Origin of the sequence: Haloplanus sp. C73, from assembly GCF_051195115.1 — an archaeon.
Lineage (GTDB): Archaea > Halobacteriota > Halobacteria > Halobacteriales > Haloferacaceae > Haloplanus.
This window is the reverse complement of record NZ_JBNTJZ010000002.1, coordinates 162,412-215,212: the sequence shown is the minus strand read 5'-3', so window position 1 is coordinate 215,212 and position 52,801 is coordinate 162,412. Positions and strand designations below refer to the sequence as shown.

62 protein-coding genes, 1 tRNA gene and 1 CRISPR repeat array (2 of these 64 running past the window's edge) are annotated in these 52,801 nt (G+C 67.6%); of the genes, 24 read left to right on the top strand and 39 right to left on the bottom strand.

Going from position 1 to position 52,801, the window contains the following annotated elements:
* On the top strand, nucleotides 1-37 hold the 3' end of the coding sequence (gene pdxT / locus ACQUSQ_RS05485) for a pyridoxal 5'-phosphate synthase glutaminase subunit PdxT (protein WP_435067521.1). It extends 566 nt beyond the left edge of the window; the window shows 37 of its 603 coding nt (coding positions 567-603); the start codon falls outside the window, past its left edge; it ends in the stop codon at nucleotides 35-37.
* Nucleotides 38-74: 37 nt separating this feature from the next.
* Nucleotides 75-377 carry a phosphoribosyl-ATP diphosphatase gene (gene hisE / locus ACQUSQ_RS05480; protein WP_435067520.1) on the top strand — a complete coding sequence of 101 codons (303 nt, stop codon included), beginning with the start codon at nucleotides 75-77 and terminating at the stop codon, nucleotides 375-377.
* A gap of 3 nt (nucleotides 378-380) precedes the next feature.
* Here hisE and npdG read toward each other — a convergent pair whose 3' ends face one another.
* From npdG to ACQUSQ_RS05455, 5 genes are read right to left on the bottom strand one after another with little or no spacing between them, the layout of a single operon-like run.
* A complete protein-coding gene (gene npdG, locus ACQUSQ_RS05475) occupies nucleotides 381-1,049 on the bottom strand; it encodes an NADPH-dependent F420 reductase (RefSeq protein WP_435067519.1) in 669 nt (222 codons plus the stop codon).
* Nucleotides 1,050-1,094: 45 nt separating this feature from the next.
* Nucleotides 1,095-1,268, bottom strand: coding sequence for a hypothetical protein (locus ACQUSQ_RS05470; protein ID WP_435067518.1), 174 nt, complete (start codon nucleotides 1,266-1,268; stop codon nucleotides 1,095-1,097).
* A gap of 2 nt (nucleotides 1,269-1,270) precedes the next feature.
* Nucleotides 1,271-2,152, bottom strand: a complete 882-nt coding sequence (locus tag ACQUSQ_RS05465) for a TIGR01548 family HAD-type hydrolase (RefSeq protein ID WP_435067517.1) — start codon at nucleotides 2,150-2,152, stop codon at nucleotides 1,271-1,273.
* A gap of 2 nt (nucleotides 2,153-2,154) precedes the next feature.
* The gene (locus ACQUSQ_RS05460) at nucleotides 2,155-2,514 is read right to left on the bottom strand and encodes a VOC family protein (RefSeq protein ID WP_435067516.1); all 360 of its coding nucleotides are present in this window, start codon (nucleotides 2,512-2,514) and stop codon (nucleotides 2,155-2,157) included.
* A 47-nt stretch (nucleotides 2,515-2,561) separates the two neighbouring features.
* Nucleotides 2,562-2,990, bottom strand: a complete 429-nt coding sequence (locus tag ACQUSQ_RS05455) for a UPF0146 family protein (protein WP_435067515.1) — start codon at nucleotides 2,988-2,990, stop codon at nucleotides 2,562-2,564.
* Nucleotides 2,991-3,029: 39 nt separating this feature from the next.
* Between ACQUSQ_RS05455 and ACQUSQ_RS05450 the strand changes: the two genes are divergently transcribed.
* Nucleotides 3,030-3,551 (top strand): archaemetzincin family Zn-dependent metalloprotease, encoded by a 522-nt coding sequence (locus tag ACQUSQ_RS05450; RefSeq protein WP_435067514.1) that lies wholly within the window; start codon nucleotides 3,030-3,032, stop codon nucleotides 3,549-3,551.
* Here the strand turns inward: ACQUSQ_RS05450 and ACQUSQ_RS05445 are convergent.
* The gene (locus ACQUSQ_RS05445) at nucleotides 3,548-4,000 is read right to left on the bottom strand and encodes a YbhB/YbcL family Raf kinase inhibitor-like protein (RefSeq protein ID WP_435067513.1); all 453 of its coding nucleotides are present in this window, start codon (nucleotides 3,998-4,000) and stop codon (nucleotides 3,548-3,550) included. The two genes, ACQUSQ_RS05450 and ACQUSQ_RS05445, sit on opposite strands and share 4 nt — an antisense overlap.
* A 78-nt stretch (nucleotides 4,001-4,078) precedes the next feature.
* Here ACQUSQ_RS05445 and hmgA point away from each other — a divergent pair, with 78 nt between their 5' ends.
* Nucleotides 4,079-5,308, top strand: coding sequence for a hydroxymethylglutaryl-CoA reductase (NADPH) (hmgA, locus tag ACQUSQ_RS05440; RefSeq protein WP_435067512.1), 1,230 nt, complete (start codon nucleotides 4,079-4,081; stop codon nucleotides 5,306-5,308).
* Nucleotide 5,309: 1 nt separating this feature from the next.
* Here the strand turns inward: hmgA and ACQUSQ_RS05435 are convergent, their stop codons facing one another.
* Nucleotides 5,310-5,831, bottom strand: a complete 522-nt coding sequence (locus ACQUSQ_RS05435; RefSeq protein ID WP_435067511.1) for a DUF5817 domain-containing protein — start codon at nucleotides 5,829-5,831, stop codon at nucleotides 5,310-5,312.
* A gap of 40 nt (nucleotides 5,832-5,871) precedes the next feature.
* On the bottom strand, nucleotides 5,872-6,636 hold the full coding sequence (locus ACQUSQ_RS05430) for a helix-turn-helix transcriptional regulator (RefSeq protein ID WP_435067510.1): 765 nt from the start codon (nucleotides 6,634-6,636) through the stop codon (nucleotides 5,872-5,874).
* A gap of 95 nt (nucleotides 6,637-6,731) precedes the next feature.
* Between ACQUSQ_RS05430 and ACQUSQ_RS05425 the strand changes: the two genes are divergently transcribed.
* Entirely contained in the window at nucleotides 6,732-7,625 is an 894-nt protein-coding gene (locus tag ACQUSQ_RS05425) for a winged helix-turn-helix domain-containing protein (protein WP_435067509.1), read from the top strand.
* Here ACQUSQ_RS05425 and ACQUSQ_RS05420 read toward each other — a convergent pair.
* Genes ACQUSQ_RS05420 through nasA form a run of 3 tightly spaced genes read right to left on the bottom strand, consistent with a single transcriptional unit; the run spans nucleotide 7,622 to nucleotide 11,288 of the window.
* Nucleotides 7,622-7,780 carry a hypothetical protein gene (locus ACQUSQ_RS05420; RefSeq protein WP_435067508.1) on the bottom strand — a complete coding sequence of 53 codons (159 nt, stop codon included), beginning with the start codon at nucleotides 7,778-7,780 and terminating at the stop codon, nucleotides 7,622-7,624. The genes ACQUSQ_RS05425 and ACQUSQ_RS05420 overlap by 4 nt on opposite strands.
* The gene (locus ACQUSQ_RS05415) at nucleotides 7,780-9,129 is read right to left on the bottom strand and encodes an MFS transporter (RefSeq protein ID WP_435067507.1); all 1,350 of its coding nucleotides are present in this window, start codon (nucleotides 9,127-9,129) and stop codon (nucleotides 7,780-7,782) included. Before ACQUSQ_RS05415 ends, ACQUSQ_RS05420 begins: the two co-directional genes overlap by 1 nt.
* Nucleotides 9,126-11,288, bottom strand: a complete 2,163-nt coding sequence (gene nasA / locus ACQUSQ_RS05410; protein ID WP_435067506.1) for an assimilatory nitrate reductase NasA — start codon at nucleotides 11,286-11,288, stop codon at nucleotides 9,126-9,128. The genes ACQUSQ_RS05415 and nasA overlap by 4 nt, the downstream gene beginning before the upstream one ends.
* Before the next feature lie 327 nt (nucleotides 11,289-11,615).
* Between nasA and mch the strand changes: the two genes are divergently transcribed.
* The 6 genes from mch (at nucleotide 11,616) to ACQUSQ_RS05380 (ending at nucleotide 16,594) form a co-directional block, all read left to right on the top strand.
* The gene (gene mch, locus ACQUSQ_RS05405; protein WP_435067505.1) at nucleotides 11,616-12,548 is read left to right on the top strand and encodes a methenyltetrahydromethanopterin cyclohydrolase; all 933 of its coding nucleotides are present in this window, start codon (nucleotides 11,616-11,618) and stop codon (nucleotides 12,546-12,548) included.
* Complete coding sequence (locus ACQUSQ_RS05400; protein WP_435067504.1) at nucleotides 12,545-13,027, top strand: hypothetical protein; 483 nt, start codon at nucleotides 12,545-12,547, stop codon at nucleotides 13,025-13,027. The genes mch and ACQUSQ_RS05400 overlap by 4 nt, the downstream gene beginning before the upstream one ends.
* 25 nt (nucleotides 13,028-13,052) lie before the next feature.
* On the top strand, nucleotides 13,053-13,568 hold the full coding sequence (locus tag ACQUSQ_RS05395) for a hypothetical protein (RefSeq protein ID WP_435067503.1): 516 nt from the start codon (nucleotides 13,053-13,055) through the stop codon (nucleotides 13,566-13,568).
* A 53-nt stretch (nucleotides 13,569-13,621) separates the two neighbouring features.
* Nucleotides 13,622-14,089, top strand: a complete 468-nt coding sequence (locus ACQUSQ_RS05390) for a DUF5812 family protein (RefSeq protein ID WP_435067502.1) — start codon at nucleotides 13,622-13,624, stop codon at nucleotides 14,087-14,089.
* A 61-nt stretch (nucleotides 14,090-14,150) separates the two neighbouring features.
* On the top strand, nucleotides 14,151-15,038 hold the full coding sequence (gene secF / locus ACQUSQ_RS05385; protein ID WP_435067501.1) for a protein translocase subunit SecF: 888 nt from the start codon (nucleotides 14,151-14,153) through the stop codon (nucleotides 15,036-15,038).
* Entirely contained in the window at nucleotides 15,038-16,594 is a 1,557-nt protein-coding gene (locus ACQUSQ_RS05380; RefSeq protein WP_435067500.1) for a preprotein translocase subunit SecD, read from the top strand. Before secF ends, ACQUSQ_RS05380 begins: the two co-directional genes overlap by 1 nt.
* Nucleotides 16,595-16,608: 14 nt before the next feature.
* Here ACQUSQ_RS05380 and rnhB read toward each other — a convergent pair whose 3' ends face one another.
* The 5 genes from rnhB to ACQUSQ_RS05355 form a co-directional block, all read right to left on the bottom strand.
* Nucleotides 16,609-17,247, bottom strand: a complete 639-nt coding sequence (gene rnhB / locus ACQUSQ_RS05375; protein WP_435067499.1) for a ribonuclease HII — start codon at nucleotides 17,245-17,247, stop codon at nucleotides 16,609-16,611.
* Between the two features lie 332 nt (nucleotides 17,248-17,579).
* Nucleotides 17,580-17,780, bottom strand: coding sequence for a hypothetical protein (locus ACQUSQ_RS05370; RefSeq protein WP_435067498.1), 201 nt, complete (start codon nucleotides 17,778-17,780; stop codon nucleotides 17,580-17,582).
* Nucleotides 17,781-18,172: 392 nt separating this feature from the next.
* A CRISPR array of direct repeats spans nucleotides 18,173-19,587; the repeat unit is 30 nt; unit sequence GCTTCAATCCCACAAGGGTCCGTCTGAAAC.
* A 101-nt stretch (nucleotides 19,588-19,688) separates the two neighbouring features.
* Nucleotides 19,689-20,228, bottom strand: a complete 540-nt coding sequence (gene msrA, locus ACQUSQ_RS05365; protein ID WP_435067497.1) for a peptide-methionine (S)-S-oxide reductase MsrA — start codon at nucleotides 20,226-20,228, stop codon at nucleotides 19,689-19,691.
* A 37-nt stretch (nucleotides 20,229-20,265) separates the two neighbouring features.
* On the bottom strand, nucleotides 20,266-21,546 hold the full coding sequence (locus ACQUSQ_RS05360; protein ID WP_435067496.1) for a tRNA pseudouridine(54/55) synthase Pus10: 1,281 nt from the start codon (nucleotides 21,544-21,546) through the stop codon (nucleotides 20,266-20,268).
* Nucleotides 21,547-21,584: 38 nt separating this feature from the next.
* Complete coding sequence (locus tag ACQUSQ_RS05355) at nucleotides 21,585-22,088, bottom strand: DUF4112 domain-containing protein (protein ID WP_435067495.1); 504 nt, start codon at nucleotides 22,086-22,088, stop codon at nucleotides 21,585-21,587.
* Between the two features lie 87 nt (nucleotides 22,089-22,175).
* Between ACQUSQ_RS05355 and ACQUSQ_RS05350 the strand changes: the two genes are divergently transcribed.
* Genes ACQUSQ_RS05350 through purQ form a run of 3 tightly spaced genes read left to right on the top strand, consistent with a single transcriptional unit; the run spans nucleotide 22,176 to nucleotide 24,177 of the window.
* Nucleotides 22,176-23,189, top strand: a complete 1,014-nt coding sequence (locus ACQUSQ_RS05350) for a phosphoribosylaminoimidazolesuccinocarboxamide synthase (protein ID WP_435067494.1) — start codon at nucleotides 22,176-22,178, stop codon at nucleotides 23,187-23,189.
* A 47-nt stretch (nucleotides 23,190-23,236) separates the two neighbouring features.
* Nucleotides 23,237-23,488, top strand: coding sequence for a phosphoribosylformylglycinamidine synthase subunit PurS (purS, locus tag ACQUSQ_RS05345; RefSeq protein WP_435067493.1), 252 nt, complete (start codon nucleotides 23,237-23,239; stop codon nucleotides 23,486-23,488).
* Nucleotides 23,485-24,177: a phosphoribosylformylglycinamidine synthase I gene (gene purQ / locus ACQUSQ_RS05340; RefSeq protein ID WP_435067492.1), complete on the top strand. Its 693-nt coding sequence runs from the start codon at nucleotides 23,485-23,487 to the stop codon at nucleotides 24,175-24,177. Before purS ends, purQ begins: the two co-directional genes overlap by 4 nt.
* Nucleotide 24,178: 1 nt before the next feature.
* On the opposite strand, the gene ACQUSQ_RS05335 is transcribed toward purQ, so the two are convergent.
* A complete protein-coding gene (locus tag ACQUSQ_RS05335; RefSeq protein ID WP_435067491.1) occupies nucleotides 24,179-26,266 on the bottom strand; it encodes a hypothetical protein in 2,088 nt (695 codons plus the stop codon).
* Nucleotides 26,267-26,355: 89 nt separating this feature from the next.
* Entirely contained in the window at nucleotides 26,356-27,426 is a 1,071-nt protein-coding gene (locus ACQUSQ_RS05330) for an archaeosine biosynthesis radical SAM protein RaSEA (RefSeq protein WP_435067490.1), read from the bottom strand.
* A gap of 182 nt (nucleotides 27,427-27,608) precedes the next feature.
* On the opposite strand from ACQUSQ_RS05330, the gene ACQUSQ_RS05325 reads away from it, so the two are divergent.
* Nucleotides 27,609-29,534: an aldehyde ferredoxin oxidoreductase family protein gene (locus ACQUSQ_RS05325; RefSeq protein ID WP_435067489.1), complete on the top strand. Its 1,926-nt coding sequence runs from the start codon at nucleotides 27,609-27,611 to the stop codon at nucleotides 29,532-29,534.
* Nucleotides 29,535-29,550: 16 nt separating this feature from the next.
* Here ACQUSQ_RS05325 and ACQUSQ_RS05320 read toward each other — a convergent pair whose 3' ends face one another.
* Together ACQUSQ_RS05320 and ACQUSQ_RS05315 are read right to left on the bottom strand one after the other, a co-directional pair.
* On the bottom strand, nucleotides 29,551-30,135 hold the full coding sequence (locus ACQUSQ_RS05320; protein ID WP_435067488.1) for an NUDIX hydrolase: 585 nt from the start codon (nucleotides 30,133-30,135) through the stop codon (nucleotides 29,551-29,553).
* 33 nt (nucleotides 30,136-30,168) lie between these two features.
* Nucleotides 30,169-31,419 (bottom strand): hypothetical protein, encoded by a 1,251-nt coding sequence (locus ACQUSQ_RS05315; RefSeq protein WP_435067487.1) that lies wholly within the window; start codon nucleotides 31,417-31,419, stop codon nucleotides 30,169-30,171.
* 106 nt (nucleotides 31,420-31,525) lie between these two features.
* On the opposite strand from ACQUSQ_RS05315, the gene ACQUSQ_RS05310 reads away from it, so the two are divergent.
* On the top strand, nucleotides 31,526-32,437 hold the full coding sequence (locus tag ACQUSQ_RS05310) for a DUF7139 domain-containing protein (RefSeq protein WP_435067486.1): 912 nt from the start codon (nucleotides 31,526-31,528) through the stop codon (nucleotides 32,435-32,437).
* A 117-nt stretch (nucleotides 32,438-32,554) separates the two neighbouring features.
* The gene (locus ACQUSQ_RS05305; RefSeq protein WP_435067485.1) at nucleotides 32,555-33,589 is read left to right on the top strand and encodes a hypothetical protein; all 1,035 of its coding nucleotides are present in this window, start codon (nucleotides 32,555-32,557) and stop codon (nucleotides 33,587-33,589) included.
* Between the two features lie 5 nt (nucleotides 33,590-33,594).
* Here the strand turns inward: ACQUSQ_RS05305 and ACQUSQ_RS05300 are convergent, their stop codons facing one another.
* Nucleotides 33,595-34,023, bottom strand: a complete 429-nt coding sequence (locus ACQUSQ_RS05300; protein ID WP_435067484.1) for a hypothetical protein — start codon at nucleotides 34,021-34,023, stop codon at nucleotides 33,595-33,597.
* Nucleotides 34,024-34,159: 136 nt separating this feature from the next.
* On the opposite strand from ACQUSQ_RS05300, the gene ACQUSQ_RS05295 reads away from it, so the two are divergent.
* Entirely contained in the window at nucleotides 34,160-35,068 is a 909-nt protein-coding gene (locus ACQUSQ_RS05295; protein ID WP_435067483.1) for a hypothetical protein, read from the top strand.
* Here the strand turns inward: ACQUSQ_RS05295 and fer are convergent.
* Nucleotides 35,065-35,688: a ferredoxin Fer gene (fer, locus tag ACQUSQ_RS05290; protein WP_435067482.1), complete on the bottom strand. Its 624-nt coding sequence runs from the start codon at nucleotides 35,686-35,688 to the stop codon at nucleotides 35,065-35,067. The genes ACQUSQ_RS05295 and fer overlap by 4 nt on opposite strands.
* Nucleotides 35,689-35,787: 99 nt before the next feature.
* On the opposite strand from fer, the gene ACQUSQ_RS05285 reads away from it, so the two are divergent.
* Both ACQUSQ_RS05285 and ACQUSQ_RS05280 read left to right on the top strand, forming a co-directional pair.
* Complete coding sequence (locus ACQUSQ_RS05285) at nucleotides 35,788-36,669, top strand: GAF domain-containing protein (protein ID WP_435067481.1); 882 nt, start codon at nucleotides 35,788-35,790, stop codon at nucleotides 36,667-36,669.
* Entirely contained in the window at nucleotides 36,662-37,309 is a 648-nt protein-coding gene (locus tag ACQUSQ_RS05280) for a DUF7504 family protein (protein WP_435067480.1), read from the top strand. Before ACQUSQ_RS05285 ends, ACQUSQ_RS05280 begins: the two co-directional genes overlap by 8 nt.
* Before the next feature lie 323 nt (nucleotides 37,310-37,632).
* On the opposite strand, the gene ACQUSQ_RS05275 is transcribed toward ACQUSQ_RS05280, so the two are convergent.
* The 4 genes from ACQUSQ_RS05275 to ACQUSQ_RS05260 all read right to left on the bottom strand — a co-directional run bounded on the left by ACQUSQ_RS05275 (nucleotide 37,633) and on the right by ACQUSQ_RS05260 (nucleotide 40,091).
* Nucleotides 37,633-37,705, bottom strand: a tRNA-Pro gene (locus ACQUSQ_RS05275).
* Nucleotides 37,706-37,760: 55 nt separating this feature from the next.
* Nucleotides 37,761-38,351 (bottom strand): tRNA (pseudouridine(54)-N(1))-methyltransferase TrmY, encoded by a 591-nt coding sequence (gene trmY / locus ACQUSQ_RS05270; RefSeq protein WP_435067479.1) that lies wholly within the window; start codon nucleotides 38,349-38,351, stop codon nucleotides 37,761-37,763.
* A gap of 34 nt (nucleotides 38,352-38,385) precedes the next feature.
* Entirely contained in the window at nucleotides 38,386-39,147 is a 762-nt protein-coding gene (locus tag ACQUSQ_RS05265) for an ABC transporter permease (RefSeq protein WP_435067478.1), read from the bottom strand.
* Nucleotides 39,144-40,091, bottom strand: coding sequence for an ATP-binding cassette domain-containing protein (locus ACQUSQ_RS05260; protein WP_435067477.1), 948 nt, complete (start codon nucleotides 40,089-40,091; stop codon nucleotides 39,144-39,146). Before ACQUSQ_RS05260 ends, ACQUSQ_RS05265 begins: the two co-directional genes overlap by 4 nt.
* Nucleotides 40,092-40,313: 222 nt before the next feature.
* On the opposite strand from ACQUSQ_RS05260, the gene ACQUSQ_RS05255 reads away from it, so the two are divergent.
* Together ACQUSQ_RS05255 and aceA are read left to right on the top strand one after the other, a co-directional pair.
* The gene (locus tag ACQUSQ_RS05255) at nucleotides 40,314-40,535 is read left to right on the top strand and encodes a hypothetical protein (RefSeq protein WP_435067476.1); all 222 of its coding nucleotides are present in this window, start codon (nucleotides 40,314-40,316) and stop codon (nucleotides 40,533-40,535) included.
* Entirely contained in the window at nucleotides 40,532-41,584 is a 1,053-nt protein-coding gene (gene aceA / locus ACQUSQ_RS05250) for an isocitrate lyase (protein WP_435067475.1), read from the top strand. The genes ACQUSQ_RS05255 and aceA overlap by 4 nt, the downstream gene beginning before the upstream one ends.
* Before the next feature lie 3 nt (nucleotides 41,585-41,587).
* On the opposite strand, the gene ACQUSQ_RS05245 is transcribed toward aceA, so the two are convergent.
* The 9 genes from ACQUSQ_RS05245 to ACQUSQ_RS05205 all read right to left on the bottom strand — a co-directional run bounded on the left by ACQUSQ_RS05245 (nucleotide 41,588) and on the right by ACQUSQ_RS05205 (nucleotide 48,069).
* A complete protein-coding gene (locus ACQUSQ_RS05245) occupies nucleotides 41,588-42,190 on the bottom strand; it encodes an alpha/beta hydrolase (protein WP_435067724.1) in 603 nt (200 codons plus the stop codon).
* Nucleotides 42,191-42,613: 423 nt separating this feature from the next.
* Complete coding sequence (locus ACQUSQ_RS05240) at nucleotides 42,614-42,979, bottom strand: hypothetical protein (protein ID WP_435067474.1); 366 nt, start codon at nucleotides 42,977-42,979, stop codon at nucleotides 42,614-42,616.
* Nucleotides 42,980-42,981: 2 nt separating this feature from the next.
* Nucleotides 42,982-43,254: a hypothetical protein gene (locus tag ACQUSQ_RS05235; RefSeq protein WP_435067473.1), complete on the bottom strand. Its 273-nt coding sequence runs from the start codon at nucleotides 43,252-43,254 to the stop codon at nucleotides 42,982-42,984.
* Nucleotides 43,251-43,535: a ubiquitin-like small modifier protein 1 gene (locus ACQUSQ_RS05230; RefSeq protein WP_435067472.1), complete on the bottom strand. Its 285-nt coding sequence runs from the start codon at nucleotides 43,533-43,535 to the stop codon at nucleotides 43,251-43,253. Before ACQUSQ_RS05230 ends, ACQUSQ_RS05235 begins: the two co-directional genes overlap by 4 nt.
* Before the next feature lie 54 nt (nucleotides 43,536-43,589).
* Nucleotides 43,590-43,973, bottom strand: coding sequence for a hypothetical protein (locus tag ACQUSQ_RS05225; RefSeq protein ID WP_435067471.1), 384 nt, complete (start codon nucleotides 43,971-43,973; stop codon nucleotides 43,590-43,592).
* A 53-nt stretch (nucleotides 43,974-44,026) separates the two neighbouring features.
* Nucleotides 44,027-44,206, bottom strand: coding sequence for a hypothetical protein (locus tag ACQUSQ_RS05220; protein WP_435067470.1), 180 nt, complete (start codon nucleotides 44,204-44,206; stop codon nucleotides 44,027-44,029).
* Nucleotides 44,203-46,023, bottom strand: coding sequence for an aldehyde ferredoxin oxidoreductase family protein (locus tag ACQUSQ_RS05215; protein ID WP_435067469.1), 1,821 nt, complete (start codon nucleotides 46,021-46,023; stop codon nucleotides 44,203-44,205). Before ACQUSQ_RS05215 ends, ACQUSQ_RS05220 begins: the two co-directional genes overlap by 4 nt.
* 25 nt (nucleotides 46,024-46,048) lie before the next feature.
* A complete protein-coding gene (gene arcS / locus ACQUSQ_RS05210) occupies nucleotides 46,049-47,800 on the bottom strand; it encodes an archaeosine synthase subunit alpha (protein ID WP_435067468.1) in 1,752 nt (583 codons plus the stop codon).
* A gap of 44 nt (nucleotides 47,801-47,844) precedes the next feature.
* Nucleotides 47,845-48,069 carry a hypothetical protein gene (locus tag ACQUSQ_RS05205; RefSeq protein WP_435067467.1) on the bottom strand — a complete coding sequence of 75 codons (225 nt, stop codon included), beginning with the start codon at nucleotides 48,067-48,069 and terminating at the stop codon, nucleotides 47,845-47,847.
* Nucleotides 48,070-48,219: 150 nt separating this feature from the next.
* Here ACQUSQ_RS05205 and ACQUSQ_RS05200 point away from each other — a divergent pair, with 150 nt between their 5' ends.
* On the top strand, nucleotides 48,220-48,366 hold the full coding sequence (locus ACQUSQ_RS05200; RefSeq protein WP_435067466.1) for a hypothetical protein: 147 nt from the start codon (nucleotides 48,220-48,222) through the stop codon (nucleotides 48,364-48,366).
* 43 nt (nucleotides 48,367-48,409) lie between these two features.
* Nucleotides 48,410-48,874, top strand: a complete 465-nt coding sequence (locus ACQUSQ_RS05195; RefSeq protein ID WP_435067465.1) for a pyridoxamine 5'-phosphate oxidase family protein — start codon at nucleotides 48,410-48,412, stop codon at nucleotides 48,872-48,874.
* 60 nt (nucleotides 48,875-48,934) lie between these two features.
* Here the strand turns inward: ACQUSQ_RS05195 and ACQUSQ_RS05190 are convergent, their stop codons facing one another.
* The 4 genes from ACQUSQ_RS05190 to ACQUSQ_RS05175 all read right to left on the bottom strand — a co-directional run.
* Complete coding sequence (locus ACQUSQ_RS05190; RefSeq protein ID WP_435067464.1) at nucleotides 48,935-49,129, bottom strand: cold-shock protein; 195 nt, start codon at nucleotides 49,127-49,129, stop codon at nucleotides 48,935-48,937.
* Nucleotides 49,130-49,194: 65 nt separating this feature from the next.
* Entirely contained in the window at nucleotides 49,195-50,685 is a 1,491-nt protein-coding gene (gene tgtA / locus ACQUSQ_RS05185) for a tRNA guanosine(15) transglycosylase TgtA (RefSeq protein ID WP_435067463.1), read from the bottom strand.
* A 42-nt stretch (nucleotides 50,686-50,727) separates the two neighbouring features.
* The gene (locus ACQUSQ_RS05180) at nucleotides 50,728-51,531 is read right to left on the bottom strand and encodes a CPBP family intramembrane glutamic endopeptidase (RefSeq protein ID WP_435067462.1); all 804 of its coding nucleotides are present in this window, start codon (nucleotides 51,529-51,531) and stop codon (nucleotides 50,728-50,730) included.
* A gap of 52 nt (nucleotides 51,532-51,583) precedes the next feature.
* On the bottom strand, nucleotides 51,584-52,801 hold the 3' portion of the coding sequence (locus ACQUSQ_RS05175) for a formate/nitrite transporter family protein (RefSeq protein ID WP_435067461.1). The gene runs 633 nt beyond the window's last position; only the last 1,218 of its 1,851 coding nucleotides appear in the window; the start codon falls outside the window, past its right edge; its stop codon occupies nucleotides 51,584-51,586.

Sequence of the window (52,801 nt, the reverse complement as noted above, 5' to 3'; positions counted from 1 at the left end):
CCTCGCGCTCTTCGACCGCCTCGCCGCCGAGGCGTAACGACAGGCCCTTTGTCTCACCGGCCATCGGCCCGAGCATGACCGACGACCAGGCGTCAGACCCCGTTCTCGACGCGCTCTTCGCGACCATCGAAGACCGTCGGGACCGACTTCCCGAGGACTCGTACACGGCGTCGCTGTTCACCCACGAGAAAGGCGAGAACGCGGCGCTCGAAAAACTGGGCGAGGAGGCGACCGAAGTGATTCTCGCGGCGAAAGACGACGACTCGGCGGACCTCGTCGCGGAGTCGGCGGATTTGGTCTATCACCTACTCGTCGTCCTCGCGATGAACGGGGCGACGGTCGACGACCTACAGGCGGAACTCGAAGAGCGGTTTTAGTCCCTAATGGAACCGGATGCCGAGATTGTGGAGGTCGTCGTTGTGCATGGCGACGTTGATGAGAAGCGGCGTCACTGCCTCGATTTCGGGAGCGTTGGCGAGGCCGCCGGCGTCGAGCGGTCGAAGGCCGTCGATGCCGTCGGCGAGGAGCCGAACGATGTCCTTGGCGTCGTCGTCGTCGGCAACGAGCAAGGTGTCGATGCCGAGGTCGGCGTCGAGGTCGGCCAGTCGGCCGGCAGCGAGGTTGTGGAACGCGCCGACGACGGGGACGTCGTCCGGGGCAGCCTCGGCGACGAGTTGGGTCACGCTCCCGGCGCCGGGGCGGTGGTAGTGAAAGCCGTCGTCGTCGCGTTGCATCCCCGTCGCGGGCGTGACGAGGATATCCTCGTCATCGAGCGAGTCGGCGATGGACTCGACGGTGTCGCTCGCGTGATAGGCCGGGACGGCGAGGACGACAATCCGCGCGCGGTCGGCGGCCATCTCGTTCGCGAAGCCGTTGATTTTGCGGTCGACGCCGCGACTCGATAGCTCCGTCTCGTACTCCTCGGCTTTCGCGCGGGCCTTGTCGGGGTCGCGCGACCCGATTACGACTTCGTGGTCGGTGTGATACGCCCACCGGAGGGCGAGGCCTTCGCCGATATCGCCGGTTCCGCCGAGTAGCGCGATTCGCATGGTCGGACTGTGGCCCCACCGGAAGTAAGGGTGTCGGGAGTGGCCCTATTCTCCGCCGATGGCGACGAGATACGCGACGACGAGGGCGACGACGACGCCCGGAACCACGCCCCGGAGTTGGGTGTACGGGTCGGGCGGCGACGACACGGCGACGACGAGAAACACCACGACGACGAGGATGGCGGCGACGGCGCCGAACTGCGACCAGTCGACGGCCATGGTCAGGACAACAGCGCCGTGAGGTCATTTACCGTCTCGACGACGGCGGCGGCACCGGCGTCGGCAAATGCCTGCCGCCCCGATTCCCCGGTTAGCCCGCCGGTGAGGACGCCGATGCCGTGGAAGGTGCGGTCGTCCGCCTCGGCGGCGTTGACGGCGGTGCGCACGTCGTCAAGAGTGTCGCCCGCGAAGGCAACACGGTCGGCGTCGAGGCGGTCGGCCAGCGTCACGAGCGCCCGCGGATGGGGTTTGCCCTCGGCCCAGTCGTCCATCGTGAACCGATGGGCGTCGGGGACCGAGAGGTCGACCCGCGAGAGAGCGATGGTCGCCTCGGCGGCGGGCCGCCCAGTCAACACGCCGACGGCGAACCGGTCGGTCAGGTCGGTTATCGTCTCGCGGTCGGCGAGGACGGGTTCGTCGTGGATATAGCCCCGCGTCTCGAACGGCGGGTCGCCGCCTTCGAGGTCACGATAGAGGTCGGCCCCGAGATACAGCGCCTGAAACACGTCGCGGAGGCGGTCGGTATCCCAGCGGTCGAACACCGCGTCGTCGTCGACGCGGGCGTCGCGGACGACGGCCTCCGCGGCGTCGAGGCCACCGCCACGATTCGCGATGGCGTCGGTGAACGCGGTCACGTCGGCGTCGTAGCCCGCGTCGCGCGCGAGGACGAACAGCGCCGCCGCGTAGGTGAGTTCCCAGTCGTTGTTGAAGCCGCCGGCGTTTTTGAACTGCTGAATCGCCGCGTCGTCGACGGTCCGTCCGTACACCCGGTCGACGGACTCGACGATGGCGCGGCGGTAGGAGTCCGCCACGTCGACGAGTACCCCGTCGATGTCGAGGACGATGGCATCGACGTCGAGGGGCGGGGACCCGTATCCGGCCATCGCTACAGGTCCTCGATGAGGTGAACCGTGTAGCCGTCGGGGTCGGTGACGACGGCGAGGCGGCGGTTCACTCGCTCCAGCGTCCGTGGCTCCTGTTCGATGGTGACGCCGGCGTCGGCCACCTCCTCGACCGTCGCGTCGACGTCGTCCGAAGCGATGGCGAGGTGTTCGATGCCCGCGGGGTCGGGGGCGTCGCCGACGACGCGGAACTGGAGTTCGCCGGGGCCGGCGCCCGTGACGTAGTAGTTCGTCACGCCGTCTTTCTCGTACTGGCGCGAGCGTTCGAGGCCGAGGAGGTCCTCATAGAAGTGGCGGGTTGCGTCGAGGTCCGACACTTCGATGGCGGTGTGGAGCACGTCCATACGCCGCGATACGCGGGCAGGACAATAAACGTGGACAGTCGGCGGCGTCAGCGTCGGTCGCTCGGTCCCGTGGCAGCGACGTAGAGCGTCTCGCGGCCGACGGACTCGCGCTCGACCGGGAGGGTCGGCTCCTCGAACCCGAGAGTGGTGAACAGGAAGTCGGCGCCGACGGCCCGGGCCACATCGCGGGCGGGGCGCTGTAACTCGGCGGGCAGGTTCAGCCCGTAGATGGCGTCGACGCGGTAGTGAGCGGGCGGGTCCTCGCCCGCGTGGATGGCGTCGCGCCGCGCGACCACGTCGTCGCGGACGAACGCGACGCCGTCGGGAACGGTGGCGTCGACGACGTCGATGGCAGTCACGCTCGCCCCGGCGTCGACGAGAGCGGCGGCGACTTCGGGGCGGTGGCCCACGCCGACTTCGAGGAGGCGGTCGTAGGCGGCGAGGCGGGTGGCGAGTTCGGTTCGAGAGGCCGTCACGGCGGGATATTTATAGCGGGGCGCGGCTTAACTACTCGCATGCTCGTCGACATCGTGCCGATTGGGGAGGTCCCGGCACAGGTGAAACGCGAGGCGTCTGCCGGGTTGCGGTCGGTCTACGACTGCGACGTGACGGTGCAAGACGCTCAACCCATCCCCGACGGCGCGTTCGACCGGAATCGGAGCCAGTACCGAGCCGAGGAGTTCATCGAACTCACGAGCCGGGTCGGCTCCGGCGAGAAGAACATCGGCATCACCAGCGAGGACCTCTACTATCGGCGCCGGAACTACGTCTTCGGCCTCGCGTATCTCAACGGCAACGGCTCCGTCGTCTCCACGTATCGCCTGCAGACGTCCTCCGACGGCGGCATCTCCTCCAAGCCGCAGTCGGAGGTGTTTGCCGACCGGGTCCGCAAGGAAATCGTCCACGAAATCGGCCACACCGTCGGCCTCGAACACTGCGACAACGAGCGCTGTGTGATGAGTTTCTCCCCCACCGTGCGCGAAGTCGACAAGAAAGAGGAGACGCTCTGTGGCTCCTGTAACCGGACGCTATTCTAGGGCGCGTACGTTCCTTCGTACGTCGCCTCGGCGAGGACGTGGCTCTCCATCGCCCGCTCCAGTTGGTCGAGCGACGCCCCTTCGGGCACGTCGAGGGTGTCGTCGAGTGCGAACAGCCGGAAGCGGTAGGTGTGTTCGCGGTCCGGCGGCTTGGGCCCGCCGTAGCCCGTCTCGCCGAAGTCGTTTTCGCCCTCCGTCGCCGCGGCGGTGTCCGTCGACCAGTTCTCCGGGATGCGCTTGCGGGTCGGATTGACGTTCCACACCAGCCAGTGAAGCCATACCTTGCCCGCGGGTTCGACGGCGTCGGGGTCGTCGACGACGAGTGCGAGTGATTCGGCGTCGTCGGGCACGTCCGACAGTTCGAGCGGGGGGTTGACGTTGCGCTCGGTGTAGCCGTACTCGACGGGAATCGGGTCGCCGTCGCGAAACGCCGGACTCGAAAGTTCCATACCGAACGGTGGGCGGGCGAGGAGTTAGCTTTGGGGGCCAACATAACGCTTAGGCACCGTGGCCGCGACGGGTGGGGCATGACCGACGACTCGGACGTGACCGACGCGGACGACCTGATTCAGCGCGTCCGCGACGGCGACATCCGGTTTCACGAACTCGAAGCGCACGCCGACGCCGACACGGCGGCGACGGCCCGGCGACGACTCGTCGAGAGCGAGACGGGCGTCGCTCTCGATGCCATCTCGGAGTACGGCTTCCCGGCGGAGCGCGCCGACCCCAACATCGAGAACATGATTGGCGCGGCCCAGATTCCGCTCGGCGTCGCCGGCCCCGTGACCGTCCACGGCGGCGCCATCGACGGCGAGCGCTACCTCCCGATGGCGACGACGGAGGGCGCCCTCCTCGCCAGCGTCAATCGGGGCTGTTCGACCATCGACGCCGCGGGCGGCGCGACGGCACGCGTCACCAAGTCGGGGATGACACGCGCGCCCGCCTTCAGCGTCGCGGACGTGGCCGAGGCCGAGGCGCTGGTCGAGTGGGTGCGGGACAACGAGGCTCTCCTTCGCGAGGCGGCGGAGGAAACGACGAGCCACGGCGAACTGCTCGACGTGACGCCGTACGTCGTCGGCGACACCGTCTTCCTGCGCTTCCGCTACGACACCAAGGACGCGATGGGGATGAACATGGCCACCATCGCCACCCGCGCCGCCGCCGAGGTGATAGAGGAGTCGACGACAGCGTCGCTGGTCGCGCTCTCGGGCAACCTGTGTACGGACAAGAAACCCGCGGCCATCAACGCCGTCGAGGGACGGGGGCGAAGCGTCACCGCGGACGTAGTGATTCCCCGCGAGGTGGTCGAAGAGCGCCTGCACACGACGCCGGAAGCGGTGGCCGAACTCAACACGCGCAAGAACCTCGTCGGGAGCGCGAAAGCGGGGAGTCTCGGCTTCAACGCCCACGTCGCCAACGTCGTCGCCGCAATCTTCCTCGCGACTGGGCAAGACGCCGCACAGGTCGTCGAGGGGTCGAACGCCATCACGACGGCCGAGGCGCGAGACGAGGGCCTCTATCTCAGCGTCTCGCTCGCGAGTTTGGAGGTGGGGACCGTCGGCGGCGGGACGCGCCTTCCCACACAGCGCGAAGGGCTGGAACTGCTCGACGTGGCCGGGGGCGGCGACCCCGCGGGGGCGAACGCGGACGCCCTCGCGGAGTGCATCGCAGTCGGTGCGCTCGCCGGCGAACTCTCCCTGCTCGCGGCGCTCGGGTCGCGACATCTCTCCTCGGCCCACGAGTCGTTGGGGCGGTAGCCTACAACAGCCGGTAGGTCCCGTTAGTTTCCGTCGCCTCACCGCGTCGAACCAGCCGCGCCAGCAGGTCGCTCGCGGCGTCGGCGGGCACGCCGTGGTCGGTGGCGTAATCGACCACCGCCGACTCGTCGGGCGCGTCGAGTTCCCGGAGCGCGTCGCGGACGATTCGGGGACGGCTCCGGGACGACCCGGAGGACGTCTCGCCCGCGGCGGCGACGTCGTCGGGGTCGATGCCGGCGGCGTCGAGATACTCGTGGTCGTCGACCACCGCCTCGTCGGCGTCGGCGTCCATCTCGGCGACGGAGGGGGTGGACTCGAAGGCCTCGGTGGCGTCGGCGGCGTCGGCGAGCATCGCGGCCCGCGCCTCGCGAGCCGCGTCCCGATGCTCGGTCGTGACGAACCGCTTCAGCGCCGATATCTGGTGGCGACGCCCACAGCGGGGGCAGGTGGCCGTCTCGGCCGATTTAGGGTCCGAGAGCAGCCAAAGGGCGTGACAGTCCGTACAGCCGACGACCGCGTACATGGCCGCGGCTTCGTCGCGTCCGGTAATGAACGCCGTGGTCTCAGAGGGGGTCGGCGTGGCCGAGATAGCGGTCGAACTGCTGGTCGACCCACGCGACGAGCGGCGGGGCGTCGCCCTCCAACAGTGCCCGGGGCATCCCCTCCATGGTGGCGGCGCCGACGAAGGCGTGGCCGTCAGCGACGCCGAACGCGAAGGGCGGGCCGTCGGGGTAGATGTGGACGTCGACGGTCGGAGCCGCGGCGAGCGTCGCGAAGCGCTCGCGATACTCGTCGGAGACGCCGTCCGGCGTGGCCGTCCCGAGGATGAGCGTCACGTCGGGCGGCGCGTCGGCGTCGACACGGGCGGCGAGCTGGCGGACGGTATCGATGATGAGGAAGGGAGCGTACTCGCGGAGTTCGGTGGCCCCGGCGCGGATGTCGACGAGGCGGTCGACCGGCGCCGTCGGGTCGGCGTCGGTGCCGACGACGTTCGCGTCGGCCAGCGCGTCGAGACTGGCGTCGAACGCGTGGGCGGGCGTGTGTTCGAGGAAGGCCCGACAGCGGCGGGCGACGCGTTCTCGCTCGCGAAACCCCTCGTACGCCGTGAGGACGGCGTCCCCGAGCGCCGTGAACTCGTACGTGCCTCCCCGGCGTCGGACCCAGCCGCGCGACATCATCTCGGAGAGCGTCCGCTTCAGGGTCCGTCGGGATATGGACAGCCGCGCGTCTAGGTCGCGAAGCGAGAGCCGGCCGTGGTCCCGGAACGCGGTCAACATCTCGGGTCGGACCGCGGAACTAGCCAGGAACGCGAGCGCGTCCTCGCCCATACGTCGTACATCCTGAACGGACGCCGGGTTAAATCCCCGGCGTGGACCGCGGCACGGCGAAGGGTTATATACGTTGGAGACCGCCGTCCTGTACGGTGACTGACGAGACGGAAGGGCTCAGTCCGGACGACGCCTTCACGCTCTTGGCCAACCAGACGCGCATCAAGATTATCAGAGCGTTGGGCGAGGTGTCGACACCGGGCGCCCCCGAAGCGCTCGCCTTCTCGGAGCTACGGCGCCGGGCGGATATTTCGGGCAGCGGTCGGTTCAACTACCACCTCGGTAAACTGGTGGGGGAGTTCGTCGAGGAGACGGAGTCCGGCTACCGACTGAACTACGCCGGCATTCGGGTGTATCAGGCCATCAAGGCGGGAACCTTCACCGACCGGGTGCGTCGCGAGCCGTTCGAACTCGACGACGACTGCCACGTCTGTGGCGCGTCACAGGAGGCCGCCTATCTCGACGGCACGTTTCGCGTCCGGTGTGCGGACGACGACTGCGGGGCGACGTTCTACCGGTACTTCTGTCCGCCGAGTAGCCTGACCGACCGCGAGCGGGCGGGCGTGCTTCGCGCGGCCAACGAGCGCCTCCAGCGCGAAATCGCGTCGATGGCGAAAGGCGTCTGTCCGTGGTGTAGCGGGCGCATGACGTCTCGCGTCCTCCCGACGGACGCGGAGATGCCGCTCCGGGACAACCCCGCCATCGAGCACCGGGTGTTGCACGCCTGCGAGACGTGTGACGGGTCGGTGTACACCCGCCTCGGCGGCCTGTTGGTGACCCATCCCGCCGTCGTCGCCTTCTATCACGACCACGCTATCGACGTGACGCGCCGCCACATCTGGAGTCTTCCCTTCGCCGCCTCCGACGAGCGGACGACGGTCACGAGCGAGGACCCGTGGCGCGCGACGGTTCGCATCGACTGCGGCGACGACACGCTTCGAATCCGCCTCGACGACGACCCGTCGGTGGTCGAGACGGCCCGCGTCTAGTGGGCGAGAAAGCCCGCCTGTCCGTTGAAGGCTAGATACAGCGAGAACGCCGTCACGAGGATGGCGAGCATCATCTCCCCGTAGAGGATGGCCTTCCCCCACGCGTACCAGTCGCCGTACTCGGCGTCGTCGTCCGTCTCGGACGTGTGGCCCATCAGTCATCACCTCCCGTGGGCGCCCGCGCGTCGCCACCGAGCCAGCGCCGGGCCGACCCGAAGCCGTGTTCGCGGGGGTCTTCGTCGTAGCGCATCGCCCAGACGTACACGCCCATGATGGGGACGAACAGGAGGAGGGCGACGACGGCATAGCCCATGTGGATGTTGGGGACGTAGCCGTAGACCAGCGGGTAGACGATGCCGCCGCTGGTGGAGACGCCACCGATGAACCCCGAGGCGGTTCCGGGGCGGTCCTCGAACAGGACCGGAACGATGGCGAAGACGCCGCCGGTGCCGAAACTCACCGTGATGCCGAAGGCGGCGAGGACGACGACGGAGACGGGGAGCAAGCCGGCGAGGCCGGCGAGTGTCAGCCCTACCATCGAGAGCGTGATGAGGACGAGCGCCGTCATCAGCCAGTGGACTCGCGGCGAGTAGTCTTGCGTCGTCGAGAGAATCGGATACGGCGTCCACCCCTTGCGCTGCCAGAGGTCGGACATGTAGCCGGAGAAGGGGCGGAACAGCGAGGCGTTGAACGACTGGACGGCGGCGAAGGTCCCCGCGGCGGTCTGAATCGCGGCGGTGCCGGTGAAGCCGAGGTCGGCGATGGCGCCGTCGAAGCCCTGTGCGTAGTAACTCGGCAGCCACGAGTTCATCGCGATTTCGAGGCCGAACGACATCGCGTACGCGAGCATGAGCGCGATGGCGGCAAAGCGCGTCCAGACGAACAGCGTGTCGCCGAGCGACGTGTTCTCCCGCGCCGTCTCCGCAGTGGCGACGTCTTTCGCAGGCTGACCTCGCCACTTGTAGACGGCGGCGATGAGGAGTGCGACGATGCCGAGATGGAGGAAGGCGTCGGAGAAGTTGGTGCCGTAGATGCGCGGAAGGAGAAGGGCACCGACGCCAGCGCCGACGTTGCCGGTGCCGGCGTACAGCCCCTCGGCGGTCCCGATTTCGTGTTCGTCGAACCACTGGGCGACGTGCTGGATGCCGACGACGAAACTGATGCCCGCGCTCGCGACGACCAAGCGCTCGATGAACAGCACTTGGAAATCGGAGAGAAAGCCGATGCCGGAGGCATAGGCGGAGGCGATGCTGACGGCGCCGGAGTACGCGAGGATGACGGTGAAGACGTTGTGCGCGCCGATTCGGTCGGCGGCCCACCCGGCGAGGACGCGCCCGGGCGGCGCGAGCCAGATGGCCGAACTCGCGAGGAGGGCGAGTTGCCCCGTCGTGAGACCGTAGAACTCGCCAATACTCGGGCTAAAGGCCGCCGTCGAGAACCACATGAGAAACGCCCAGAAGAAGGCGACGGTGGCGAGAATCAGCTGCTCGATTTTGTTCGTCATGGGTGTTGCGGGGGCCGTTCACGCTCGAAGGCCGGCGTCCGGGAGTCGGACTCGGGGCGGGCGAGCCGAACCGCACACTGCTTGAAGTTCGGCTCGTCGGACCGCGGGTCCGTCGCGGGATGGGTGAGGTCGTTCGTCGCCGGATGGTGGATAGGGAGCCACACGACGCCCTCGGGAACGGCGTCATCCGGCGTGATGCGGGCGATGACGTCGCCGCGGCGGGAGGCGACGCGAGCGTGCAACTCGTCGGCCTCGTTCGGTTCGAGGGCGTCGCGATGGGTATCGAGCGTCTCGGGGTGGACGCGAGCGACGAGCGGTCCCGGGTCGTCGGGCGAATCGCGCGATCGGACGCCGGTGTTGTAGCCGTCGGCCTGTCGTGCCGTGGTGAGGAGGAGCGGGTACTCGTCGTCGGTGGCCTCGGGGAGCGGGCGCCCTTCGCCGTCGCTGAAGCGGGCGCGACCGGAGGGGGTCGGGAACGACCAGTCGTCAGATTCCGAGACGCATGGCGTCTCGCTGGATTCCGAGGAGCGTGGCTCCTCGCTCTCGTAGTAGCGATACCCGGCGCTCGTCTCGGCGTCGGGCGCGGGCCAGCGCACGGCGAGTTCCTCGTCGAGTCGCTCGTGGCTGATGCCCGAGCAGTCGGCGTCGGTGCCGGCGGTGAGCGCCGCGAACTCGTCGAAGACGCTCGCGGGGTCCGTCGGGCGGTCGAACAGGCCGTCGACGAGGACGTTCCCCAGCGTCGCGATGATGTTGAGGTCGGTGCGGACGCCGCGAGGCAGGTCGCTCGCCGGCCGAATCCGCGAGACGGTGCGCTCCATGTTGATGGCCGTGCCGTCCGACTCGCCCCACGTCGCCGCGGGGAAGACGACGTCTGCGTGTTCGACCGTCTCGGTGCGGAAGGCGTCCTGCACGACGAGGAAGGTGTCGTCGAGAGCGTCGGCTACGTTGGTGGCGTCGGGCATGCCAGCGACGGGGTTGGTGGCGACGGCGTACACCGACTCCACCGGGCCGTCGTCGATGGCGTCGACGATGCCGACCGGGCCGGGGCCGGGGTCGTCGGGCAGGCGGTCGACCGGCACGTCCCACGCGTCGGCGACGACGGCGCGTTCCTCGGGGTCGCCGAAGTCGCGGTGGCCGGGCCACGTCCCCTTCGAGGAGCAGACGCGCGTCCCCATCGAGTTGGCCTGCCCGGTGAGCGAGAAGGGGCCGGTGCCGGGACCGAGATTCCCCGTCGCGAGACAGAGGTCGATGAGCGCGCCCGCGGTGTCGGTCCCTTGGACGCTCTGGTTGACACCCATTCCCCAGTAGACGAGGGTGTCGCGGCCGAACGCGTCGGCGAGGCGGTCGACGACACCCATCGAGACGCCGGCGCGGTCCGCCGCGGCTTCGGGGTCGGGCAGCGACTCGCGGAGGGCGTCGAATCCAGTGGTTACCTCCGCCACGAACGCCTCGTCGACGCCGCCGGTCTCGACGATGCGAGCGAGGACCGCCCGCGCGAGGTCGAGGTCGCCGCCGGGGTCGACGGCGACGTGGTGGTCGGCGGCGTTCGCCGTCTTCGTCCGCACGGGGTCGACGACTATCAGGTCGCCGTCGTCCTCCGCGTTCTGCGTAATCCAGCGACACATGACCGGGTGAGCAACGGCGGGGTTGGCCCCCCAGACGACGTGTGTCTCGGCCTCGGAGATATCCTCGTAGGTCGGCGGCGGGGCGTCGCTGCCGAAGGCGTCGTAGTACGCCGTCACCGCACTCGCCATACACAGGGTCGTGTTGGCGTCGTAGTATCGCGTGCCGATGCCGCCGCGGGCGAGTTTGCCGAGGGCGTACGCCGCCTCGTTAGTCTGCTGGCCGCTCCCGAGGACGGCCACGGCGTCGGGTGACGCGTCCATCGCCTCGCCGAGGCCGCGCTGAGCCTCGAACAGCGCCGTGTCCCACGTCGTCTTCACCAGTTCGCCGTCGCGCCGGACCATCGGGCGCGTGAGCCACTCCCCGTCGGGGTCGGCCGTCTCGCTGATACCGCGCGAACACGCCATCCCGCGGTTGACGGGGTAGTTCGCGTTGCCACGGACGGTGTCGATGCCGTAGCCGATGTCGACGCCACGCTGGAGCAGTCCACACCCCACCGCACACCGCATACACGTCGTCGGAATCGGGTCGGTCATCGCCCGCCTCGCCGTGTCTGTTCCTGAGTGCCAGTTCGTCCACCACATCCACAGTATGTCATCAGTATGTTCAGAATCATCGGTGTTTGTGCCCTATCTGGAATCCACAGTCGAGAAGTACTGGACGCTAATTCACTAAAAAGATTGTGTGATTGTTCGTCCAGCGTATCGCCGTTTGGGTAGCTGATAGAACGCAGATATTGCGGTAAAGGAAGGCACCAACATCTGATATCGAGATTAGAGTGGACGAACGTCGTATTAATTTTCTAATCGAGTCGTCTGTCGGCACTGGCAACCCCTTTAACCGAAAGCGCCCAATCGGGCCGCATGGAGAGTCTCAATCGGATGGCCGTCGAACTCGTCGACGAGGCAATCGACTTCGCGGGCGAACTCAACGTCGACGTCCTCGAACTCGATTCGGGAGCGACGGTGCTCGATTTCGGCGTGACGGCGGCGGGTGGTCTCGAAGCGGGCCTGTTGCTCGCGGAGATTCAGACGGCGGGCTTGGCGACGATTCAGACCCGGATGGACGAGGTTGCGGGCACGCCCTTTCCCCACGTCGAACTCACGACGGACAAGCCGGCGCTCGCGCTGCTCTGCTCGCAGAAGGCGGGCTGGGAACTCGTCACCGAGAGCGTCGACGGCCTCGGCTCCGGGCCGGCGCGAGCGCTCGTCGGCGAGGAGACGGAGTTCGAAGTCGTGGGCTACTACGACGAGTTCGATCTGACGGTACTGACCATCGAGGGCGCGACGCTACCGGGCGACGACGCGGCCGAACAGGTGGCCGACCGCGCCGGCGTCTCGCCGAGCGGCGTGTTCCTTCCCACGTACCCGACGGGGTCGATGGCGGGCAGCGTCAGCGCCGCCGCCCGCGCGCCCGAACTCGCGCTCTTCCGGCTGTTCGAACTCGGCTACGACCCGACGGACGTGGTGTCGGCCGCCGGAAGCGCCCCCGTCGCGCCCGTGAGTCACGACGAGTCGGTCGCGATGGGCCGCACGAACGACGCGCTGGCGTACGGCGGGCAGGTGTATCTGCAGGTGCGCGAGGACTTCGACCGGTTCGACGAGGTGCCCTCCACCGCTGCCGACGAGTACGACACCCCCTTCGAGCAGGTGTTCGAGGACGCCGACTGGGACTTCTACGAGGTGCCCGAATCCGTGTTCGCACCCGCAGAAGTGACCGTCGACGTCATCAACGGCCCGACGTACGCGCTGGGCGAGACGAACCACGACCTGCTGGCCGAGTCGTTCGGGCTGTGAAGTTCAAGCCCGTCCCGCCCGCACCGGACGAATTCGAGTTCGTCGAGCGCGCCCAGCGGGCGGTGCCGCTCGTGCCCGACACCGAGGCCGACTGCTGTGCCCGGCTGGTCGGCCGACTCGACCTCTCGGCGCGCGACGACGCGCGGACGTGGCTCACCTTCCTCCGAGCGCTCGAACTCGTCACGGAAACGCCGTCGGGGTTTCGCCGAACCGAGACGACGCCGACGGTGCCGGACTGTCGCGCGGCGCTCCTCGGCCGCGTCGTCGCCGCCGAGGCGGTCCACGACACGCTCGGTTCGGAGCCGCTGACGGCCGACGAGGCGTTCGAGGCGGTTCGCGAACAGGTGCCGACGTGGGAGCGTCACAGCGACCCGTCGTGGGAGGCGGCGTGGCGCGAGCGCGTGGCGGCCCTGCTCGACTGGTTCGTCCTCCTCGACACCGCGGAGCGGGTCGGTGACGGCCGCTTCCGGTCCCGTTAACTCCCCCCACTGTGTAGCGCCGCCAATGGCGGACGACTACGGCGGCGTCCTCGGTGCCTTTCCCTACGCCTTCCGCGCGAGCGACTCGTGGCTCCTCCGGTCTTACGTCGTCCTCGGCGGCCTGCTGACCGTCGCGGTGAGCGCCCTCTTCGTGACGGCGGTCATCGGCGTCATCGCCGGGACGACGGGCGGCCGCGGCGGGAACCTGACGCTCTCGCGGTCGTTTTTCGCCGTCGTGGGGCTGTTCGTGGTCGTCCCGCTGGTGGCGCCCGTGCTGTTCGTGGCGCGGCGCCACCGACGCCGAGACGCGGCGGCCGGTGACACTCGATACGACGCCGCCCTCGCGCTGGCCGGCTACCTGTTCGTCGGCGCGCTCTACGTCGGCGTCGTGATTTCCGTGCCGCCGGCCCAGCAGACGACGCCGACGGGGCTGTTCGCGCCCGTCGTGGCGACGCTGTACGCGCTCCCTCAACCCGTCGGGGTGGTGCCGCCGCTCGTCGCGGCGGGTGCGATAGGACTGGTCCACCGCTGGTTTCGGTGAGACCGTACGTCGACGACGAAACCCGGAAACCGCTCGCCCGCCTACGGCCGTCCATGACGGAGAAGACCGGCACCTTCCTCGTGACTGCGGCGGACGACGAGAGCGCGGTCCTCACGGACGTGGACGACGGGCAGGTTCACACGCTGGTCGACAACCCCGGCGTCGCCGTCGGCGAGGCAATCGAGGGGACAGTCGCCGCCGAGCCCCCGCTGGAGGTGGCGTGGCGGCTCGTCGACGAAGCCGAGCGCTGGACGATTAGCGTCGAGGAGAGCGACGAATCGCCGACGACACACGAGCGCGAGATGGCGTCGGAACAGGGCGTCGGCGAACTGACGAAACGAGAGCGGGCGGGCATCGGCGAGATACACGTGTTGACCGTCGAGAAGGACGGTACCGACGAGGCCGTGGCGGACGTCCTCGACGACACGGAGGGGCTTCGGTCGCGCGCCGCCCGGCTCGGCGTCGAGCGGGTGGTGGTGCGCTCGGAGCCGGGCGTGGTGAGCGTTCGGTATCTGCCCTGAGACGCGACCTCTCCAAGCGGACATAAGAAGGCTTAGTAGGCGTCGGGCTGGACCGGCGAGCATGGTAGCGTTCGAAGTACCGGAAATCGATTACACCCGGTACACGAATCGTCAGCTCGCGGCGGTTCCGCTCGCGGTACTCGCCATCGCCCTCCTGATTATCGCGGGATGGTACGTCGCGACCGGCGTTCCAGTCAATCCCGGCCTCGATTTCACGGGCGGCGCGGAGATTCGTGTCGCCGTCGACGGCCCGAGTGACCAAGCCCGCGCACAGATTGAGCAGGCGTTCGACCCCGCTCCCGAGACGGTCCGGAGCGTTCCGAATCCGAACGCAGACAGCACGACGTACATCCTGACGTTCCAGACCGAAACGGTCGGTGTCTCGGCGTTAGAGGAGCAAGCGAGAGCCGCCGGCTTCGAAGTCGAGTCGAGTTACACCGTCTCGCCGTCGTTCGGGTCGCGGACGCAGACGCTCGCTCTCGGCGGCGTCGCCTTCGCCTTCTTCGGCATGAGCGCGCTCGTCTTCCTCCTGTTCCGAACGTTCGTTCCCTCTATCGCCGTCGTCATCTCGGCGTTCTCCGACGTCGTCGTGCCCGTGGCGCTGATGAATCTCCTCGGCATCGAACTCACGCTGGGGACTGTCGCCGCGCTCCTGATGCTCATCGGGTACAGCGTCGACTCGGACATCCTCCTCAACAACCACATCCTCCGCCGGTCGGGTGGGTTCTACGAATCCACTCACCGCGCGATGCGGACCGGCGTGACGATGACGCTCACGTCGCTCTCGGCGATGGTCGTCATGACCATCGTGGCAACGCTGTTCGGCATCCAACTGCTCGCCGCCATCGGGACCGTCCTCGTGTTCGGTCTCGCGACGGACCTGATGAACACCTACATGCTCAACCTCAGCCTCCTCCGCTGGTACAAGTACGAAGGGGTGTCGAACTGATGGGGACGTTCCGAGACAACTGGCGCATCTTCCTACTCGTGTTCGTCCTTCTGGCGAGCCTGTTCGCCCTGTTCTCGCCGACGATGGCGCAAGACGGCGGCGCCACGGCAGGACAGGCGAGTGACAGTCCGACCAACCTCGAATACGGCCTCCAGCTCTCCGGCGGGACGCGAATCCGGGCGCCGCTAATCGGGGTGACCGCGACCGAAGTCGAGTTCGGGTCGGACGAGGCGCCAGCAATCGAGCGCAACGTCGCGAACGAACTCGACAACGTGACCGTCGCGGACGTCATCGTGCGGCCCGAGACGCAGACATCGGGCACCGTCGAAGTGACCGCCGACGGCGTTTCCCCCGACCAACTCGGGAGCGCCCTCGACGCCGCGGGCTACGCCTACGAGGAGACACGCGATGGCGTCACCGAGGAGACGCGGTCGCAGACGGTCGACATCCTCTCGAACAAAATCAACGAAGCGGGCCTCTCCGGCGGGACCGTCCAGCAGATTCAGACGCCCACCGGTGAGAACTACATCCTCATCGAGGTGCCCGACGAGAACCGGCAGGACGTCGTCGACTTGGTGAACCAGCGCGGGAACGTCCGCGTCGACGTCTACTACCCGACGAACGGCGAGTACCAGCAGGAGACGGTGCTCGAACGTGACGACTTCCAGAGCATCGGTAACGCGCGACAGGGCGGCGAGGGCCAGCTACCTCACGTTCCCGTCGTGGTGCGTGAGAGCGAAGCGCCCGGATTCCAGGAACGGATGGTCGAGACGGGCGTCGCGAGTCAGGGCGGTTCGACGTGTCGCTACGGAACCGCTCCGAACGGCACCGAGGCGTGTATGCTGCTCGTCGTCGACGGTGAAGTCGTCAACGCCTTCGGGATGAGTCCCGGTCTCGCCGCGGACATGCGCTCGGGCGACTGGGCGCAGGACCCACGGTTCATCCTCCAGACGCAGAACTTCAGCGGCGCGCGAGAGGTGGCCATCAACCTGCGAGCCGGTGCGCTCCCCGCATCGCTCGACATCGGCCCGAACGGCGAGGGCACCTCCTCGTTCATCTCCCCCAGTCAGGGTGAGCAGTTCCGTATCAACTCGCTCCTGACCGGTCTCATCGCCGTCCTCGCCGTCGCGGGCGTCGTCTTCCTGCGCTACGGCGAAGTCGAGGTGGCGCTGCCGATGATAGTCACCGCGCTCTCCGAGGTGGTCATCCTCCTCGGGTTCGCGGCGGGCATCGGCTATCCGCTCGACCTCTCGGTCATCGCGGGCTTCATCGCCGTCATCGGGACCGGGGTTGACGACCTCATCATCATCGCCGACGAGGTGATGTCACAGGGCGACGTGAACAGTCGTCGCGTGTTCCAGTCGCGCTTCCGCAAGGCGTTCTGGGTCATCGGCGCCGCCGCCGCGACGACCATCATCGCCATGAGTCCGCTGGCCGTCCTCTCGCTGGGCGACCTGCAGGGCTTCGCCATCTTCACCATCCTCGGCGTGCTGGTGGGGGTCCTCCTCACCCGGCCGGCGTACGGTGACATCCTCCGTGCGCTCCTGACGCGCTGAAGGTAGCCGCTTTTTTAGAAATCGGCGAGCGACGACTGCGCCGCCGCGTCGAGAACGTCCGCACAGGTCGACCACGACGCCCGCGCACACGCCGGCAGTTCGCCGTTGTCGCGGACGTATCTCGCCAGAAAGTCACGAGTTCGCTCGTCGCTCGGATAGCCGCTTCCCACGTCGCCGTATCGCTCCGTCAGCGCCTCGATTCGGGCGTCGCGCTCCACTTTCGCGACGACGCTCGCCGCCGCGACGTGGGGGTGGTTCTCGTCGGCCCGGTGTTCCGCCGTCACCGTCACGTCAGTCGCGACGCCGTCGTCCACCCGCCGACCGAATCGGTCGGCGTTCACGTCGCCCGCGTCGACGACGACGGCATCGCCCGCCGCCGCGACGTCCGCGATGGCCTCGGCCTGTGCCGCCACGGTCAGGCCGTTCATGTCCGTCTCGGGCGCGTCGATGCGGGCCGGCGTAATCACCGCGACGGCGACGGTGGTCGCGTCGCTCTCCCGGAGACGCTCGGCCAACTCGCGGCGGCGGGCGGGCGCGAGGCGCTTCGAGTCGTCGACGCCCGACGGGATGGCGTCGGCGGGCGCGCGCACCGCCGCCGCGACCATCGGCCCCAACACCGGCCCCTTGCCCGCCTCGTCGGCACCAACCTGCATACTGGCGGGTTGGGGGTGGGCGACTAAACCGTTCGGGTCAGACGGATTATCGTAAGTCGTTACCGGTGGTCTGCCAGACCGCCTTGGCGGACCACCAGTAAACAGTTCCAATACGCCGTATCAGTCGTCGGCCGGCGGCGTCAGCGTCTGCGTCTCGGCCGCCGCGTCCTCGTCCTCCTCCTCGGCCTCGGCGTACCGCTCCGCTATCAGGTCGATTGGCTTGTGATGGTGGCACATGGTTCTATCCCCACATTCGTAACGGATGCACCGGAATAAATGTTGGGTGAGAATCAGGAGCGGCGATTGGGAATACAGTACGTGGGGAGGTTAGCTCACACGTCGAAGCCGTGTCGCCTGAGCGCCTCGGCCAGTTCACTGTCGGGAGCGGCCGTGAACTCGACCAACGATGACTCTGGCCTCGTCGTCGTATACAGCTCAGAGTCGATGTTGTCGGGGATTTCGTTCGTGTGTGACTTGTCCACGACGGCAACTGATATGTTCGGCCCCGTGGCCGTATCGTCTGACTCACTCATCACTGGTAGTACGGGAAGGCGACAGTTGGCCTTTGGCATTCGGGTATGCGGTGGGTGTTGGCGAGGGTCGTCTGTAACACCGACAACGGGGGGAACAGGAGAGCACAGAGTGTAAGCATGTTATCGACTCGATAAGGTCCATCTGAAACGCTCGCGCGCTCCGCCTGCGCTTGAGAGACGTCGACGGTGCTTCGACCCACAAGGGTCCATCTGAAACCAGAATTAGATGTCGACGACCTGCTCGCGGAGCCGCTCGTTGAACTCTTCGTTCGCCTGTTCGATGCGCCTCTTGATTTCGTCTTCTGGGACGCCATCGAGTGTTTCTTTCGCCATTCTTGCTCCTTGATTAGCGTACTGCATTCTCACGTATGTAATCTTGGGCAATACGGAAGGCTTCGGTCCCACAAGGGTCCGTCTGAAACCTCGACCCGCTGCGGACGATTGCCGAACGGCTGATGAAGCTTCGACCCCACAAGGGTCCGTCTGAAACTGGCGAGCTCGAAGCCGGCGAGCGGGATATCGAAGTGGGCTTCAATCCCACAAGGGTCCGTCTGAAACTTGTTAGACGATGCCAAAGTCTCACCTTGCTGGTAGCTTCAATCCCACAAGGGTCCGTCTGAAACAAACCGAAGCCAGTAGGTGGCGCCTTGGACGCTGTCGCTTCAATCCCACAAGGGTCCGTCTGAAACCCGTTCGTCGAGCGGCTGGTCGGTGGTGTCGGCTCCGCTTCAATCCCACAAGGGTCCGTCTGAAACACTCGGTCGACTACTCGATGGACTCATCCTCGTCGGGGCTTCAATCCCACAAGGGTCCGTCTGAAACTACGAGACTTCGGGGAGCCTCCTCACGGCCACGCGCTTCAATCCCACAAGGGTCCGTCTGAAACGGCCTGCCTCGACGCGGTCCGGGCGCTCCGTTGGCTTCAATCCCACAAGGGTCCGTCTGAAACTCGGCGCCGGTCTGGTGCGCGAGGTCGGCGGGCCGCTTCAATCCCACAAGGGTCCGTCTGAAACCCCGCCGTATTCGTCCTCCTTCGAGTAGACGAGCAGCTTCAATCCCACAAGGGTCCGTCTGAAACCAAGACTGGCCACTACCCGCCACAACCAGCCGACGAAGCTTCAATCCCACAAGGGTCCGTCTGAAACACTGTCACGTTCACTGTTCAGGACAACGCCGACAACGCTTCAATCCCACAAGGGTCCGTCTGAAACGTTCGTCATCGAGGACGTCGAGGACATCGACGACGACGCTTCAATCCCACAAGGGTCCGTCTGAAACTCGGCGTTCGCGTCGGCGGACCTCCGAACGCTGGCTTCAATCCCACAAGGGTCCGTCTGAAACACGAGGTGGACGCATGACGCTCAAATGCGACTGTGGGCTTCAATCCCACAAGGGTCCGTCTGAAACTGAGAACCGCTACCGGACCGGCCGCCGACTCGATTACTGCTTCAATCCCACAAGGGTCCGTCTGAAACGGGGCGTGTACTGCTCGACCGTCGCGCCGTCGAGTTGCTTCAATCCCACAAGGGTCCGTCTGAAACCGGTCGACGAGGCGAACGCTCGGCCGTCGTGGGCGAAGCTTCAATCCCACAAGGGTCCGTCTGAAACCTTTTTATCCAATCGCGCACCAAGTTGACAGTACGGGGCTTCAATCCCACAAGGGTCCGTCTGAAACTCGCGGCCAGTCACTCACTCCGGCAGGTCAACGAGGGCTTCAATCCCACAAGGGTCCGTCTGAAACGAGGCGACTGACATCGAGACACCGGCGACGGAGGGCGCTTCAATCCCACAAGGGTCCGTCTGAAACCATGGCCGATTGAGCCACGTATGCGGCTCTACTGGCCGTTCACACTTCATCGTTTTCGTCGACCCGCGATAGCCCCTGAACCCCCGGGGGGTTGATGGAACTCAGTCGTCGGCCACGCGCTCCGCGAACCGCTCGCGGACCTTCTGGATTTTGGGGCGCACCTGCATCTGGCAGTACGCTCGCTCGGGGTTGTTCGCGTAGTAGTCCTGATGGTAGTCCTCGGCCTCGTAGAACGTCTCCAGCGGCTCGATTTCGGTGACGATGGGGTCGTCGTAGGCGTCGGCGAGGCGCTCGATGGTCGCCTCGGCGAGTTCGCGCTGCTCCTCGTCGTGGGTGAAAATCGCGGAGCGATACTGCGACCCGACGTCCGGCCCCTGTCGGTCTTTTGTGGTCGGGTTGTGGAGCGCGAAAAACACCTCCAGCAGGGCCTCGTAGTCGAGAACGTTGGGGTCGTACTCGATTTGCACGGCCTCGGCGTGGCCAGTCGACCCGGAACACACCTCGTCGTAGGTAGGGTCGTCGACGTCGCCGCCGCAGTAGCCCGAGGTGACGCTATAGACGCCGTCGAGTTCCTGAAACGGGGCTTCGAGACACCAGAAACAGCCACCGGCGAGTGTCGCCGTCGCGCGGTCGTCGGTCATGGGCGCGTGTAGGCGCCGGACGCCTATGTACCCCGCGCTACGCGAAGTAGTCCTCGTCCTCGAAGGGTTCGTCCTCGCCCTCCACGGCGAGGACGTCGAGGGCGGTGACGCGCGCGCCGACGCCGAGGAGGTCCGCGAGACTCGGCTCCGTCCGGCCGTCGTCGCCCGAGATGAGTTCTTTGATATAGAGGCCGCCAGCGCCGTGAATCTCGATGGTGGCGTGCTGGGAGTCGTCGAGTTCGCCCGCGGCGTCGTACACCTCGCGAGTGCGGGTCAGGTTCGCGCGGCGGTGGTCGACGCGCTGGGGCGTGTACTGCTCGACCGTCGCGCCGTCGAGTTCGTCGAGGGCGGTAGCGAGGTCGTCGGCGTCGATTGGGGCGTCGAACTCGACGGCGGCGCGGTAGGTTTTGCTCGCCTCCAGCCGTTTCACGCGCTCGACCATGTCGTAGGTGGCGCGCCGGAGGCCCTCGACTTCGACGGCGCCGCCGGCGAAGGCGTTGATGTCGTCTTCGAGGCGGTCGGTGTCGACGGCGCGTCGGCGCGGCTCCTTCACCTCGACGACGAAGGGGCGGCCGGTGCCGAGCATGAGGGCGTCGACGTCCTCCCGGCCGGCGCCGTGGAAGACGGAGTCGACGCCGTCCATCACGTCCTCGACGAGGGGGGCGACGAACCCCTCGACGCTGTCGTCGTAGAGATAGCCCGACCCGCCGCAGTGGTCGCAGGGCTGGCTTCCCTGTCGTCCGCTGCCGTCGCACTCGCGACAGGGCCACTCGGTCTGGGGGATGTCGCGTTCGAGTTTTCGGTAGCGGCCGTAGACGAACGCGGAGTTTATCTCCGTCTCGACGCGGTCGGCGTCGAGGTCGATGAGAAACTGCACGTCCGGTCGCTGGAAGTCGACCTCGGTGTCGGTGAGTCGGCCGACGAGTTTGCCGACCTCGCGGTTGAACTCGGATTTGAATAGCTCGCCGGCGTCGGGGTCGGCGTCGATTTCCTCGCGAAGCAGGCGCTCGTTCTCCTCGATGAGCGGCGGGGTGCGAGTGCCGACCTGATACGTGTCGAACTCGATGTCGGCGACCGATTCGGCGGCGCGCTCGGCCCAGTCGTCGAAGGCGGCACACCGGCCCTCACACACCCAGCAGTCCGCGGTGTCGACGGGGTCGAACGGCTCGTCGTCATCGAGGGCGGCGGCGACGCGGAGCGAGCGGCCGCGCTCGGCGTTGGTCAGCCCGAAGCTCCGGTCGGCGAAGACGCGCCCCAGACACGCATCACACACCGGCCCGGTCGCGGCGAGCCGGCGCGCGTCGTCGAGGAGGCTCATACAGAGAGAGGGTCGGGCGCCCGTAACTGTCTTGCCATTCAGATGGCACGCGCGAGCCACCACGCCCCGGCGGCCAGAAGCGCCGTGACGACGAGCGAGAGGCCGGCGACGGCGGCGACGAGACGGCGGAGATAGCGGCGGTCCGCCGCCGCGCTCGCCGGGTCCGCGAGCCGGGTTTCGAGGAGGCGCGCCGACCGGAGGTTCGCCTTCCAGTAGGCATCGAACAGGTCGCCGACGACGGGGATGGTGCCGACGATGGCGTCAATCCAGAGGATGCAGGCGACCCGTGCAACGGTCGCGCGTGGAGCGCCGCTGCGGACCGTGACCGCGAGTACGTACGCGCTGAAGGCGACGCCGGCGGCGTCGCCGACGACGGGCAGGAGGCCAATCAGGGGCTCGACGCCGACCCGGTAGCTGGTGCCGGGGATGCGAATCGAGTCGTCGAGGAGGCGTCCCACATCGAGCAGTCGATTGATGTCGGGGTCGGAGACGGCGAGACGGACCGACTCGCTCCCGTCCGCGTCGCCGGTGGCGTCGGTCACGGGCGTCGCTACGGCGGCGTCGGTCAAAGCGTTCGGGGTCCGGGCGGTATACGAAGGTTCTTGCCAGCGGCGTTCGCCTTGCACACCATGACGAGCGTCAAGGAGTTCCGTATCGAGCGGGAGCCGACGGCGACGGCGACTGGGCGCGGGCGCTTTGCCTTCACCGACGACTACTCCGTCTTCGACTGGGGGCAGATGCCCGACCAGATTCCGGACAAGGGTCGGAGCCTCTGTACGATGGGCGCGTTCAACTTCGAACTGCTGGAGGCCGAGGGCGTCCCGACCCACTACCGCGGCGTCGGGCCGGACGCGGTGTCGCTGGACGACGCCGACGACGCGCCGCGCGAACTCGCCATCGACCTCGTGCAGGTGCCCGACCTGCCCTTCGAGAGCGGGACGTACGACTACGACGCCTACCACGCCGAGGCGGGTGACAACTACCTGATTCCACTCGAAATCGTCTTCCGCAACACGGTGCCGGTCGGGTCGAGTCTCCGGACGCGGGGCGACCCCGCCGACTACGACCTAGACTACGATTCGTGGCCGGACAAGACGGTTCAGCTCCCCGAACCAATCGTCGAGTTCTCGACGAAGTACGAGGAGCAGGACCGGTATCTCGACCGCGCGGCGGCCGACCGCATCGCGGGCGCCGCCGACATCGACGCACTCGAGGAGTTGGCGCGGACGGTGAACCGCGTCGTCACCGAGCAGGCGAGTCGGACGGGGTTCGTCCACGAGGACGGCAAAATCGAGTGTCTGTACGACGGCGGGACGATAGCGGTGGCCGACGTGGTTGGGACGTTCGACGAGAACCGCTTTGCCTACGACCAGCAGGAAGTGTCGAAGGAGGTGGTGCGCCAGTTCTACAAGCGCGCCCACCCCGAGTGGGTCGAAGCCGTGAGCGCGGCGAAATCGGAGGCAGACGAGCGCGGCGTGGCCGACTGGCGGGAACTCTGTGACGTCGACCCCGACCCGCTGCCGTCGGGCGTCGTCACCGCCGTCGCGGAGATGTACGCGGCGGGGGCAAACGCCTACACCCGCGAGGCGTGGTTCGACGCGCCGACCATCGACGCGGCCGTCGACGCGGTCCGCGACCTGTAACGGCGACTCCAAAACGGCTTTGGCCCACGGCGCCCGACGAGCGAGCGATGACGGCATACACCGCGACGGTGACGGTGCGACTCAAGCGGGGCGTCCTCGACCCGGAGGCGGAGACGGCCCAGCGCTCGCTCGAACGACTCGGGTTCGACCTCGACGACCTGCGGTCGGCGGACCGCTTCGAAATCGACATCGACGCCGAATCGGCCGACTCGGCGGCCGACCGCGCCGACGAGATGGCAGAGCGTCTGCTCGCGAACCCGACCATCCACGATTACGAGGTCGAGGTCACGGAGCGATGACCGTCGCGGTGCTTCAGTTCGGCGGGAGCAACTGCGACCGCGACTCGGTGCGCGCGCTCTCGCATCTCGGCATCGACGCCGAACGCGTCTGGTACGAGGACGGCCTCCCCGCCGACACGACGGGCGTGATGCTCCCCGGCGGCTTCTCCTACGGCGACTACCTCCGCGCGGGCGCGATGGCGGCCCAGACCCCCGTCCTCGACGAGGTGCGCGAGGCCGCCGCCGACGGCGTGCCAGTCCTCGGCGTCTGCAACGGCGCCCAGATTGGCTGCGAATCGGGGCTGACCCCCGGCGCCTTCACCACCAACCGGAGCGCGCGCTTCCAGTGTGAGCGGGTTCACGTCCGGGTCGAGAACGCCGACACGCCGTGGACACGCGCCTACGACGAGGGAGATATTCTGGAACTCCCCATCGCCCACGGCGAGGGGCGCTTCGAGGCCGACGACGACACCTACGACCGCCTCGTCGACGAGGACCGGATTCTCCTGCGCTACTGTGACGCGGACGGAACCGTGACCGACGAATCGAACCCCAACGGCTCGCGGGGCAACGTCGCGGGCGTCCTCGGTGACCGCGAGACGGTCGCAGTGATGATGCCCCACCCCGAGCGAGCGACGCTCCCCGACCTCGACGGGACGGACGGCGCGGGACTCCTCCGCGGGTTCGACGCGGTGGCGCCGACACAGTAGGTCAGAGTTTCTCCGACGCAATCGCCTGATTGGTTCGACGCTGGGCCTGTCCGAGACGCCGGTCCGCCGCGTCGGCTTCGGCCTCGGGAAGCGTGTCGCTGAGGCCGTCGAAGCGCTCGATGGCGCGCTGGAGATTCGAGGCGAGTGCTTCCAGCGCCCGGTCGGTGCCCTGTGAGTCCCCTCGCTCGGCACGCTCGGCGGCGCGGGTCGCGGCGCCGCTAACCGCCTCCATCGCCCGCAGGAGGCCGCCGAGCGTGGCTGTTTCGCCCGCGGCGCCGGGGGCGGTGTCGCCATCGTCGTCCCCCAGCGACGCGAGTCGTCCCGCCGTCTCGTCGGTGATGGTCGCGACGAACGACGCGAGCGACGCTTTCCCCGTCCGTGGGCGGTCGATACGGACCGGTTCGGTGTCGTCCGGGTTGACGCGGAAGGCGCCGACGGCGTCGTCGATATCTCTGACTTCCGTCGTGTACGCGCCGGCTCGATGGACGTAGACGGCGTCGGAGCCGTCGAGCGACGCCTCGTACAACCGACCGCCGAAGTCGTCGTCGACGGCGAGGGTGGCCAGTTCCGAGTCGGCGCCGTCGGCGTCGACTTCGAGTTTCGTCGCCTCGCCCGCGGCGACGAGCGGGATTTCACCCTCGACGCCGGCGACGGCGGTGGCCCCGGGCGACGTGTCGTCGTCGCCGTCCTCGACTCGGACGGGTTCGTCGTGAGGCGCGAGGCCCGCGGCGTTGACCGTCAGGCGGTGGTCGCCGGAGTCGACGCCGCGGAACATCGCGACGCCGCGGAAGGTGGGCGCGGCCGCGGGGTCGCTCCGGAGGAGGGCGATACCCTCTATCGACGTGTCCGTCGTCGTCACGCCGGCGCCGTCGGGGGCGTCGGCAGACTGGACCACCTCGCTCATGGTCGCGATGACGTCGTTGACGGGACCGGGCGGCGAGACGGCGTCGTAGCGGTCGGCGAGCGCCGAGCGGTGAGCGGGGTCGGTGATGTCGGCGGCGGGGTCGGTGTAGCGCGCTTGATGCCACGGCGTCCCGGCCGTCGTGATGTGGTTCGCGACGGCGTCCTCCGCAAATTTGGGAACGTCGAACTCGAAGCTCAACTGCGGTCCGGTGAACGCCGAGATGTGCTCGACATCGCTCGTCGGGACGAGGTCGTACGTGACGTCGGCCGAGTCGTCGACCGCGAAGGAGACGCCCGTCTCGCGTGCCGGCAGGTCGTCGGGCGGCGAGGTGAGTTCGTCGAACGAACGGACCGTCAGCGACGACGGCACGAGGGCGTCGCTATCGACCGAGGGCAAGCGCTCGTGTTCGTGGATTGGCTCGCCATCGAGTTCGGGGATAGCGTAGGGGAGGCGAAGCCCCTCGTCGCGTGGGAGGCCGTAGGCCGCCGGGAGTTCGGCGAGCGCCTCGATGACGCCAATCGCGCGGTTGGTGATGTCGGCAGGCAGGTCGCCGATGGGGAGTCGCTGGAAGGAGTCGGGGCGGTCGTTCAGCGACAGGGCGCTGGAGTGAGAGCCGAGTTCGGAGAGTACGCGCGGCACCCGCTCCGGGTCGGGGTCGAGATGCTCGTTGTTGGGAACCCGTCCCGAGTGCGAACTCGCGACGAACAGCTGGGGGTCGCCGGAGTCGGTGTCGACGAAGACGTGAACCACCTCCCAGTCGTGCCAGTGGAAGTTGGTCGAGAACTGGTCGAACGCGGAGTAGTACCAGAACTGGACGACGGCGAGCGGGGAGTCGGCGTACTCGACGGCGTGATAGAAGACGGTCGGGGCGGGCGGGCCGTGCCCCGAGGCGGCGTCGGCGGTGTAGCCGTCGAAGGCGTCGAAGCCGTCGACGACCGTCTCGCCGCCGCGCTCGCTCTCGTACGCCCGCGGGTCGGTCGGAAACCACCGCTCGGCGGCGTCGAAGGTGAGAATCGGCGCGAACCGCTCGGCCAGCGAGCGGGCGCGCTCGTCGGTCGGCGTCCGGGTCGGCGTGGTCGTCGCGTCGCCGTCGCCAGCGGAACAGCCGGCGAGCGACGCGGTGCCGGCGCCGGCGAGCGCACCCAGAAACGGGCGGCGACGGAGTCGGGCGTCAGACTCGGTCATGTCGCTGGCGGACTCGGCGGAGCTGAACGGGCGATGCGTCGGATGGCATACCCGCTACTGCGGGTCACGAGCGAAAGGTCTTGGGGCCGTCAGCGCGCGAGCGGCATGGCGTAGCTCGTCTCCGTCTCGACGACCGTCTCCCACGTCGCCTCGCAGTCACAGGACACCTGCTCGAACACGGCGGGGTCCTGCCGGAGGCTGAAGTCCTTGATGGCGCGCTCGACCTGCTCGTCGCACTCGCCGCAGTTGTGGGGGCCGCGCTCGCTCCCGCCGCCGACGGGGTCGGAGACGACGATGGCGTCGGCGTCGGCGGTGCGCTCAAGCACCTCGGCGACCGACCAGAGCCACGGCGGTCGATACCCGCCGTCGAAGTAGAGTTCGTCGACCATCGTGTAGCGCTGGACGTTACAGGGGTTCATCGAGACGGTATGGCAGTACTCCGCACATCGGCGGACGGAGTCGACCATGTCCTCGACGGCCTCGGATTCGGTGAGGAAGGGCGGCTTCATGAGGAGATACGCCTTGACACCGGCGCCGGCGGCGTCGGCTTCCTCCGTCGCGGCGACGAAGTCCTCGAAGTCGAAGTACTTGTTCACGCAGTCGTGGCGGACGCGGTCGGTGGCGGTCTCTAAGCCGACGGCGACGTCGGTGGCGAGGCCGTGGTCGGTGAAGTCGGCGAGTTTCTCGCGGTCGACGAAGTCGGGGAGGGATTCGACGACGATGCGCTCGCGGTCGGCGAAGGTGTCGGCGATGGCGGCGCGGGTCTCCGCACCGACTTCGCGCTCGTCGAGAAACGAGCCGGAGGTGTAGATTTTGATGAGGCCCGACTGCTCGTCGCCGTTCTCGCGCTCGTGTTCGAGACAGGCGTCTATCTGGTCCATGAGCGCGTCGTGAGGGACGGAGCCGCCCTCGACGGACTCGGCGACGTAGCCGCACATGGTACAGCCGCCGGCGCGCGCCCACCGACACCCGCCGGTGTTGAGGATGATTGTCAGGGACTGGTAGACGCCATCGGGCGTGTTGTCCTCGTCGAGCCAGACGCGAGTCGGCTCGTGGGGGTCGTAGCGTTTCTCCTTGCGCGAGCGAATGTCGCGCATCACCTGATTGTGGGCGTCCATGCCCTTCCCCTGCTCGTAGACTTCGGGGCTCGGCTCGCTCATTGCCGGCGGTAGTCGGGCGACGCGTAAAGCGGCTTCGGGACCCCCTAACGGCGAGCGAGCGACGGCTACATTCGGGTTTCAGTGACACGAAACTGCCCGATTCGGGTGTGTAACCAGATGCAGTTACATCACCGAAGCAACGACTAACAGCTTGGAGGTGTTATAAACTAACGTACGTTACCATGACTGACTTAGGCGGATTCAGAGATCACGTAGCGCACGTGGACCTCAGCGAGGGCGACGTCTCCTATCAGGGCGTCGACGACGAGGACGCGAAGAAGTACATCGGGGGCCGCGGCCTCGGTGTGAAGTACGTCTTCGACGCTGGTCCGGAAGTCGACCCACTGGGTCCCGACAACCGACTTGTGTTCATGAACGGCCCGCTCACCGGCTCCCAAGCCGTCATGAGTGGCCGAATCGCCATCTGTACGAAGTCCCCGCTCACGGGGACGGTGACGGACTCCCACCACGGTGGCTGGTCCGGCGCCCGACTCAAGTGGTCCGGCTTCGACGGCCTCATCTTCGACGGTCAGGCGGACGACCCCGTCTACGCCGTCGTCGAAGATGGCGAGGTCGAACTCCGTGACGCCTCCCACATCTGGGGCAAGGGCGTCCACGAGACCCGCGAAATCCTCGAAGAGGAAGTCGACGGGTCCTACGGCAAGAACCTCTCGCACATGGCCATCGGTCCGGCCGGCGAGAACGAGGTTCGACACTCCTGCATCGTCAACGAGGACGACCGAGTCTCGGGCCGTGGTGGCACGGGCTGTGTGATGGGCAACAAGGGCCTGAAGGCCATCGTCGTGAAAGCGGGGACGGACATGCCCAAGCCCGCCGACTCCGACACGTTCGGCGAGGGCGCCCGCGAGGCCATGCAGGTCATTCAGGAGTCCGACGTCACCGCGCCCAACGAGGGCGCGCTGTCGATGTACGGTACCAACGTGCTCATGAACATCACGGAGGAGATGGACGGTCACCCGACCAAGAACGGTCAGTACACGTCCTCCTTCGCGATGAACGAGGCAGAGGGTACGGACATCGAGGCAGAACGCATCAGCGGCGAGAACGTTCGCGAGAACATCCTCGTCGACGAGCCGACCTGTCACTCCTGCCCCGTCGCTTGTAAGAAGGAAGTCGAAGTCAACTACAAGCACAAGGGCGAGGACATGAACGTCCGGATGGAGTCCTACGAGTACGAGAGTGCGTGGGCCCTCGGCACCAACTCGGCGAACGACGACCGAGACGCCGTCGCGGTCATGATTGACCGCTGTAACGACATGGGCGTCGACACCATCGACATGGGGAACCTCTTCGCCATGGCGATGGAGATGACCGACAAGGGCAAACTCGACGCCGGCATCGACTGGGGCGACGAGGAACGCATGATCGACCTCATCGAAGAGGTCGCCCACCGCAACAGCGAACTCGGCGACCTGCTCGCCAAGGGCGCACGGCGCCTCGCTGAAGCGAAGGATGCCCACGACTGCCGTCTCGACGTCAAGGGCCAGACCATCGCCGCCTACGACCCGCGCGCCATGAAGGGTATGGGCATCGGCTACGCGACGTCGAACCGCGGTGCCTGCCACCTGCGCGGCTACACGCCGGCTGCCGAGATTCTCGGCATCCCGGAGAAGGTCGACCCCTACGAGTGGGAGGGCAAGGGCGAGCTTTGCGCCACCTTCCAGGACCTGCACGCCATCTCGGACTCGTTCGACATCTGCAAGTTCAACGCGTTCGCAGAGGGCATCGAGGAGTACATCAAGCAGTACAACGGCATGACCGGCCGCGACCTCACGGAGAACGAGCTCATGACGGCCGGTGAGCGCGTGTACAACCTCGAACGCTACTTCAACAACCTCGCCGGCTTCGACGGCTCGGACGACACGCTTCCGGGTCGCTTCGTCGAAGGCGATGAGGAAGCCATCCCCGGCCAGCGCGGCTCCGAGGGTGAGCTGTGTGAACTCGCAGAGATGAAAGAGGAGTACTACAGCCACCGTGGCTGGGAAGACGGCGTCGTCACCGACGACACGCTCGAACGCCTCGACATCGACATCGGTCCGGGTACGGGCGTCTCCGGCGCTGGCGGTCAGGCGCCGGCCGACGACTAACTCCCCACGCGAACCTTTATTTTTTTGCGGGCGTCGACCCCGTAGCGCCAGCAGTGTGACGGAGTTCGAACTGCGAGAGCGCGAGCACTGCCCGCCCGTCGCGCAGACCGCCGTCGACGGCCGCGGCGAGGAGGGCGTCGTAGTCGGCGGTGTCGACGCGGATGCTCTCGTTGAAATCGAGGTCACGCGCCGCCGTCGGCGTACAGCCCCGCGCGACGAAGTGGTGGTGGACGGAGTTGGCGATGCCGTTCGTCGGTTCGACGGTACAGAGATGCGTCATCGAGTCTGCCTCGTACCCCGTCTCCTCGCGGAGTTCGCGCCGGGCGGCCGTCGCGAGGTCGGTGTCGCCATCCTCGACCGACCCGGCGGGGAGGCCGCGGTTCACGCGCCCGACCGCCTGTCGCCACTCCTCGATGACGATCACATCGCCAGCGGGCGTAAACGGGAGGACGACCACCGCGGGCGACTCGTCGACGTAGTGGTAGTCGGTGTCGGTGCCGTCCGGAAGGGTCACGTCGTCGCGGCGGACGTCGAAGCCGGGACAGGTGTAGTCGATAGCCGAGTCGGTCGTCTCCCACGCGAGGTCGTCGCCGTCGTCCATACCGGCGGTGCGGCGGGCGGCGTCAAAAAGCCCCTACTCGCGCCAGCGGACGACGAGGCCGGCCCCGACGAGGGCGACGGAGACGAGGGTCATGAGAAGGTGAATCTCGCCGACCCAGCGCGGGAGGCGGACGGCGGCGCTGACGAGGCGGAGCAGGGGCGTGAGGACGGGCACCCCTCCGGCGGCCGTCGCCGCACCCGCGTCGCCGTAGGTCGGCGCGCCGACGGGTTCACCGACGGGTTCACGGTCGGCCTCGTAGGGGAGGGTGCGGTAGTCGAACTGGTGTTCCCAGACGACGGTGCCGGACGCGTTGACCTCGACGAGGCGGGCGTTGCGCGTGTCGGTGATGAGCGTGTTGCCGTTGGGGAGGCGGTCGGCGTCGCGCGGCCAGTCGAAGGGCTGGCCAGCCGCGCCCCGGAGTTGCCAGACGGGGTCCCACGTGCCGTCGTCGGTGCGGTGGAGTTCGACCACGCGGTGGTTCTCGCTGTCGGCGACGAGGACGGCGCCGTCACCGAGCCACTGCGGGTTGTGCTGGTGATAGAGTATCTCGGGGTCGCCGACGAGACCATCGTCGTCCGTCGCGTCGTCGTGGTCGGCGTTGATGACCTCGACGACGCCCTCGCCGCGCTGGAGGACGAGCAACTGGTTCGCGTTGCGCACGGAGACGAGGAATCGCCCGTCACCGATTCGGTCGACGTCGTTGATGTGGAGCCAGTCGGTCGTCGTCGGGTCGTCGGGGGCCTCGTAGCGAGTGCTCGCGTTCCACTGCCACGTGACCGACCCGTTCTCGACGATGGCGATGCGCTCGTGTTCCATGTCGGCGAGGACGAAGCCACCGCCGGGCAGGGGTTCGACGTCGTGGACTTCGCTCGCGACCCGATTCCGGACCGGGAACGACCACTCGGAGACGACTTCCGGGGACGGGTCGGGGTCGACAATTCGGAAGCCGGTGCGGTGACACGGCGAGTCGTAGGGGCCGCAGTCTTGGTAGCCGCCGGCCATGTAGCCGGCGAGGACGGACCCGTTGTCGAGGCGAGTCACGTCGAAGTAGACGCCGTCGGTCGAGGTGCGCCAGCGCTCCTCGGTGCCGTCGAGGAGGCGGACCGAGCCGCCGTCGTGATAGCTGCCGACGCCTTGGACGCCGACGAGCGTGGTCTGGTCGGTGCCGGTGTCGGTTCCGGACGTGGCGGTCGGTGACAGCGCCGCCCCGGCGACGGCGGTGGTGAGAAAGCACAGACAGCCGAGGACGACGAGTACGTCGCCGGTGCCGAACCGGGAGGACATCGTCGGACCGTGGACCGGTTTCGAGCATAAGCCTTCGGATACGGCGTCAGACCCGCGTCAGACGGGGCGCCAACAGTCATGTGGGATGAGCCTGTACGTCCACGCAATGACGGACGCCACCCCTGACAACGTCCTCTTCGAGTGGTACGAACGGTACATCGGCGACCCCGAGACGGAGACGGATGTCTATCTCGGATTCGCGCTCTTTTTCGGCGGCATCGCGCTCGGCGCGGTGGGTATCGCCGTGTTCCTGCTGTCGGCGGCGGTGAGCGGGAGCGGCGCGCCCGCGTGGGGGATTCGCGAGGTGGCGATGGTCTCGGCGAGCGTCGGCTTCCCCGTCCTGTTGCTCGGGATGGTCGTTCTCCTCCCCGGCGACGAGCGGATGACGTACGTCTCGGTGGGTGGACTGGCAATCTGTCTCGTCGCCGTTGCCCTGTTCGTCGCCACCTACCCCATGAGCTGGAACGTGGCACGGGGGCCGGACTACAGCGCACAGGGCGTCGCCATCTACGCGGTGGGACTCGTGGCCGTCGTCGCGTCGACGGGCGCCGCGCTGGTCGGCCATCAGGTCGAACGCGCCGCGCCGGGCGAGCGAGCGGCACAGGTGCAGGCGGAGACGAGCGAGACGAGCGAACCGTCGACGACGAGCGTCTCCGACGAACAGGTGCGCCGCGACATCGACGAGGCGATGGAGGACGCCGACCTGTCGTGGGGCGGCGTCAACCGGAAGAACACGAAGCGGCTCGAACTCAACACCGATACGGACGTGGAGGTCGACCGCGACGCGTTCGAGAACGCGGAGGCGACGACGGTCCGCTCGTCGGGCAACGATGTCGACGACGCCCTCTCGAACCTGCGAAAACTGCAGGGGCGCGAGCAGGACACGGACTCCTCGTCGGGCGTCGATGACCAGACGGCGGCGCTGACGGAACTCCGTCAGCAACAGCAAGCGGAGGACGTGGCGACCGAGGACGACGAGTCGTTCGTCGACCGCGCGAAGGGCCTGTTCTCGCGGTGATTGCGCCCCCGCGGCGCCCCAATCGGTCGATTTCGCCCGTCTGACGCCCGTCAGACCTAGGTAAGCGGTCGGACACTTTGGCGAACGTTTATGATGGCCACGGAGTATCACACGCGTATGGCAAAAGGCCTAGACGTCGGCACCATGAACCTCATCTCGGCACAGCAGGAGGGCGCAGAGACGGTTTTCGTCCAACAGCGCAACTCCTTCGTCGAAATCGAGTACTCCGACATGGCAGAGCAGATGCTCTCGCGGAGCGACGTCCTCCACATCCGGAAAGACGACAAGGTGTACGTCGTCGGCGACGACGCCCTGAACTTCGCGAACATCTTCAACGAGGAGACGCGCCGCCCGATGCAACACGGCATCCTCTCCTCCGAAGAATCCTCCGCGATTCCGATGATTAAGCTCATCACGGAGCAGGTGGTTGGCCAGCCGAACCATCCCGGTGAGCGCCTCTACTTCTCCAGTCCCGCCGACCCCATCGACTCCGACCTCTCGACGCTCTATCACGAGAAGACGCTGGAGTCGATGCTCGGCGACATGGGCTACGAGACAGAGCCCATCAACGAGGGGATGGCGGTTATCTACTCCGAACTCGCCAACCACAACTTCACGGGACTGGGCGTCTCCTTCGGCGCGGGCATGACCAACGTCTGCCTGTCGTACTACGCCGTCCCGGTCATGAAGTTCTCCATCGCCCGCGGTGGCGACTGGATAGACGAACAGGCCGCGCAGGCGACGGGGACGCCCGTCGACAAGGTCACCTCCATCAAGGAGGACGACTTCGAACTCGACTTCCGCACCGACGTGGGCGGTGTCGAGGGCGCGCTGGCAATCTACTACGAGAACCTCCTCGACTACGTCATCGAGAACATCGCGCGCGAAGTCGACGAGGAGGACGTCGAGGAAGACTTGGACGTGCCCGTCGTCGTCACCGGCGGCACCTCGAGTCCCCGCGGCTTCGAGAAACTGTTCGAGGACCACCTCCGCGACGCCTCGATTCCGTTCTCCATCAGCGAGGTCAAGAGCGTCGACGAACCGCTCTACAGCGTCGCTCGCGGTGCGCTGGTGGCCGCCCGCTCCGACGAAGAACAGGAGGAACAGGAGGACGACAGCCGGCAGGCCCAAGAGCAGAGCGCAGAGGACTAACGGGGCTACTGGCCGACGTCCGCTTCCGCCTCGGCGTCGCTAGCTTTGTCTGCGGTATCGCTTTCGTCATCTGCCGTCTCCTCGGAGGCGTCGCGTTCATCTTCTGTCTCCGCAGCGTCGCTCTCGTCTTCGTCCGTCTCCTCGGAGCTATCCCCGTCCTGCCGAGCGTAGAATCGGCGGAGGGCGTCGTCCCACGACTCGGTGGGTTCGGCGGCAGGGCGCGAGAGCGGCGGGTGGAGGTCGACGCTCGGTGCGCCGTCGCGCCCGTGAGCGCGGTAGAACCGGCGGAGGGCGTCGTCCCACGACTCGACCGACCGGGGGTCGCCGCGATGCTCGGCCGCGATGCCGACGTAGCCGCAGTCCTCGCAGACGGACGCCTCGCTGTCACTCAGGGCGTAAGTGTCGAGCGTGCCGCCACACTGCGGACAGTCCATACCCCCGGATGGCCGCGCCGCCTATTCAGCCTTCCCCCACCGATTCCGGGGGAGAGACGCTCACTCGTCGGCGTCGCCGAACGCGACGCCGCTCCGGGGTGTAGGTTTATGTGTCTGTTCGAACGAGAAACATATCGTGACACCAAGTTCGAAATCGGTCGCGGTCGCCGCTGTTGCCATCCTCCTCCTCGGGGCGAGTTCGCTCCCCGCCGCCGCGGTGAGCGAGCCCCGAGACCGGCCCGACGACACGGGCGCCCCCGTTACAGTGTACGCCAGCGAATCGCTGAACGTCTCGATGGTTTCGCTCTCCGGTGGCGGGACAATCGGGACCAACTCGACGACGTTCAGCGCTGTCGGCAGTGACCGGACGGTTACCATCGACGACCCGACGAACGCCGACTTCGACGGCTGGAACGCCGGCGCCTACTACGCCGTCAACGACAGCGACGTTCGAGCGGACATTCGGGTCGCGCGCCCCGAGGTTTCGACGGTCACGCTCCGTGACGAGCGCTCGGGAGACGTCACCGGCAAGTCAGTCGACGCGGAGTATCTGAATCAGTTGACGGTGTTGGCCCGGTACAACTTCGCGAACGCGGACCGACTCGATATTACCGTCGTGGGACCGTCGGGCGACGAAGTGGCCTCCGGCCGCATCGTCGAGAGCGGCGGTCGCATCACGCTCGACCTCGAAACGCCCGAACCGGGCGTCTACCGGGTGACGGCGACAGGGAGCAGTATCGACGCGGGCACGCGGACGGAGACGGTCCGCGTCCGGGGCGCGACGGCGACACCGACGCCGACCGCCGAGCCGACGGCCACGCCGACCACGACGGCGGAGCCGTCCGCCACGCCGACGCCGACCGCCGAGCCGACACCGACCACCGCGACGATAGCCCCCTCCGCCACGCCGACGGCGACAGCGACGCCAGCCACCGAATCGACGGTCGGCGTGGGACCCGGCTTCGGGGTCGTGCCAGCGCTACTCGCTCTCGTGGTCGGAGGACTACTCGGCCTCGCCGTCGCGCTGTTCGTCCGGCGGCGCTAGTCCACGCGCGTCCGCTCGAACCGATAGGGCGGGAGCCGAAGGTCGTCGAGTTCGGGCATGTGTTTGACGTTGTAGACGACCCGTAGTTCGGCGGTCGCCGGCGCGCCGATACAGGAGAGGCGGATGCCCCGCTCGGTCAACTCCGCCGGGAGGACGTGGTCGATGGGCTCCGTCATCTCGCCGTCGACGACGGCGACGGCGCAGTTCGCACACGCACCGCCGCGACAGGCGTAGGGCCACGCGAACCCGCGGTTCTCCGCGGCTTCGAGGAGCGTCTCGCCGGGTTCGACCAGAAACTCGCCGTAGTCGGTCGGGTCGAGGTCGGCCGCGGACGCGCGGTCGAAGAGGGCGCCGTCGTCGAGCGCCCACCCCCGGTCGGCGACGACTTCGTAGTTCAGATATTCGACGCGGGACGTGGCGGCGGTGGCGTCGTCGGTGTCCGTCACGCCGTCGGCGCGCATCGACTGAATCGCCTCGTAGGCACGCTTGACTCGCTGGAACGCGCGCGCCGACCCGCCCTGATCGGGATGTGTCTCCAGTACCCGACGGCGGTACGCCGCATCGACCGTCGCGTCGTCCGCATCCCGCTCGATTCCCAGCACGTCGAAGGGAGCGTCCACGGGCGTCAGTGGGGCGTGACGCGCATAAAGACTGCCGGAGGTGTCAGCGTGGGATGGAGGAGTTATTTATCGGGGCCGGTCGACTGTCGGACCGACTGGATGATACTGTGTACCGACCCGGATGAGCAGGCTCGGGCGGCGACAGTCGACGCGTTCGCCGACGCGGGCTTCGAGGCTCACGGCGTCGGGTCGGTGGCGGACGCCCGACAGACCCTCCGCGAGTCGCCACCGGTCGACGCGCTCGTCACGGAGTACGAACTGCCCGACGGGACTGGACTCGAACTCATGGAGGACGCCCGCGGCCTGTCGCCGGACACCGCATGTGTCCTCTTTACCGCGACGGCCCTCGACGACATGGACACGGACGCGTTCGGCGGCGTCGTCGCCGAGTACGTCTCGAAAGACGACCCGGACGCACGGGCGGAGGTGGTCGCGCGCGTCGAGCAGAGCGTCGCGTTCCAGACGCAGACGGCGTACCCGCTCCCGGAGAACGAGTCGGCCCGCGTGGCCGCGCTCGAACGCTACGCCGCGGACCCCGCTGAACTCGGCGAATCGATAGACCGACTCGCCGAGGTGGCGACGGCCCTGTTCGGCGTCGATTCGGCGGCGGTCGGGCTGATAGACGCCCACGAACAGCGGTTTCTCGCCTGTCACGGCGTCTCCTTCGACCCCATCGACCGCGAGGACACGGTGTGTACCTACGCGATTCTCGAGGACGACGTGACCGTCTACGAAGACACGCGAGACGACCCGCGATTCAGCGAGAACGAGGGGTTGGCGGCCGCGAACATCAGGTTCTACGCGAGCGCGACGCTTACCACCCCGGCCGGCCACCGAATCGGGACGTTCTGCGTGTACGACGACGAGCCTCGGGACTTTTCCGAGGCGGACCGACACCACCTCCAACTGCTCGCCGACGAGGCGATGGAGCAACTGGAGTTGCGCCGGCGACTGCGAGAGGCAGGTGAGAGCGATGAGTGACGCCTACAGTTTCCGGTCGCTCCCGCTCGCCGATATCCGACCGGGGACGACGGTGCTCGTCTCCGGCCCGATTCACGGCGGCGCGCGCGAACTCGGGTTGCGGATGCTCGCCGGCGATTCCGACGAAGGCGCCATCATCGTCTCGACGAACGAGCGGTCGAGTCGCATCGTCGAGGAGTGCAAGCGCGTCGGCCTCGACGTCCGCTCGGACAGCACGGCGATTCTGGACTGCGTCGGCGACGAGAACCAGAACGTCCCCGCTCGCGTCCTCCCGCTCTCGGGGCCGTCGGACCTCACGGGCATCGGGATGCGGTTTTCCGACGTCTACCGCGACTTCCAGCGCGCCGGCATCGACCGGGTTCGGACGGGGCTCTACACCACGTCGACGCTGCTCACGTTCAACGACCTCCAGACCGTCTCGCGGTTCGTCCACACGCTCGTCGGCCGCATCGACAGCGTGGACGGCCTCGGCGTCCTGCTCATCGACCCCTCGAATCACGACGAGCGAGCGGTGGGCACGCTGGCGCAGTTCTGTAACGGCCGTATCGACGTCCGCGACGAGGGAGAAAGTCCCGAACTGCGCGCCCGTGGACTGGCCGACCAACCGCGGGACTGGACGGCGTTCGACCCGCGGGAGTGAGGGTGCTGTCGCTCGCCGAGTTGAATCGAGAGACGTGGGCCGGCGCGAATATCGAACACGGGAAGACTCGCTTCGCTCGTCTTCCCTGCTCGAATTCGCTTGGCGTACATTTCACCCCACTACAGACTCCTCGCTATCGCTCGTCGTTGTGAAGTGGGGTGAAAATGGGCCGGCGCGAATTCGAATACGGACGAGACGTTCCGGGTCGCTCCCTTCGGTCGCTTCCCGGGCTGCGACTCGTCGTTTCCCGCTCGCTTCGCTCGCGGGAACGCGGTTACGGCCACCCGAAGGCCATCGCTCCTGAATGTGAAATGCGGGAAAAGTGGGCCGGCGCGAATTCGAATCGCGGTTACGGCCACCCGAAGGCCGAAGGATACCAAGCTACCCCACCGGCCCGCGGTCGAACGAAGGCCAGCGCCGAGTTTAACAGTTGTGATTCGGCGGGCGCGAGTCAGTAGTCGGCGAAGCCGTCGGTGTCCAGATAGTTGTGCGCGACGGTGATGGCGTGGTCGGCGTGGAGCGCCTTCGGCCCCAGTCGAACGCGCCGGTCGGCCCGGTCGGCGAGCAGGGTGGCCTCGCTGTCGGTGAAGTCGTGATGGTCGGAGAGGACGAACACCGGGTCGGTCGGGGGGGCGACGTCGACGACGGGGGTGCCGTCCTCGTGGAGTTGGACGAGCGTTCCGTCGAGGGCGTCGAGGGTCGCCTCGAACCCGCGGCGCCGGAGGGAGACGCCGGGACTCGATTCGACCGGCTGGTGACCGATAGCGTCCTCGCGACGGTCGAGGGCGTTGCGAATCAGGGCGGCCGTGCTCCGCTCGTCGGGGTTGAGTCGGCGGAGGTCCGCCCCGACGAACGTGACGGTGAAGGTGTCGTCGAGGACGAGGTGGACGCGGACGGCCTCGCGGAGCGCGTGTGAGAGGAAGAACGCGGAGTTGACACAGCGACAGAGGACATCGAGGCGTCCGGCGGCGCCCGCGAGGTCGTCGAGCGAGAAGTCGGGCGTCGTGGGGGCGTCGTGGCCGATGACGACGAACTGGCGCATGGAGGGAATGGGTGGCCGGCGGCCTTGGCTCTGGCTATTCCGTCAGGCCGTAGCCGCGCTTGAACAGCAGGTAGTCCACGAACAGGACGGCCGCCGTCGTCGCCGAGAGGACGGCGAGCGAGAGGTTCGGGTTGATTTCGGTGACACCTATCATGCCGTAGCGAACGCCGTTGACCATGTAGACCATCGGGTTCAGGAGGGAGACGTCCCGCCACAGCGGCGGCAACACGTCGAGCGAGTAGAAGACGGCGCCGAAAAACACCAGCGGACGGAGGATGAACTGGTTCATGACGGTGAGGTAGTCGAAGTCGTCGGCCCACAGGCCGCCGATGATGCCGAGGCCGCCGAACAGCAGCGTGATGACGAGGAGGAAGCCGACGAGATAGAGCGGATGGGAGATGGGGACGGCGGTGAAGATGAGGCCGACGCCGACGATGAGTGCGGCCGTGAGGACGCCGCGGGTCGCACTCGCGATGACGTAGGCCGAGACCATGTTGAAATTCGAGAGCGGCGTGACGACGACGGCGTCGATGTAGTTGTTCCACCGGCCGTGGAAAATCGAGAACGAGGCGTTCTCGAAGGCGTCGGAGATAGCGCCGAGGACGACCAGTCCCGGCAGGACGAACTGGATGTAGCTCACGCCCGCGATGGAGCCGATGCGGCTGCCGAGAATCACGCCGAAGACGGAGAAATACAGCGTATTGGTGATAATCGGCGGCAGGAAGGTGTTGTAGGGGCGCCTGACGAAGCGGAGAATCTCCCGGCGCACCAGCGTCTTCAGGCCGACGGCGCTCATGCTTCCTCCCCCGTGACGGACGAGTCCTGACGCGTCATCTCGACGAACACCTCTTCGAGCGAGGTGCGCGAGACGTCGAGGTCGACGATTTCGTAGCCGGCCGAGTCGAGTTCGCGGACGAGGTCGGGCGCGACGAGTCCGCCCCGCGACGCAGAGACGACGAGGCGGCCGTCCTCCACGCCGACGGATTCGACCTGCCCGTCGAGCGTGGCGATGTCGGGAGCGGACTGAATCGGGTCGCGGAAGGAGACGGTGATGCGGTCGGTGCCGCTGTCCATGAGTTCGTCGGGCGTACTCACCGTCACGACCTGTCCGCTGTCGAGAATCGCCACCTCGTCACAGAGGCGTTCGGCCTCCTCGATGTAGTGGGTGGTGAGGAGGATGGTCGTCCCTTGGTCGTTGAGGTCGGTGATGAGGTCCCAGAGGTCGTGCCGGAGTTGGACGTCGACGCCGGCGGTCGGTTCGTCGAGGATGAGGAGGTCGGGGTCGGTGACGAGGGCGCGGGCGATGAGAAAACGGCGCTTCATGCCGCCCGAGAGCCAGTCGAAGCGAGTGTCGCGTTTCTCGTAGATGCCGACCTGTTTCAGCACTTCGTCGGCGCGCTCTCGTGCCTCGCTCGCGGGGATGCCGTGATAGCCCGCTTTGTGTTCCAGCACCTCCCGAATCGGGAAGAAGCGGTCGACGTTGAACTCCTGTGGCGCGAGGCCGACGTGGTCCCGCGCCTCGCGGTACTCGTCCGTGACGTCGTGACCGAAGATGCGTGCCTCGCCGCCGCTCTTGCGAACGAGGCCGACGAGGATGTTGATAAAGGTCGTCTTGCCCGCGCCGTTGGGGCCGAGGAGCCCGAAGAAACTCCCCTCGGGCACCGTCAGCGACACGCCGTCGAGCGCGGTCACGTCGCCGTATTCCTTCCTGAGGTCGTCGGTCTCTATCGCAGCAACCATCTACGCGCAGTCGGCGCTGGACGGAATTAAGCCCCGTGGAGTTGCCCTTCGCGAGCGTGAGGTTGTGTCGCACCGTGTCATTAAATGACATTAACAAATATTATCATGAAAAATCATTATGTTTATTTGCTCTCGTGCTGTTCGGCCAGACGCAATGCGCGTACGCACCCCCACAGCAGCGAGCCGAACCGCCAGCCAACCACCACGCGACACCACCCTACGATGGAACCCACCCAACCCGACGACGAACTAGCACAGCAAGCCCCACTCGTTCCGGACCTCGGCCGCGACGGCACGCGGACCGACGGCGGGCGCTCGGACGAGCGACGCCCGACGGCTCGAACGCCCGTTCGGGACCGCACGGTTCAGCGGGCGTACGACGACGAACAGGCTCAAGAAGCGCCGCTAGTTCCTGACCTCGGTCGCCCGGAGGAGTATCGATGAATCCCGACGAACTCGACACCGACACGGTCACGCGCGACATCGACAACCCAGCGGCGGTCCAGTTCCGGGAGCAACTGGCCGACCAGCAGTTCGTCTTCGCCCCCGGGCTCTATCACGCCCTCGACGCGCGACTGGCGGAGATGACGGGCCACGACGCCGTCTACATGAGCGGCTACTCGACGGTCCTCGGCCAGTTCGGCTTCCCCGACTTGGAGATGGTGACGATGACCGAGATGGTCGAGAACGCAAAGCGCATCGCGGAGGCGACGACCCTGCCCGTCATCGCCGACTGCGATACGGGCTACGGCGGCATCCACAACGTCCGCCGCGCGGTCCGCGAGTACGAGAAAGCGGGGGTCGCGGCGGTCCACATCGAGGACCAGACCACGCCCAAGCGCTGTGGCCACATCGCGGGCAAGCAAATCGTCTCCCGCGAGGACGCGGTCGCCCGGTTCAGCGCCGCCGTCGACGCCAAGCAGTGCGAGGACACCGTCATCATCGCCCGCACCGACGCCTACGGCTCAGCCAACGGCGACTGGGAGGAACACCTCGAACGCGGACGGCTCTACGCCGACGCGGGGGTCGACCTCGTCTGGCCGGAGATGCCCGACCCCTCGCGCGAGGACGCCGTCGAGTACGCCGAAACCATCCACGAAACCCACCCGGACCTCGACCTCGCGTTCAACTACTCGTCGTCGTTCGCGTGGTCCGAGGAAGACAACCCGCTGACGTTTTCGGAACTCGGCGACCTCGGCTACAAGTACATCTTCATCACCCTCTTCGGCCTCCACTCGGGCGCACACGCCGTCTACGAGGACTTCAAGGCGCTCGCCGAGACGGACGAACGCGCCCAGTTCGACCTCGAAGACCGCTATCTCGGCCACCCGACCGAGAGCCACCACGAACTCTCCTTCGTCAGCAAGTACCAAGACGTCGAGGCGGAGTTCGACCCCGAAGCGCGCCGCCGGATGGAGGATTCGGCTGGCTTCAGCGAGGAGACGAGCGACCCCATCACCTCGGAGGAAGAGACGCCGCCCGCGAACGACTGACCGTCAGAGGTCCGCGACCAGCGTCGAGAGGGCGTCGAGTTCGTCTTCGGTGACGGAGTGGCCGACGCCCTCGTAGATGCGTGCCGTCACGTCGGCACCGAGACGCTCGTAGACGTCGACGGAGGCGTGGACCCGTTCCTCGGGAACGTGCGGGTCGTCGTCGCTACACCCGAAGAACGCGGGGGTCCTCGACAGGTCGCCGTCGTAGGCCTCGGCATCGACGACGTCGCCGAGGAGGCCGCCGCTCAGCGCGACGACGCCGCCGTATCGGGTCGGATTGCGGGCGGCGAACTCGCTGGCGAGACACGCGCCCTGCGAGAATCCGAGGAGAAGCGTCCGGTCGGTCGGAATCCCGACGTCCTGCGCTCGCGAGAGCGTCCCCTCGACCGTCGCGAGCGACGCGGACAACTGCGGTTCGTTCGACTCGGCCGGTGCGAGCGCCGACTGGGGGTACCACGACCCGTCCGGCGCCTGTGGCGCGAGGAAGGTGAGGCCCGGCCGGTGGAGTTCACTCGCCATGCCGAGGATGGTCTCTGCCGTCGCGTCCCGGCCGTGCAGGAGAAGGACCGCGGCCTCCGCCGATTCGGGGTCGGTACCGGCCGTCATGACGGGCGCCTCGCTCACGGCGACATCCCCGTCCGTCGTCGAGTGGTCACGGTGGAGAATGCGCCCCGACAGGTTTCAATTGTCGGTCGCTCACCGATACTGTTCAGGTAAGCCGATGAATCTGGAACCACCTCGAAAGCCCCCAGCGTCTCGGCTCCCGGGACTCGCTGCGCTCCTCACTACGTTGCGGTGCTTGCGTCGTCCGGGTACGCCGAGACGCTGGCCCCTTTCAGTCCCGCCCCGTGGCGGCCGTCCGGCCAGCCGACGCGGGCGGGACTGAAAGGGGCGACTCGCTGGGGGAAGGCGGCCGATGTAAGGACCGCAGGCCGGAGGCCGAGGACCGCAGCGAGGCCTCCGACCCCAGCGAGTCGGGGCTTTCGAGGTGTCCATAGTCTCCTCACTCTACTCTGAACACTATCGCGCTCACCGACCCACGACGACCGCCTCGCGGATTTCGAGCGCCGTCTCGAACTCCTCGTCCCGCCCGGTGTCGGAGCCGATGCGGCGGAGCTGTTCGGCGTGTGTGCGTTCGAGCGCCTTCCGCTCGCGCTCGCCGACGTCGAGGCGGTCGGCGATGGCCTCCCAGTGACCGGTCGGGACGAGAAACACCTCGCGCTCGTCGCCCTCGAAGACGCGCTCGAAGTCGCGGCGGTAGGCGTCGAGGCGGTCACCGACGTCGGCCTGCACCCGCGAGAGAAGGTCAGACAGTTTGCTGGGGGCGACACTCGCCTTCGCGGACGCGAGCATGAACACCTGCCCGTCGATGGGCGATTCCGGCGCGCCCGACACGCTTACCCTCCGGCACGCAGCGCCTTCTGTGCGAACTCCTCGATGAGCGGGTCCAGAACGTCGGGGTCGCCCTCGAAGACGAGGTCGACCTGCGTGAGCGTCAGCGACGGTCCGACGCCGACCGTCTGTGCCGAGAGGTCGGCCGCCCAGTCGTCGGCCTCGACCCGGTCGTCGTCGACCGGCGTGGCACCGAGCGTTTCGAGATACTTGATTGCGAGTCGTTTCGAGATGCCCCGGAAGGAGCGCTCTCGGCGAACCCAGCTCTCGTCAGTCATGCACCACCAGCCACCGGCGGGAACACCGAGAGCGTGTCGTCGTCTTCCATCACCGTCGCTGTACCTTCCATGTGAAGCACCTCACGCCCGTTTTTCAGGATGTTGAGATTCGGCTGCAGGTCGCCGTCCTCGGTCAGGATTTGGCCTTCGAGGCCCTCATACTCGGATTCGAGCGTCGAGAGGACGTCCCCGACAGTCGCGCCGTCCTCGAACTCGTGTTCGAGGGTCTTCTGGCCGACTGCCTCGCGGAACGTCGCGAAAAATCGCAGGTTCAGATGCATACCTACTTGTGAGGGTGCCGAGGGTGAAAAGTGGCGCGGCACCGGGTGGTGGCCTCAGCGGTCGCGGAGGCGGATGCCGTCCTCGACGGTCCGGTAGTTGCGCTCTTGGTCGAGACGCTCGGCGACCCAGCCGACGTCCTGAATCTGCATGATGAGGTCTGCCTGCAGGTTGCGCCACGCGATGGCGTAGATGGGCGACTGCCCCCACGCGCGGAGTTCGGGGACGAACTCGTCGTACTGTTCGAGCTGGTCTTCGAGGCGTTCGAGCGCACTGACGACGGCCTGTGCGGCGTCGCGCTGGTCGTCGGCCGCCGATACGCTCTCGTTGAGCCGTGCCTCCAGCCCCGCGACGGCCCGCTGCATGTCCTGCCGAGCGTCGTCGTCGTCGGGGAGCGATTCGAGAATCTGTTTCGGAACGCCGAGGTCGAACTCGTCCATACCAGCGGGTGGCTCGCGAGCGACAAAAGGCTCCCGCACTCGGCCGAATCGCCTCACTCCAGAAAGTCACGCAACGCCGCGGAACAGGACCGACAGAGCAACACGCGCAGGTCGCCGTCGGCGTCGAGCAAGTCGAGCGCGCCGTAGACGTGTCCGGGCTCGATGGTCTCGCCACACCGGTAACAGTCGTGTGGTCGGGCCGGATTCGAGCCGGTGGTAGTGTCGTCGGTCACGAGCCGTGTGGGTGACCGCGAGGGTCGGCGTCGTCCGCGACGGCCGGCGTCACGCCAAGCGGCGTCTCGCTGTCGACGACGGCGCCCAGACCTAACCGCTCGACGGTGTCCGCGGTCGGGAGGCCGTCCGGCGACCATCCGCGTGCCTCGTAGTAGGCATCGAGCATGGCCTCGAACGCCTCGCGGTCGACGGTTCGGCCCGCCGCCGGGCCGTCGGGCATCGGTTCCTCGAACAGTTCGGGGAGCGTGTCGTCGTCGCGGTCGAACCCCTCGCGGACGTTGAACAGGCGAACGAGCGTCCAGACGCGTTCGCCGAGCGTCGCCAGCGAGTCCCGGTCGTGGTCGATGCCGACGGCGCGGAGCCACTCGGCGCCGAGGTCCTGCCACATGGTCTCGCCGGCGAAGTCGTCGACGACGAGGCTCCAGAGCGTCGAGCGGACGTTCTGGGCGCCGATGACGGTGGTGACCCGGTCGGCGGTCGACCACTCGTCGCGGGCGAAGGCCTCGCGCTCGACGGGTCGCGCGCGCCGGTGACATCCGCCGCGGTCGCTCGTGGCGTAGGCGAGTGCCATCCCCGCCGCGCCGCGAGGGTCGTACGCCGGCAGTTCCATCGACTTCACCGTCGGGACCGTGTTCGCGCCGGACCGCTCGCGCGCGGCCTCGACGCCGTCGGCGAGCGTGTCACCGAGGTCGGTCGAGCGCGACGCAATCTCGGTCAGGAGTCGCTCCGCCCCGTCCGCGTCGCCGAACGCGAGGTCGGTGTCGAGGGCGTCCACGTCCGTCGCGCGCATCGCCCACGCGACGGCGTTGCCCGCGCTAATCACGTCCATCCCCAGTCGGTCACAGGTGGCGCCGAGACGCGCCACGTCGTCGAAGTCGTCGATACCGAGCCCCGCCCCGAGCGACATGAGGGTGCCGCCGCGGGGGACGGCCTCGCCCTCGTCGGTGTCGACGCGGAATCCGCCGGGGACGGCCTCGCCCTCGTTCTCGCGGCCCGTCGACGCCTCGCGCACCGCCTCGATGCCGATACCGGCGGCGTCGTCGAAGGTGCCGCCCTGCCAGCCGCGGGTCGAGAGGACACCTACCTCGTTGGCGAAGTCGACGCTCTCGACCGTTTCACCCGCCGCCTGCCAGCGACCCGTGTCGTCGTCGCGGTAGGCGTCGGCGTAGCGCGCGTGGAGGTCCGCGAGTTCGCCCGTCGGTTTGGGCGGCGTGCCGTGGACGGCGACGGCCTTCAGTCCCTTCGCGCCCATGACGGCGCCGGCGCCGCCGCGGCCCGCGTGGTGGTCGCCCCCGTCGGAGGCGATGGTCGCGTACGCGACTTCGCGCTCGCCCGCCGGTCCGATGCAGGCAACGGAGCCGTCGAGTGCGTCGTCGACGGCGGCGGTGTCGGCACCCCACAGGTCGCCGGCAGGCGAGAGCGCCGCGTCGCCGTCGCGGACTGTGAGCACGACCGGTTCGTCGGCTTCCCCTTCGACGAGAAGGCCCATCGCGTCGGGGAGGGCGCCGGCGAGGGCGTCGGCGAACGACCCGCCGCTGTAGGAGTCGAGGAAGGCACCGGTGAGCGGCGATTTGGTGACGGCGGCGTAGCGTGACTCGCCGGGCAGGTAGCCCGAGAGCGGGCCGAGAAAGAGCGCGAGGCGGTTGTCCGGCCCGAGGGGGTCGGTCCCCGCGTCGAGTTCGTCGTAGAGATAGCGAGCGCCGAGTCCCTTGCCCCCGAGGAACTCGCGGCGCCAGTCCGCAGGAATCGGTTCACGGGAGACGCGACCCGCCGAGAGGTCGACCCGGAGTACGTCGCGCCGCAGGGGCGATGACATCGACACACGTAGTCGGGATGTCGTGTTAAGCGTTGTCCTCCACGTGTCGCACCTGCACGGCGACGCCGCGAGTGCTGTCGCGCATCTCCGGGCCGCTCATCTGGGCACGGCCGACGCCGAAGGCAATCGGCCCCTCGACGACCACCTCGTCGCCGACGCGGATATCTTCGCTCGCGTCGACGACGCCGGGCGCGAGAACGCTCCCGTGAGGGACGAACGAATCGATTTCGACCCGTTTGGTCGGCGCGTCGCTCTCGGCCCAGTGGCGGGCGCCCGCGAGCGTAAAGGAGAGCACCCCGTACTGGGGCACCTGTGCCGCGAGTTGAGTGCCCTCGTCGTCTCGCACCTGCAGTTTGGGGTGGCGACTCGTCGTCTGCAGGTCGGGAAAGAGCGCGTCGCCTGCGTCCGCGCCGAACTGGTAGTCCGCGATGGCACGAACCGTGTTGTGTTGGCGCTCGCGCTTCGAGTATTTGAGTTCGCCAGCGAGCGCCTCAGAGAGGTTCGACAGCGACTCGGAGGTGGTGGGGTGGTCCTCGACGGTGAACTCGAAGGGGACGTCCACCTCGCTTGCCACCCGTTCACAGATGTCGCGGTAGCCCTCACCGGGGACGTGGGCGACGACCCGCGGGTAGTCGTTGCGTTCGAGATAGCGCCGAAGAACGGCGGCGACGAAGTCCTTCTCGCCCTCAGTCCAGTCGCCGGTGACGACGGCGTCGTAGTGCTGGGCGGGGTACGTACACTCGAGTTCCTGCGGTACGACCCCGATGGGCGAGGTCATGGAGGCGAGGTGGCCGCGGTAGTTGATGGCGCGGTGGAACTGGGCGTGGCTCTGGGAGTCGCTGTAGGGCTTGCGCGCCGAACACGGCACGAGGACGAGGGGGCCGTCGAACCGACTGCGATAGCGAGAGGTGACGCGGTCGGCGAAGCGCTGAATCTCGACTCGGTTGAGGGTGTCCTCGCTCGCGGCGCTAATCTCTGCGTCCCGAATCACGGGCGTCCGGCGTTCGAGATAGCGATACTCTTGGTCGAACTCGCGGAACGTGGCGGTCAGCCAGTTCTCGTGGCGGGCCTGTCCCTCCAGATAGTCGCGGAGCCGCCCCCGTCGAATCCGGGTTCGGACCGTCGCGAGCGCGGATTCGAGCGCCGCGACGTTGTGCTCGACACAGTCCTCGCGCGTGAACTCGGCACGCGGCGGGTCGGAGGGGAAGGCGCCCGGCAGTTCGGCGAGTTCGTCGAGGTGGTACTCGCCGTCGGTGGTGAGATACCGGCCCTGTCGACCCTTCACGCGGGCGAGTTTGGTGTCGACGAGGTCGACGCCCGCGGCGACGAGCGTCGCGACGTTCGCGGGCGTGGCGACGCCCGAGAGATAGAGCGCGGTGTCGGCCGGAATCGCCTCGCGGACGGCGATTAGTTCGTCACGGAAGGACTCGCCGTGGCCGACGACGCCCGACGCCGTCGAGAGGACGTAGGCGTCACAGCCGAAATCGCCCGCCGTCTGCCCGGTGACGACGCCCGCGGACGGGAACTCGACGTCGGGGAAGTCGACGGCGAAGGACTCCTGCACGGTCGGGTCGGTGCCCGACGGGAACGAGCGATGGGGGAGGACCGTCAACTCGGCGTCGCTCCCCGACGGCATATCGCGGTCGGCGGCCCACAGACTCCCGCCGTCGACGACGAAATCGTCGGCGAGGGCGGGGGTCGTCACGGACTCGCGCAGACGGAGTTCGCCAATCCGGGCGGGGCCGTCGCGAGCGTGAACCTCGAAATACTCGGTCATGCGTGGTCGTAGAGAGGCGCGCGGAACTACGTTTCGTTCCGTGACTACGGGCCGACCTCGTCGCGAACGACGTAGTAGAGAATCCAGACGACGACGCTGCCGAAGAAGGCGCCGACGGCCCACGCGAGGGCGTGCCCACTCCCCCGGTCCGCCGCGTCGCGATAAATCAGGACCGAGATGGCGAGGGGAACGATGAACCAGAGGCCGAAGACGAGAAAGAGGATTAGCAACTCGGGACCGCCGGGAACGCCGAACTGGAGGGGGACCATCGTATCGGCGGCTTCTCGGCGACCCATCAAAAACGTTCGGTGGGTGACACCGGTCCAGTTTCACTTTCACTCCGGTCGGCAATCGTATATGTGTCTCCGGGTGGTAGGCGTAGGCGGAGCGCTCGTCGCTCCCACACGCTCAGTTCCCCCATGCCGCACTCACCGACGCTCGGCGACTGTCCGCACTGCGACGCCCGAATCGGTCGCACGCGACTGCTGATTCGATACGACACCACCGACGGGCCGGCGGCGTACGCGGAGTGCCCCGACTGCCGGGACGTCGTGCATCCCGCGTAACGCCGGGCCGCGGCTTTTAGCCGGTCGCATTCCAACGCCGACCATGTCCGAGGTCACGTACACCGGCGAGTGGGACCGCGCGGAAGTGGCGGCGTATCTCGCCGACGCGACGATTCCCCTCCGACTCGCCTGCCGGACGCCCGCCGGCGGCCTCTGGATGCTCTCGCTCTGGTACCGGTTCGACGCCGACGCGGAGCGACTGGTCTGTGCCACGTCCGCGGACGCAGACGTCGTGGAGTATCTCCGCGAGAACGACGGCGTCGCGTTCGAGGTGTCGACCAACGACCCACCCTACTGTGGCGTTCGCGGCGCCGGACGGGCGACGGTCAGCCCCGACGAGGAGAAGGCGACGCTCCGGCGCTTGCTGGAGCGATATCTCGGCGGCACGGAGTCGGCACTCGCCGAGCGACTGCTCGACCCCGACCGGGACGAAGTCGTCATCGAACTCGACCCGCGTCGGTGCTACTCGTGGGACTTCACGGAGCGGATGCGTGACGCGAGCGAGTAGGCGTCGCTCGGGGATGCAAAAATACAGCGTCGTCGCCGCGAAGCGGCGAGCGAGCGCGAATTAGTTACGAACGAGGTTCGTCGCGCGGGGACCCTTGGGGGAGTCCTCGATTTCGAAGTCCACGTCCTGTCCCTCTTCGAGGTCCGGGCCGCCGACATCCTCCATGTGGAAGAACACGTCGTCGTCCGCGTCGTCAGTCTCGATGAAACCGTAGCCGCCTGTGTCGTTGAAGAAATCAACAGTACCGTTTGCCATTACAACCAATCATACAGCCGAGAGAGGGATAACCGTTCCGAGAGTCGTGGTACCACGACCGTCGGTCAGTCGTCGCGGTCCGGGCGGGCGCCGAGTCGCTCGACGGTCACGTCACTGGGGAGGAGCGCGAGCGCCGAGGCGGGCCAGTCGTCGTGGGCGACGGTCACGTCTGTGTCGGGGTTGGCGGCGACGAGTTCGACGACGCCACGCGCTGCGGCCTCACAGGCCGCGTCGTCGGTCCGGTCGGGGAGTTCGGCGGTGAAGGGGTAGGTCTCCGAGAGCGCCCGCGGGACGGGGCCGAAGGGGGGGAGGAGGCGCCACGCGGCGTCGAAGCGGTCGCCGGAGGGGGCGTTGCCCTCGGTCACGAGGAGGCGGTCGGGAGCGTCGAGACGGCCGATTCGGTCGTGGTGTCGGACCACCTCGGGTCGGCGCGCGCTCTCCGCCGAGCAGTAGAAAAACGACCCCTTCGAGGCGGGGTCGTGGCGCTCGATTTGTCGGGCGTGGTCGAGGAGCGCGCGGTAGCCGTCGAGCATCGACGGGTGGCCGCGGGCGCGCGTCTCCACGAGTTCGAGGAGGCTCCCGTCCCGGATGGCCTGTTTGATGCGGCGCAACTCGCCGTAGGAGACGTGGAGGTTGTGTTCGGCGAGGAGGCGTTCGCGCTCGGCGTCGTCCTCGGCGCGGAGTTCGGCCGGCGAGCGACTGGTACAGACCGGACACTCACAGGGGAAGTGTTCGATGTCGTCGAGGTGGTTCGTGCCGCGGACGGTGAGATAGCGGTCGTCGCGGGCGTAGATGGCGTAGGCGGCGGAGTCGAAGAGGTCACATCCCATGGCGACGGCGAGGGCGAACATCATGGGGTGGCCGGCGCCAAAGAGGTGGACGGGCGCGTCGGCGCCGAGGCCACGTTTCGCCGCCGCGACGACGTCGACGACATCGGCGTAACGATAGTCGTTCATCAGGGGGACGACGGCGCCGACGGGGAACACGTCCAAGTCCGTCGCGTCGGCGTGGCGGGCGGCCGCCTCGCGCAGGTCGAGGTGGGTCGAGCCTTGGACCGGCGCGTTGACCAACATCTCGCCGGTGTCGACGCCGGCGGCGTCGGCGAGCGCTCGCTCCGTGGTTTCAAGTTCCGACTCGGCCTGCTCGCGGGAGACGTCGGGCGGCGTCGGCACGTCGACGGGCGTCGCCACGTCCGAGCCGATGGCGTGTTGGAACTCCAGAATCTCGCGGGTCGTCACGTCGATGTCGCCGTACTCAGCGAGTTGGAACGAGCCAGAGTCGGTGACGATGGCGCCCGAGAAATCGAGCATATCGTGCAGGCCCTCGTCGAGCGCTCGCTCGCGAAGGTCGTCGGTACTGCGGATGATGTAGGCGTTGGTGATGAGAATCTCGGCGCCGAACTCGGTTTCGAGGCGGGCGGGCGCCACCGTCTGGATGTTGGGGTTGATGACGGGGAGTAGCGCCGGCGTCTCGACGGTCCGACCGGCGCGGGGCACGGTCAGCGCCCCGATACGGCCGAGGGCGTCACCGTGGCGCACTTCGAAGTGCTCGCGCATACACCGGCTTTCGGGGGCGCCGCGGTAAGGGTTCCGTTCCGCTCAGAGCAGCGCCGCAATCGCCTGTGTCGTCTCGCCCTCGGGGACGGCTCCCGATTCGGAGAGGCGGATGGCGGCGTACGCGAGCGCAAAGAGCGTCGCGTTGTAGGCGCCGTGAACCAGCGCGGGAACGACGAGGTTGTCCGAGAGTTCGTAGACGGCGCCGAAGACGAGGGCAGGGAAGAACAGAATCGTAATCGTGACGAGACGGCCCCCCGCCCCGCCGGTGAGGGCGACGTAGTGGATGGCGGCGAAGAGGGCGCTCGCGAGGACGACACCCGGAACGCGGTCGAACGTCTCGCGCAGTCGGCCCTGAACGATGCCGCGGAAGAGCAGTTCTTCGCCGGGGCCGATGAGGAGAAACGATGCGGGGACGAGCCAGAGGAGGACCGACGGGTCGGAGCTCGCGAACTCCGCCACCTGATTCTCGCCCGCCGGCGCACCGGTGATGCTGATGACGATAGCGCCGGAGATGGCGGCGACCAGCGCCGCCGCGTAGCCGCCGACGACGAACAGGAGGTCACGGAGGGAGGGGAGACGGAGGCCGACGCTCGTGATGGGGCGGTCGCGCAGGCGGAGATACACGAGGGCGACGCCGCCGAAGGCGACCCCCTGAATCGACACGAGTGAGACGACGAGGAGGACGAACGGCGAGGGGTCGAGGCCGGCGCCGACCAGCAGCAGGGAGAGTCCGAAGGCGAGGACGAACCCGGCACCGAGACCGAGTGCGGCGACGACGAGCGCAACGAGAAGCGCTCGGAGGCGCGCGGCCGAGCCGTCGTCGAGAGAACGCGGGGACTGAACCATACCAGCCCGTGGGACAGGAGCGACGAAAAGCTTCCCGTCGGTTACCGACGAGTCATTCGTCGTCCGCCTCGGCGCCGACCGCCGATTCGACGCGGTCGCGGAACGCCCGCGAGGGATGGCGCTCGCGGGCCGGCGAGCCGAACAGTCGTTCGCGGAGCGACCGCTCGGAGGGGCGCTCGGCCAGAAGCACCGAGCAGTCCACGTCGTTGACCACGTCCAGATGCAGGGAGTTGTGCGCCAGCCGCGAGAGCAGTCCCTGTTCGGTCGCACCCATCATGAGCATCGTACAGTCGGTGGCCTCACGGGCGATAGCCGGTTCGACGGCGCCGGAGTCGACGGTGATAGTCACGTCGGTCAGGTCGTGGGAGTCGGCCCAGTCGCGGAGGAACGCCTCGCCCGCCCGCTCGTCGGCCGCGTCGTCGACCACGTGAAGCAGTTCGACCTCGGCGTTCGCCACCTCCTGAAGCGTCCGGGCCACCGTCGCGTTCAGGTCCGAATCGGGGCCGCCGGCGGTCGGCAGGAGGATGCGCGAGGGGTCGAGTTCGCGGTCGTTGACGACGAGGAAGTCACAGGGGAGTCGGTTGGTAAGCTCCGCCAGCGGACGCTCCGCGCGGGCGGAACTCCACAGGCCCTCACGGTCCCAGTCCATCAGCACCAAGTCGGGACTGGTCCGACGGGCGAGCGTGAAAATCTCCTCGAAGGACCGGGGTGTGACGACCGTCGAGGTTTCGAGGGTCACGTCGTAGTTGCTACCGATACTGCGGGCGTCGTCGAGGAGGCGCTCGGACTCCTGCCGTATCTGGTTGCGCTGGGTGCGTTCGGAGTCCGGCGACCACCGCCGCGGCGCCTGCACGACGTGGACGACGTGGACTTTCCCCTTCTTGCGGCTACTGGCCAACTGACACGCCAGCCGAATCACGCTGGCCTCGGTCCGCGGATTGGCGATGGGGACCAAGATGCGGTAGGTCTCGGGGTCACGAACTATCTCCTCGACGGTGTCGATGACCGGCACGTACGACCGGCCGGCCAGCGACCCCACCAGCCACTCACGGAGCGAGAGTCGGCGGACGTTCTGGAAGCGAGATATCTCCAGCCGCCGGTCGGAGGCTTGGTAGTAGTTGACGACCGTCACGAGGACGATACCGCCGAGGGTGTTCCCCAGTAGCACGGGGAGGACGAACCCGACCAGCGCGGGTACCGGGTTCATGCCGGTGACCAGCGCCAGATAGACCACCTCGGTGAAGGAGACGACGACGTGAAACAGGTTGCC

Bases quoted from the DNA above. Each gene is read 5' to 3' on its own strand.
- hisE (WP_435067520.1), top strand. From the start codon at position 75: ATGACCGACGACCAGGCGTCAGACCCCGTTCTCGACGCGCTCTTCGCG.
- npdG (WP_435067519.1), bottom strand. From the start codon at position 1,049: ATGCGAATCGCGCTACTCGGCGGAACCGGCGATATCGGCGAAGGCCTC.
- ACQUSQ_RS05470 (WP_435067518.1), bottom strand. From the start codon at position 1,268: ATGGCCGTCGACTGGTCGCAGTTCGGCGCCGTCGCCGCCATCCTCGTC.
- ACQUSQ_RS05465 (WP_435067517.1), bottom strand. From the start codon at position 2,152: ATGGCCGGATACGGGTCCCCGCCCCTCGACGTCGATGCCATCGTCCTC.
- ACQUSQ_RS05460 (WP_435067516.1), bottom strand. From the start codon at position 2,514: ATGGACGTGCTCCACACCGCCATCGAAGTGTCGGACCTCGACGCAACC.
- ACQUSQ_RS05450 (WP_435067514.1), top strand. From the start codon at position 3,030: ATGCTCGTCGACATCGTGCCGATTGGGGAGGTCCCGGCACAGGTGAAA.
- ACQUSQ_RS05445 (WP_435067513.1), bottom strand. From the start codon at position 4,000: ATGGAACTTTCGAGTCCGGCGTTTCGCGACGGCGACCCGATTCCCGTC.
- hmgA (WP_435067512.1), top strand. From the start codon at position 4,079: ATGACCGACGACTCGGACGTGACCGACGCGGACGACCTGATTCAGCGC.
- ACQUSQ_RS05435 (WP_435067511.1), bottom strand. From the start codon at position 5,831: ATGTACGCGGTCGTCGGCTGTACGGACTGTCACGCCCTTTGGCTGCTC.
- ACQUSQ_RS05430 (WP_435067510.1), bottom strand. From the start codon at position 6,636: ATGGGCGAGGACGCGCTCGCGTTCCTGGCTAGTTCCGCGGTCCGACCC.
- ACQUSQ_RS05420 (WP_435067508.1), bottom strand. From the start codon at position 7,780: ATGGGCCACACGTCCGAGACGGACGACGACGCCGAGTACGGCGACTGG.
- ACQUSQ_RS05415 (WP_435067507.1), bottom strand. From the start codon at position 9,129: ATGACGAACAAAATCGAGCAGCTGATTCTCGCCACCGTCGCCTTCTTC.
- nasA (WP_435067506.1), bottom strand. From the start codon at position 11,288: ATGACCGACCCGATTCCGACGACGTGTATGCGGTGTGCGGTGGGGTGT.
- mch (WP_435067505.1), top strand. From the start codon at position 11,616: ATGGAGAGTCTCAATCGGATGGCCGTCGAACTCGTCGACGAGGCAATC.
- ACQUSQ_RS05395 (WP_435067503.1), top strand. From the start codon at position 13,053: ATGGCGGACGACTACGGCGGCGTCCTCGGTGCCTTTCCCTACGCCTTC.
- ACQUSQ_RS05390 (WP_435067502.1), top strand. From the start codon at position 13,622: ATGACGGAGAAGACCGGCACCTTCCTCGTGACTGCGGCGGACGACGAG.
- secF (WP_435067501.1), top strand. From the start codon at position 14,151: ATGGTAGCGTTCGAAGTACCGGAAATCGATTACACCCGGTACACGAAT.
- ACQUSQ_RS05380 (WP_435067500.1), top strand. From the start codon at position 15,038: ATGGGGACGTTCCGAGACAACTGGCGCATCTTCCTACTCGTGTTCGTC.
- rnhB (WP_435067499.1), bottom strand. From the start codon at position 17,247: ATGCAGGTTGGTGCCGACGAGGCGGGCAAGGGGCCGGTGTTGGGGCCG.
- ACQUSQ_RS05370 (WP_435067498.1), bottom strand. From the start codon at position 17,780: ATGAGTGAGTCAGACGATACGGCCACGGGGCCGAACATATCAGTTGCC.
- msrA (WP_435067497.1), bottom strand. From the start codon at position 20,228: ATGACCGACGACCGCGCGACGGCGACACTCGCCGGTGGCTGTTTCTGG.
- ACQUSQ_RS05360 (WP_435067496.1), bottom strand. From the start codon at position 21,546: ATGAGCCTCCTCGACGACGCGCGCCGGCTCGCCGCGACCGGGCCGGTG.
- ACQUSQ_RS05350 (WP_435067494.1), top strand. From the start codon at position 22,176: ATGACGAGCGTCAAGGAGTTCCGTATCGAGCGGGAGCCGACGGCGACG.
- purS (WP_435067493.1), top strand. From the start codon at position 23,237: ATGACGGCATACACCGCGACGGTGACGGTGCGACTCAAGCGGGGCGTC.
- purQ (WP_435067492.1), top strand. From the start codon at position 23,485: ATGACCGTCGCGGTGCTTCAGTTCGGCGGGAGCAACTGCGACCGCGAC.
- ACQUSQ_RS05335 (WP_435067491.1), bottom strand. From the start codon at position 26,266: ATGACCGAGTCTGACGCCCGACTCCGTCGCCGCCCGTTTCTGGGTGCG.
- ACQUSQ_RS05330 (WP_435067490.1), bottom strand. From the start codon at position 27,426: ATGAGCGAGCCGAGCCCCGAAGTCTACGAGCAGGGGAAGGGCATGGAC.
- ACQUSQ_RS05325 (WP_435067489.1), top strand. From the start codon at position 27,609: ATGACTGACTTAGGCGGATTCAGAGATCACGTAGCGCACGTGGACCTC.
- ACQUSQ_RS05320 (WP_435067488.1), bottom strand. From the start codon at position 30,135: ATGGACGACGGCGACGACCTCGCGTGGGAGACGACCGACTCGGCTATC.
- ACQUSQ_RS05315 (WP_435067487.1), bottom strand. From the start codon at position 31,419: ATGTCCTCCCGGTTCGGCACCGGCGACGTACTCGTCGTCCTCGGCTGT.
- ACQUSQ_RS05310 (WP_435067486.1), top strand. From the start codon at position 31,526: ATGACGGACGCCACCCCTGACAACGTCCTCTTCGAGTGGTACGAACGG.
- ACQUSQ_RS05305 (WP_435067485.1), top strand. From the start codon at position 32,555: ATGGCAAAAGGCCTAGACGTCGGCACCATGAACCTCATCTCGGCACAG.
- ACQUSQ_RS05300 (WP_435067484.1), bottom strand. From the start codon at position 34,023: ATGGACTGTCCGCAGTGTGGCGGCACGCTCGACACTTACGCCCTGAGT.
- ACQUSQ_RS05285 (WP_435067481.1), top strand. From the start codon at position 35,788: ATGATACTGTGTACCGACCCGGATGAGCAGGCTCGGGCGGCGACAGTC.
- ACQUSQ_RS05280 (WP_435067480.1), top strand. From the start codon at position 36,662: ATGAGTGACGCCTACAGTTTCCGGTCGCTCCCGCTCGCCGATATCCGA.
- trmY (WP_435067479.1), bottom strand. From the start codon at position 38,351: ATGCGCCAGTTCGTCGTCATCGGCCACGACGCCCCCACGACGCCCGAC.
- ACQUSQ_RS05265 (WP_435067478.1), bottom strand. From the start codon at position 39,147: ATGAGCGCCGTCGGCCTGAAGACGCTGGTGCGCCGGGAGATTCTCCGC.
- ACQUSQ_RS05260 (WP_435067477.1), bottom strand. From the start codon at position 40,091: ATGGTTGCTGCGATAGAGACCGACGACCTCAGGAAGGAATACGGCGAC.
- ACQUSQ_RS05255 (WP_435067476.1), top strand. From the start codon at position 40,314: ATGGAACCCACCCAACCCGACGACGAACTAGCACAGCAAGCCCCACTC.
- aceA (WP_435067475.1), top strand. From the start codon at position 40,532: ATGAATCCCGACGAACTCGACACCGACACGGTCACGCGCGACATCGAC.
- ACQUSQ_RS05245 (WP_435067724.1), bottom strand. From the start codon at position 42,190: ATGACGGCCGGTACCGACCCCGAATCGGCGGAGGCCGCGGTCCTTCTC.
- ACQUSQ_RS05235 (WP_435067473.1), bottom strand. From the start codon at position 43,254: ATGACTGACGAGAGCTGGGTTCGCCGAGAGCGCTCCTTCCGGGGCATC.
- ACQUSQ_RS05230 (WP_435067472.1), bottom strand. From the start codon at position 43,535: ATGCATCTGAACCTGCGATTTTTCGCGACGTTCCGCGAGGCAGTCGGC.
- ACQUSQ_RS05225 (WP_435067471.1), bottom strand. From the start codon at position 43,973: ATGGACGAGTTCGACCTCGGCGTTCCGAAACAGATTCTCGAATCGCTC.
- ACQUSQ_RS05215 (WP_435067469.1), bottom strand. From the start codon at position 46,023: ATGTCATCGCCCCTGCGGCGCGACGTACTCCGGGTCGACCTCTCGGCG.
- arcS (WP_435067468.1), bottom strand. From the start codon at position 47,800: ATGACCGAGTATTTCGAGGTTCACGCTCGCGACGGCCCCGCCCGGATT.
- ACQUSQ_RS05205 (WP_435067467.1), bottom strand. From the start codon at position 48,069: ATGGTCCCCCTCCAGTTCGGCGTTCCCGGCGGTCCCGAGTTGCTAATC.
- ACQUSQ_RS05200 (WP_435067466.1), top strand. From the start codon at position 48,220: ATGCCGCACTCACCGACGCTCGGCGACTGTCCGCACTGCGACGCCCGA.
- ACQUSQ_RS05195 (WP_435067465.1), top strand. From the start codon at position 48,410: ATGTCCGAGGTCACGTACACCGGCGAGTGGGACCGCGCGGAAGTGGCG.
- ACQUSQ_RS05190 (WP_435067464.1), bottom strand. From the start codon at position 49,129: ATGGCAAACGGTACTGTTGATTTCTTCAACGACACAGGCGGCTACGGT.
- tgtA (WP_435067463.1), bottom strand. From the start codon at position 50,685: ATGCGCGAGCACTTCGAAGTGCGCCACGGTGACGCCCTCGGCCGTATC.
- ACQUSQ_RS05180 (WP_435067462.1), bottom strand. From the start codon at position 51,531: ATGGTTCAGTCCCCGCGTTCTCTCGACGACGGCTCGGCCGCGCGCCTC.